The following is a 55,736-nucleotide window of genomic DNA, read 5'->3' as shown; positions in this document are numbered from 1 at the left end:
CCCGCCCGTGCGGCCGCAGGCCGAGGAGGTGGCCTGGCACGCCTTCCTGACGGAGGCCGAGCTGGAGCGGCGCCTGGGCGAGTGGGAGTGGGTCCCCGACGGGCGGGAGGCGTACGAGCGGCTCAGGGCCTGCCGGTCGCAGCGGCCGGATCCCCCGGCGCGACCGGATCCGCCCGAGCGGCCGGGAGGCTGAGCGGCTCGCCCGGCCGGCGGGAAGCAGGCGGGCCGCAAGCCGGGCGGGTGCCCGCCGGGTGCCCGCTGCCGTGGCCGGGCAGCGCGCACCCGGCGCGGGACGCGGACCCCCTGGCCGGAAGGTGGCGGACCGTACCGGCGGCACGCCTGGTCACGGGCCCCGGTAGGGTCGCCGGCGTGAGCGAGTTCGTGCGGAACGTCCGGTTGTGGTTCGTGCCCGAGGAGGTGCGCGAGGAGGGCGCGACGCCCGACTACCGGTTCTCGCTGGCGAACGAGCGGACCTTCCTGGCCTGGCTGCGGACCGCCCTGGCGCTGATCGGCGGCGGTTTCGCCGTGGACCAGTTCCTGCCGGACCTGCGCTGGGGCTGGCGGGTCGGGCTGGCGCTCGCCCTGCTCGCCGCGGGTGTGCTGTGCGCGCTGCGCGCGGTCAACCACTGGGTGCGCTGCGAACGGGCCATGCGCCGCGGCGAGGACCTCCCGGTGTCGCGGTTCCCGGTGCTGCTGAGCATCGTCGTCGCGGTCGTGGCCGTGGCGATGGTCGTCGTCGTGCTCGTGGGGTGGGAGGGGTGACCGGGCCGGTGTCCCGGGTCCGGGATCCCGGGCTGCAGCCCGAGCGGACCCGGCTGGCGTGGCGGCGCACGACCCTCTCGGGCACCGTCGCGGGCGTGCTCGCCGGGAAGACCGCGCTGGCCGGCGGCGTGTCGGCGACCGGGGTCGTCGTGTGCGCGCTGTGCTGCGCCTGCTGGCTGGGGCTCCTGGGCGTCGCCCACCGCCGCATCCGCGCCCTCGCGGCCACGGCCGCGCCGGGGGCGCCCGCGCCCCGGTGCACGGCCGCGGCGGTGCTCTGCACGGTGGCGCTGGCCGTGTGCGGGGCGGTCCTCGTCGTCCGGGGCTGACGGCCCCGCCCGGGCGTCCCGCCCGGGGCCTACCCCCGCGTCCCCCCGGCCACCGTCACCACGATCTTGCCGCGGGTCCGCCCCTCCTGGTTCATCCGGTGGGCGTCCGCCGCGCGCTCCAGCGGGAACGTCTTCGAGACGTGCACGCCCACCACGCCCTGCTCCGCCAGTTCGGACAGGCGCCGCAGGTCCTGGGGGTCGGGGCGGACGAAGTGGTACCGGCCGCCGTAGCCCACCACGTCGTCGTCCACGATCGACGTCAGGCGGCCCTCGGGGGCGAGCAGGTTCGCGGAGACCCGCAGGGTGTCGCCGCCGACCGTGTCGAGCACCGCGTCCACGCCCTCGGGCGCCAGCCCGCGCACCCGCTCGGCCAGGCCCTCGCCGTAGCTCACCGGCTCCCCGCCCAGCCGGCGGACGAAGTCGTGGTTGTGCTCGCTCGCCGTGCCGATGACCCGGGCTCCGAGGTGGACGGCGAGCTGCACGGCGAGGGAGCCGACGCCGCCGGCCGCGGCGTGCACCAGGACGGTCTCGCCGCGCCTGACCCCGAGCACCTTGTTCAGGGCCTGGTACGCGGTGAGGCCCGCGAGGGGCAGCCCGGCCGCCTCCTCGAAGGTCAGGTTGCGCGGCTTGGGGGCCAGGGCGCGCACCGGGGCGGCCACGTACTCGGCGAAGGTGCCCCGGGAGAGGAAGTCCTCGCGCACGTAGCCGATCACCTCGTCGCCGGCGGCGAACTCCGGGACGGCGACCCCGGGGCGGACGACCACGCCCGAGACGTCCCAGCCCGGGATCACCGGGAAGACGGCCTGGAGGACCGGGTCGAGGTAGCCCTCACGGCACTTCCAGTCGACCGGGTTGACGGCCGCCGCCCGGACCTCCACGAGCACCGAGTCGGGACCGACCCTGGGCTCGTCGGCCTCCTCCAGCGCGAGCACCTCGGGGCCGCCGTACCGTGCGTACCTGATCGCCTTCATGGGTCCGACCCTCCGGGCTCGCCCCGCGCCGCGCAAGCCGAACGGTCCGAGCCGGACCGTTCGCGTGACGCCGGACGGCGGCCGGGCGCCGGACGCCGGACGCCGGGTCTATCGTGGCCCCGATCACGTTTCGCCCCCGCTCTGGACTCCATACCGACCGGTCGGCATCATGAGGCGGTACGGTCCACCTTCCCGTGAGGAGCGACGATGAGCCCCGACCACCCGCCCGGACTCGATCTCGACCGGCTGCGCGGCCTGCTCGAACGGGAGCGGCCCGGCCTGGTGGGCGGCCCGCTGACCGGCCGGCTGATCGAGGGCGGCAGGTCGAACCTCACCTACGCGGTCTCCGACGGCACCACGCGGTGGGTCGTGCGGCGGCCCCCGCTCGGCCACGTCCTGGCCACCGCGCACGACATGCGGCGCGAGCACCGGGTGATCAGCGCGCTGCGGCCGACCGCCGTGCCGGTGCCCCGCACCGTGCTGCTGTGCGAGGACGAGGAGGTGATCGGGGCGCCCTTCTACGTCATGGAGTTCGTCGAGGGCACCCCCTACCGCACGGCGGACCAGCTCGCCCCCCTCGGTCCGGAGCGCACCCGGGACGCCGTGCTGAACCTGGTGGACACCCTGGTCGAGCTGCACGCGGTGGACCCGGAGGAGGTGGGCCTGGCGGACTTCGGCCGGCCCGAGGGCTTCCTGGAGCGGCAGCTGCGCCGCTGGGGCAAGCAGCTGGACGCCTCCCGCAACCGGGAGCTGGCCGGGATCGACGCGCTGCACGCCGCGCTCGGCCGCGGCCTGCCCCGCTCCCCCGCGCCGGCCGTGGTGCACGGCGACTACCGGCTCGACAACGTCCTGATCGGGGAGGACGACCGGATCGGGGCGATCCTCGACTGGGAGATGTCCACCCTCGGCGACCCGCTGACCGACCTGGGCCTGCTGGTGATGTACAGCACGCCGCTGGGCACGCCGGACTCCCCGGTCTCCACGACCGCCGAGGCCCCCGGGCACCCCGCGCCCGCCGAGCTGGTCGAGCGGTACGCCGCGCGCTCGGGGCGCGACGTCCGCGCGGTCTCCTGGTACACGGCGTTCGCCTGGTTCAAGCTCGCCGTGATCCTCGAGGGCATCCACTACCGCTACACGCTGGGCCAGACGGTCGGGGGCGGGTTCGACCGCATCGGCGACCTGGTGCCCGTCTTCATCGAGCACGGTCTGACCACTCTCCAGGAAGGCTGACGGGACATGGACTTCGCGTTCGACGCGCGCACCGAGGAGCTGCGCGCCAGGCTCCTCGCCTTCATGGACGAGTACGTCTACCCGGCCGAGCCGGTCGCCCGCGAGCAGCGCGCCGGGCTGGCCTCGCCCTGGGAGAACGTCCCCGTCGTGGAGGAGCTGAAGGCCGAGGCCCGCCGGCAGGGGCTGTGGAACCTGTTCCTGCCCGACTCCGGGTACGGCGCCGGCCTCACCAACCTCCAGTACGCCCCGCTCGCCGAGATCATGGGCCGGTCCCCGCAGATCGCGCCGACGGTGACCAACTGCGCCGCGCCCGACACCGGGAACATGGAGGTGCTGGCCCAGTTCGGCGACGAGCGGCAGCGGAAGCAGTGGCTGGAGCCGCTGCTGGCGGGCGAGATCCGCTCGGCGTTCGCGATGACCGAGCCGGAGGTGGCCTCCTCGGACGCCACCAACATCACCACGCACATCGAACGGGACGGCGACGAGTACGTCGTCACGGGCCGCAAGTGGTACATCTCCGGGGCGATGCACCCGGACTGCCAGATCTTCATCGTGATGGGCAAGACCGACCCGGACGGGGCGGACATCCGCCGTCAGCAGTCCATGGTCCTGGTCCCGCGCGACACCCCGGGCGTGACGATCACGCGCGCGATGCAGGTGTTCGGCTACGAGGACCACTACCACGGCGGCCACGCCGAGGTGGTCTTCGACCACGCGCGCGTGCCGGTGTCGAACCTGATCGGTGAGGAGGGCGGCGGCTTCGCCATCGCCCAGGCCCGGCTCGGTCCCGGCCGGATCCACCACTGCATGCGGCTGATCGGCATGGCCGAGCGGGCGATCGAGCTGATGTGCCGGCGGGCCGTGTCCCGGGACGCCTTCGGCAAGGCGCTGGCGCAGCAGGGCGTGGTGCAGAACTGGATCGCCGACGCGCGCGTCGCGGTCGAGCAGCTGCGGCTGCTGGTGCTGAAGACGGCCTGGATGATGGACACGGTCGGCAACAAGGGGGCCCACACCGAGATCCAGGCCATCAAGATCGCCACGCCGCGCACGGTCGTCGGCATCCTCGACCGGGCGATCCAGCTGTACGGCGCGGGCGGGGTCAGCCAGGACTTCCCGCTGGCCGAGCTGTACGCCGGGGCGCGCACGCTGATGATCGCCGACGGCCCGGACGAGGTGCACCAGCGGTCGCTGGCGCGGCGGGAACTGAAGAAGTACCGGTAGGCGCCCGCCGGCCGGGGGCGCGGCACCCCGGGCCCGCGGGAGGTCCCGCGGGCCGGGAGCGGTGCCGGCTCCCCGCGCCGGAACCGGCTCGTGGGGCCCGGGGGGCCCGCCGGCGGATCCGGTGCCGCCGGAGCCGCGGGCGCGCCGTGGCGCGGGCCGGGCCGTGCGGCCCCGCCGGCCCCGGCCCCGCCCGGGTCACCCCGAGGGCCACCCCATGACCCGCCTCACGGACGCAGTGCCCGCAGCAGCAGGTCCGCGAGGTGGTCGGCGACCTGCTGCGGGCTGAGCGGGCCGTCCGGGCGGTACCACGTCGACAGGTGGTGCACGGAGCCGAAGTGGTAGTCCACCACCAGGTCGGCCGGGGTCGCCCGGGAGAAGACGCCGGCCTCCTGGCCCTCCTCGATCAGCGCGCGGAAGCGTTCGTGGTAGCGGCGGCGCTCGGCACGCACCTGCTTGTTCTTCTCCGGGCTCAGGTGGTGCATGGAGCGGAAGAAGATCGACGCGTCGTCGAGGTTCTCGATCGTCGTGACGACGACGTCGGCCGCCGCGCCGCGCAGGCGCTTGTCGACCGGCTCGTCGGCGTCCGCGAAGGCGTCCAGGCGCTCCTGCTGGACGCGCAGCACGCGCGCGTACACCTCGTGCAGCAGGTCGTCCTTGGAGCCGAAGTAGTGGTAGAGCGCCCCCTTGGTGACGCCGGCCGCCTCGACGATCTCCTGCACCGAGGTGCGGTCGTAGCCCTGCTCGGCGAAGAGCCGGGTGGCGGCGGCCAGGAGCCGCTGCGGCACAGGGGTCCCGTCACCGTCCGTCGTCCTGGGCACTGCCGCCACCTGCCTTCCGTGTCGCTGTCGGTTGTCGTGCGTCAGGGAACGGGGTTCCCGACGGAGGATCTTCCCACTGACCGCCTCCGGCACGTCGGGCAGGAGCTCCCCCTGACACGGGTACGGGTGGGCGGCCAGTCTCCCCCGGCCGCGCGCGGCGCGCGCACCCGGGTCCGCCCCGCCCGGCGGGGACCGGTCACCGGGCCGCCTCCCAGTGCCGCTGGACGCGGTTCATGCCGGTGAGCCAGCGGTCGGGGTCGGTGGCGCGGGCCCGGTAGTACTCGGCGACCTCGGGGTGCGGCAGGATCAGGAAGCGGTCCTCCTCGATGCCCCGGAAGAGGGCGTCGGCCACGTCCTCCGGCTCGATCGCGGTCGGCTTGAGCACCAGCTCGCCCGCGCTGCCGCTGGCGTCGAGCATGTCGGTGCGCACGCCCTGCGGGCAGATCGCGTGGACCTTCACGCCGCGGTGGCGGTACGTCAGCGAGAGCCACTCGGCGAAGGCGTACGCGCCGTGCTTGGTGACGCTGTAGGGGGCGGTGCCGATCATGGTGAGCAGTCCGGCCGCGGAGACGGTGGAGACGAAACGGCCGCCGCCGCGCTCCAGCCAGTCCGGGAGCAGCGCGTGCGCCGCGCGGACGTGGGCCATGACGTTGACGTCCCAGGAGAGCGCCCAGCCCTGTTCGTCGAGCGGTCCGCCGGGCTCCCCGCCGTCGCGGCCGACGCCCGCGTTGGCGCAGTAGACGTCGACCGTCCCGCCGAGCGCGTCGCGGGCCTCGGCGACGGTCGAGGAGGCGTCGCCCGGGACGGCGACGCCGCCGATCTCCTCGGCGACGGCCTCCGCCCGGTCGGCGTCCAGGTCGTTGACGACGACCCGTGCCCCCTGCGCGGCGAAGCGGCGGGCGAGCGCCGCCCCGATGCCGCCCCCGGCTCCCGTGACGACCACCTTCGCACCCTGCACGGCTTCCACCCTGGTCTCCTCCGACGCGGCTTCCCCGCGCCTCCGTACGGGCGCCGCGCGGGGCGGCTCCGGTCGTGCGGCGGCTGCGGCGGTCCTTACGTCGCGCCAGACTAACCGGTCGGTATGCACGGCGGAAGAGGAGACCCGGGCCGGGCCGGTCCGGCTCGTTCCCCGGGGCGGTCGCGCGCGCTAGCGTGCGTGGCCACGACACCCGACGCGCTCACGGAGGTCTCCGCATGAAACTGTCCAGACGGAGCCTGCTCGCCACCACCACGGCCGCGGTGGCCGCCTCCGCGGCGCCGGCGCACGCGGCTCCCGGGCGGGCCCCGGCGGGAGGCCGCGGGCTGCGCACCGGGTTCGAGCGGCTCGCCGCGGACGGCTACGCGCCGCTCGACGGGCAGCGGGTCGGCGTCGTCACCAACCCGACGGGCATCACCCGGGACGCACGGCACATCGTGGACGTCATGCACGCCGACGACCGCGTGGACCTGATCGCCGTCTTCGGTCCCGAGCACGGCTTCCGGGGCACCGCGCAGGCGGGCGGCTCCGAGGGGCGGTACGACGACCCGGCGACCGGACTGCCGGTCTACGACACCTACCTGAAGAGCGGTCAGCCGCTCGCCGACGTCTTCGCCGCCTCCGGCGTGGACACGGTCGTCTTCGACGTCCAGGACGTGGGGGCGCGCTTCTACACGTACATCTGGACCCTGTACGACTGCATAGAGGCGGCGCGGCTCGCGGGCAAGCGGTTCGTGGTCCTGGACCGGCCGAACCCGGTGACGGGACGGGCGGCGCTGGGTCCGGTGCTGCACGAGGAGTTCGCCACCTTCGTCGGACGGAAGCCGATCGCGCAGGCGCACGGGATGACGGTGGCGGAGCTGGCCCGGCTGTTCAACGGGGAGTTCCTCCGGGCGCCGGTGCCGCTGGAGACCGTGCCCATGTCGGGCTGGAGGCGGTCGGACTTCCACGACGCCTCCGGGCTGCCCTGGGTGCCGCCGAGCCCGAACATGCCGACGCCGGAGACGGCGCTGGTGTACTCGGGGACCTGCCTGTTCGAGGGCACCAACCTCTCCGAGGGGCGCGGGACGACCCGGCCGTTCGAGCTGCTGGGGGCCGAGGGGATCGACGGGCGCTGGGCGGCCGAGGCGAACGGGCTGGGGCTGGCGGGCGTGCGGCTGCGCGAGGCGTACTTCGCGCCCACGTTCTCCAAGTTCCAGGGGAGGACCGTCGGGGGCGTGCAGCTCCACGTGCACGACCGGGAGGCGTTCGATCCGGTGCGCACGGGGATCGGGCTGCTGATCACGGCCAAGCGCGTGTGGGACGGCTTCGCCTGGCGTCCGGACCACTGGATCGACAAGCTCACCGGCTCCGCGCGGGTGCGCACGATGATCGACGCGGGGGCGGACACGGACGAGGTGGTGGCCGGCTGGCAGGAGGAGCTGGCGGCGTTCCGCAGGACGCGGCGGACGTACCTGCTGTACCGCTGAGCGGGCCCCGAGCGCCGCCGGGCGGACCCCCGACGGTGGGCCGGAGCGATCCGGCCCACCGCTTTTTCGTGCCACCCGGGGCTCCGGAGCGGAAACGACGCGATCCGCGCGCATGACGGCGGGCCCTTCAGGAACCCGTGGAAGCCGCGGGGAGTTCTCCTTCCGGCGGGACGGGGCGCCGGGCGCGCCGCGGCATGACGCCTCCGGCGTGGCGGGGCGGGGTGCCGGCACCGTCGTCCCCGCGCCGAGGACAACCACAACTGAAGTACGAGTCACGGGAGTTGACGGGCGAGCCCCGCGGTCGGCTGATGGCGGCCGCCGGAAGACGGAGGGAGCCGATCCGTGGGTCGGCACGTCTATCCGGCGACGTCCTTTCGACGACGCCGAAAGGACGGATCACAGGTGCAGGTGTGACGGAGGTGCAGGACGATGGCCGGTTTCCGAAGTCTGGCAAGACAGGTCCGGGATCCGCGGTGCGACCCGGCACTGCGGCGTTATTCGCTGCGCAAGTGTCTTGAGCGGTTCGCCCCTTACGGGCACAGGGCGACCTGGGACCACCTGTGCTCGCGGGCCGGGTTCGACCCCGAGGACCGCTCCGTCGACCCGGTGCGGCTCGTGGCCGCGCTGGAGGAACTGGAGGAGGCGCGGGCGGTCTGGCTGGCCTACGAGGTCGAGTTCGCCGAGCGCCGCAGGAAGGAGAAGCACGACGGGCTGCGCAGGCCGGGCAGTGTGGACGACTGGCACCGGCTGACCTGGGGCGGCTTCGGTGTGGCCTGGTGCGACGATCCGCGGGTGCATCCGCAGGAGCCGCTGGCCGAGGTGCTGCGGCGGCTGATCGCCGCGCTGGAGCGCGAACCGGGTTCCGCCTGCCCCGTGTGCCGGGGGGAACGGCTCATGTGGCGGTACGACCTGGACCACGAGCCGTCGGCGGGCCCGGTCTGCACGGACTGCGGCATCCTGGTGCCGCGCCCCGTGCTCACCCCCGAGGCCCTGGCGGACGCCAGGCGGACGAGGCTGCCGGTGTCGGCCTGAGGAGCACCGGGACGGCGGGGCGCGCCGGGCCGGCCGCGCCCCGCCGTCCCCCTCCGGGAATCGGACGGTGGCCGGGGATCAGGGGGTCGACGGGGTGCAGGTGTGTCTGAACGGGAGCCGGAGCGCGTCCGACGGCGCGGGGGTGCCGCTGTCGCCGGACGCGCTGGCCGCATCCGCGGCGGAGGCGGTCGCGGCCGGGGCGACGGACCTCCACGTCCACCCCCGGACGCCGTGCGGACGGGAGACGTTGTCGCCGCGGGTGCTGGCCGGGACACTGGAGGCGATACGGGCACGCCTGCCGGTGCCGGTACCGGTCGGTGTCACGACGGGCGCCTGGGCGGAGCCCGACCCCGCGGTCCGGCTGGAGCGGGTGCGCGGCTGGGCCGCCCTGCCCGAACCGCCGGACCACGCCTCGGTCAACTGGCACGAGCCGGGCGCCGAGGAGGTCGCCGCCGTGCTCATGGACCTGGGCGTCGGCGTCGAGGCCGGCGTCTGGTCCGGCACCGACGGGGCCGCGCGGTTCGCCGCCTCGCCGCTCGCGGCGCGGGTGACGCGGGTGCTGGCGGAGGTGACGGACCCGGACGCGGCGAGCGCCGAGCGGTCCGCGCGCGCCCTGCTGTCCGAGCTGGGCTCCGCGCACGGCCGGCCGGTCCTGCTGCACGGCGAGGAGGGCGGCGCCTGGCCGGTGCTGCGCCTCGCGGGCCGGCTGGGGCTCGCGACCCGCATCGGCCTGGAGGACACCCTGTTCCTGCCGGACGGACGGCCCGCGGGGTCCAACGCGCGGCTGGTGGCACAGGCCTTGGAGGTCCACGGGCGGGCCCGGCGGGCGGCGCGGGACGGCGAGGGCCGGGGCGGTGCCGCGCGGTGACCGGCGGGCGCGGCGTCGCGGAGGCGGCCGGCCCGGCGTGCCCGTCCCGGAGGGGCGCCGCGCGGGACGCGTGAGCGCCGCGGCGCACGGTGCCGGGGCGGACGTCCCCGGCGCCGTGCGTTCAGCGGGTTCCCTCCGGGCGGTGCTCCCGGCGGGCGCGGCGCCGTTCCCCGCCGCCGTGCTCGACCATCAGGCGGGAGCCCGTCAGGCGTTCGCCGAAGACGTCGTCCGGGTTGGACAGGACGCAGGTGTCCAGGGAGAGGCAGCCGCAGCCGATGCAGTCGGTGAGGTGGTCGCGCAGGCGGTTGAGCTGCCGGATGCGCTCGTCCAGCTCCGCGCGCCAGGCCTCGGAGAGGCGGGCCCAGTCCTCCCGGGTGGGGGTGCGCTCCTCGGGGAGTTCGGCGAGCGCCTCGCGGACCGTGGCGAGCGGGATGCCGACGCGCTGGGCGGCGCGGATGAAGGCGACCCGGCGCAGGGTGTCACGACTGTAGCGGCGCTGGTTGCCCGTCGTGCGACGGCTGCTGATCAGCCCCTTGGACTCGTAGAAGTGCAGGGCGGAGACGGCGGCGCCGCTGCGGGCGGAGAGCTGCCCGACCGTGAGTTCGTGGATCTTCTCTGGAATCCGGTGCACCTCCTGAACCCTACCGGCCACGCGCCGCCCGGTCCGTTGACAGGGGCCCCGCCGCCGACCATGCTAAGCAGTTGCTTAGGCATGCGCACACGGATGCGCCTGCGACTACGTGACGCGAGAGGCCGGGACATGGCAGAGCCGAGGATCTTCACCTCCGTCGACGACCTGAGGGCGGCGGTGGGCGAGCAGCTGGGGTACACCGACTGGCTGGAGGTCGACCAGAAGCGGATCGACCTGTTCGCCGAGGCCACCGGGGACCACCAGTGGATCCACGTCGATCCGGAGAAGGCCGCCGCGGGGCCCTTCGGGACGACCATCGCGCACGGGTACCTGACGCTGTCGCTGCTGCCGCTCTTCGGCCCGCAGCTGATCTCCGTCGAGGGCGTGCGGATGGGCGTCAACTACGGCACGAACAAGGTGCGCTTCCCGGCCCCCGTCCCGGTCGGCTCGCGGCTGCGCGCCACCGCGACGATCACCGCCGTCGACGAGGTGCCGGGCGGCGTCCAGGTGGCCACCGCCTTCACCGTGGAGCGGGAGGGCGGCGACAAGCCGGTGTGCGTGGCCGAGTCGGTGGCCCGCTACCACCTCTGACCCGCTCCCGGGCGCCGCGGTCTACTCCCGGGCGGCGCCGGAGTCCGCGGTCCCGGTGACTCCGACCATCCGCAGCACGAGGTCGGCGTAGAGCGCGCCGACCTCCTCGGGGGTGCGGGGTCCGTCGACCTTGAACCAGCGGGCCACGTCGATGCAGAGGGAGAGCACGGCGAGGGTGGTGCCGTGCACGTCGACGACGTCGAACTCGCCGGAGCGCGCCCCCTCCTCGATGATCCCGCGCACCTCGGCGTCGACCTGCCGGCGCAGCTCGCGGATCTCGGCGCGGGCCTCGGGACCGAGCGAGTCGAGTTCGTACTGCACGACCCGGGCGGTGGTGCGGCCGCCCGCGTGCCAGCGGACGAAGGAGCTGACGGCATTCGCGAGCCGCTCGGTCGGACCGCCCCCGGCGCGGGACGCCGCGCGCAGGACCTCCAGGGCCTTCTCGTGGCCGATCCTGCTGATGCGGTGGAGCAGCTCTTCCTTGGTCTTGTAGTGGATGTAGAGCGCGGCCGGGCTCATCCCGGCGCGGGAGGCGATGTCACGGGTCGTCGTGGCGTGGTAGCCGCGCTCCGCGAACGCCTCGACGGCGGCGAGCAGCAGCCGCCGGGCCGCATCGGGCGTGACCTCACCCCACGGCTGCGCCTCACCGCCGGCCGTCTCCTCCGCCGTACTCATCGCTCACCCCATTCGCTGGCAGGGGAAACACCATACCGGCAAAGGTGAGCGGTCGCTTAGCGAGCCCTCACAGCTTCTGCAGGGGATCGTGCTCGGCGAGCAGCTTCTCCAGGCGCGCCTGGTCGACCCGGTTCACGATCTGCCCGGCCTCCTGGCGGTCGCGGATGACCTTGGCCAGGGTGAAGGCGGAGGTGACGAGGTACAGGACCGCGATGCCCAGGAAGGCACGGACCCAGGCGTCGGCCTGGAGGTTGAAGATACCGACCGCGGTGGCCCCCAGGGCGACCGCGAAGGACGCGACGGCCTGGCCGTAGAAGGCCGCCGTGCTCTGCTGCTTGACCGGTGTGTCGCTCATGGGGACCAGGGTCGCCGGACGTGTCCGCGGCCACATCCGCTCAGGTACTCAGACGCGTACTCAGAACGCCGAGACCCCGGTCAGCGCGCGGCCGATGACCAGCTTCTGGATCTGGCTCGTGCCCTCGTAGAGGGTCATCACGCGGGCGTCGCGCAGGAGCTTGCCGGCCGGGTACTCGTCGATGTAGCCGTAGCCGCCGAAGACCTGGAGGGCGTTGTTGGCGGCGCGGACGGCCGCCTCCGAGGCGAAGAGCTTGGCCTTGGAGGACTCGACGGCGAAGGGCCTTCCCCGGTCGATCAGGCCGGCCACCCGCCAGGTCAGCAGCCGGGCCGCGTCGACGTCCACGGCGATGTCGCTGATCAGCTCCTGGACGAGCTGGTGGTGGGCGATGGTCTTCCCGAACTGCTCGCGCTCCCCCGCGTACCGCACCGCCGCGTCCAGGGCGGCCTGGGCGATGCCGACGCAGCCGGCCGCGACCGACATGCGGCCCTTGGCGAGGGCGGACAGGGCGATCGAGAAGCCCTTGCCCTCGGGCCCCAACATCGCGGAGGCGGGCACCCGCACGTCCTCGAGGACCAGCTCGGCGGTGGCCTGGCCGCGCAGGCCCAGCTTGCCGTGGACGGCCCGGCGGGTCAGGCCGGGGGCGTCGGCGGGGACGAGGAAGGCGGAGACGCCCCGGTGGCCGGGGGCGTCGGTGGAGCGGGCGAAGAGCAGGACGACGTCGGCCCAGGTGCCGTTGGTGATGAACATCTTGGTGCCGTTGAGGACGTAGTCGCCGCCGTCGCGCACCGCGCGCGTGGTGAGGCTGCCGGCGTCGGAGCCGGTGCCCGGCTCGGTGAGGCCGAAGCAGCCGACGTACGCGCCGGAGGCGAGCCCCGGCAGCCAGGTCCGCCTCTGCTCCTCGCTCCCCCAGGCGGCGACGGTCTTGGCGACCAGGCCGAGGGAGACGGAGACGATGCCGCGCACCGAGGAGTCGCCGCGGCCCAGTTCCTCGGTGACCAGGCAGTAGGCGAGGTGGTCGCCGCCGGAGCCGCCGTACTCCTCGTCGATCGTGAGCCCGAGGAACCCGAGTTCGCCGAGCTTCTTCACGATGCCGCGGTCGACCTCCTCGGCGCGGTCCCAGGCGGTGGCGTGCGGGACGACCTCGCGCTCCACGAAGTCGCGGGCCAGCCGCCGGACGGCCTCCTGTTCCTCGCTGAGTTCCAGGTCCATGCCGCGTCACCCCTGTGAGAGCCGTGTGAGATCCGTACCCGTAAATTAGCACTGCTAGTTTACGGGGGCAGCCCTACTATGTGCGCCATGGCCCGACCGCGCAAGCCCCTGCTCAGCACCGACCGGATCGTCGAGACGGCCCGTGCGCTCGTGGACCGGGAGGGCCTGGCGGCCGTCTCCACGCGCCGGCTCGCCGCGGAGCTGGGGGTCAGCGGGCCCTCCCTCTACAACCACTTCCGCACCAAGGACGAGATCCTGGAGGCGGTCGCCGACTCGGTGAGCGCGCAGGTCGACCTGTCGGTGTTCGAGGACGGCCGGGACTGGCGGACCGCGCTGCACGACTGGGCGGTGTCCTACCGGGCCGCGCTGCGCGACCACCCCAACATCGTGCCGGTCCTCGCCCACGGCCCCGGCCGGCGACCGGCGGCGCTGCGGCTGGCCGACGCGGTCTACGGCGCGATGGTCGAGGCCGGCTGGCCGCCCGCGCAGGCCACCTCCATCGGCGCGCTGATGCGGTACTTCGTCATGGGCTCCGCGCTCGGCTCCTTCGCGGGCGGCTTCGTGGACGACGCGAGCGCCTACGACCCCGCCGACTACCCCCACCTCGGGCAGGCCCATCTGCTCGCCGAACAGCAGGAGAAGATCGACGAGCGGGCCTTCGAGACGGGGCTGACGGCGCTGCTGGACGGGCTGGCCCTCCAGTACGAGCAGGTGCGGGGCACCGCGTAGGCGCGTCCCGCGGGCGGCCGGCCGCGGGGCACGGACCCTTCGGCGGGCGCCGAAGGGTCCGTGCCCCATGCTGGAGGGCATGACCACGAGGGACCCCCGGGCCGCCGGGCTGGCGCGGCTGGCCGGGCTGATCGCCGACGAGACCCGGGCCGTGTGCCTGCTGGCGCTGCTGGACGGGCGCGCCTGGACGGCGGGCGAGCTGGCGCGGCACGCGGGCGTCGCCGCGTCGACGCTGAGCGAGCACCTGGGCCGGCTCGTCGCGGGCGGGCTGCTGGCCGAGGAGCGGCAGGGGCGGCACCGGTACGTGCGGCTGGCCGACGCGACGGCCGCCCAGCTGGTGGAGGACCTGACCGCGCGGATCGCCCCGGACGCCGTCCGCGCGCCGCGCACCCTGCGGCAGGCGGGCGCGGGATCCGCGATGGCCCGGGGCCGCACCTGCTACGACCACCTGGCCGGCCGGCTCGGCATCACCGTCACGGACGCCCTCACCGCGCGCGGGCTGCTGCGCCAGGACACCGGGTTCGCGCTCACCGACGCCGGTCTGCGGTGGTTCGACGCGGCGGGCATCGCCCTCGACCGCCGCGGCCGGCGCCCGCTGGCCCGCGCCTGCCTGGACTGGACGGAACGCCGGCCGCACCTCGCCGGGGCCGCGGGCGCGGCCCTGTGCCGGCACGCCCTCCGGACGGGGTGGTGCGTCCGCATCGGCTCCGGGCGCGCGGTGAGGGTGACGGAGACGGGCGAGCGCGCGCTGTCCGGGTTGCTGGGCATCGAGGCGGCGGTCCTGCGCTGACCGGCGGACACCGGCCCCGCCTCCGGAATCCGCGTGTCCGGGCCCTCTGTGGCCGGGATCTGCCGTGCCCGGGCTCTGCCGTGCCCGGGATCTGCGTGTCCGGCATCCGCGAGCTTCCCGGGCGCCGCCTTCCTCCCTTCAGGAGCATGATGAACCTCTCCCCGTCGCGTCCCGCCCGCCGTGCGGAGGTGCTCGCCGCCGGTGCGGCCGGCGTCACCGTCGTGCTGTGGGCCTCCGCCTTCGTGTCGATCCGCAGCGCGGGCACCGCGTACTCGCCGGGTGCGCTCGCCCTCGGCCGGCTGCTGGCCGGCGCCCTGACGCTGGGGGTGATCTGCCTGCTGCGGCGGGAGGGACCGCCGCCGCGGCCGGCGTGGCGGGGGATCCTCGTCTCGGGACTGCTCTGGTTCGGCTTCTACATGGTGGCCCTCAACTGGGGCGAGCAGCAGGTCGACGCCGGCACCGCCGCCCTGGTGGTGAACGTCGGGCCGGTCCTCATCGCCCTGCTCGGCGCCCGGCTGCTCGGGGACGCGGTGCCGCCGAGGCTGCTGGCGGGGATGGCCGTGTCGTTCGCCGGTGCGGTGACGGTGGGGCTGTCGATGTCCGGCGGGGGCGGGTCCTCGGTGCTCGGGGTGGGGCTGTGCCTGCTGGCGGCCGCGGCGTACGCGGCCGGGGTGGTCGCGCAGAAACCGGCGCTGAGCGCGGCGAGCCCCCTGCAGGTGACGACGTACGGGTGCCTGGTCGGGGCGGTGGCGTGCCTGCCGTTCGCCGGGCAGCTCGTGCGCCAGGCCGCCGCCGCGCCCGCCTCCGCCACGCTCAACATGGTCTACCTGGGCGTCTTCCCGACCGCCCTGGCCTTCACCACCTGGGCCTACGCGCTGGCCCGCACCACCGCGAGCCGGATGGGGGCGACCACGTACGCGGTGCCCGCCCTGGTGGTGCTGATGTCGTGGCTGGCGCTCGGCGAGGTGCCGGGGCCGCTCACGCTCGCGGGCGGCGCCCTGTGTCTCGCGGGCGTGGCGGTGTCGCGGTCCCGCTCCCGGGCGGCGGCCCGGCACGGCCGGCCCTCCGGGCACGGCCGGGGCCGGGGCCGGGGCCCCGGGGGAGGCCGGGGCCCGCGGTGACCGGGTGCCCGGAGGGCCGGGCACCGTGGTCTAGAAGACCACCAGGGCCCGCCCGCCCTTGCCGGCGAGCATGGCGTCGAAGGCGGCCGGGATGCCGTCCAGGGTGATCCGCTCGGTCACCAGGGCGCCCGGGTCGAGGCGGCCCGCCCTGATGTGCCCGGCGAGGACCGGGAGGTCCCGGGCGGGGTCGCAGTTGCCGTAGACGCAGCCGGACAGGGTCCTGCCCCAGTGGAAGATCTCCAGGGCGTTGAAGGTGACCCGCTGGTCCTTGCCGCCGATGCCGACGACCGTGGTGCGTCCGCCGCGCCGGGTGGAGTCCCAGGCCGTGCGGATGGTGCTCGCCCGGCCGACGCACTCGACGGCCGCGTCCACGCCCTGCTTCCCGGTGAGGGCGCGGATCTCGCGGGCGGTGGTGTCCGAGGCGACGAGGTAGTCGGTGGCGCCCGCGGACCGGGCCAGTTCCTCCTTCTGCGGGGAGACGTCGACCGCGACGATCGTCGACGCGCCCGCGATGCGGGCCGCCTGGAGAGCGGCGAGGCCCACTCCCCCGGCGCCGAAGACGGCGACCGTCTCGCCCGGCCGGACCCGGGCGGAGTGGTGGACCGCGCCGTAGCCGGTGAGCACGGCGCAGCCCAGCAGGGCGGCGTCGGTGAGCGGGACGCCGTCGGGGGCGGGCAGGACGCAGGAGGCGGGAACCACCGTCTCCTCGGCGAACGCGGCGACGTTCAGGCCGGGGTGCAGATCGGTGCCGTCGTCGGCGCGGCGGGCGTGGACCCCGGCGGCGCCGTCCAGGGCGCCCGCGCACAGCCAGACCTCGCCGCGCGCGCAGGCGGGGCAGGAGCCGCAGGAGGGGGCCCAGTTGAGGACGACGCCGTCCCCGGGGGAAAGGCCGGTGACGCCCTCGCCGACGGCGACGACCGTGCCCGCGCCCTCGTGGCCGAGGACGGCCGGGACCGGCAGGCGCATGGTGCCGTCGGACAGGGACAGGTCGGAGTGGCAGACCCCGGCGGCGGCGAGCCGGACGCGGACCCGGCCGGGGCCGGGCTCGGGCAGGTCGACGCCGGTGATCTCCAGCGGGGCGCCGATGGCGGGCAGGACGGCGGCACGAACAGCCATGACGATGCGACTCCCCTAGAACTGGAGGGACTTGGTCTGGAGGTACTCGGTCAGGCCGTGCACGCCGAGTTCGCGTCCCACGCCCGACTGCTTGTACCCCCCGAAGGGCGCGAGGGGGTTGAAGCGGCCGCCGTTGATGTCGACCTGCCCGGTCTCCATCCGGCGGGCGAAGGCCACCGCCTGCGCCTCGTCGCCGGCCCAGACGGCGCCGGCCAGGCCGTAGACGGTGCCGTTGGCGATGCGCAGGGCGTCCTCCTCGTCCTCGTAGCGCAGGACGGACAGGACCGGGCCGAAGATCTCCTCCTGGGCGACGGTCATCTCCGGGGTGACGTCGGCGAGGACGGTCGGGCTGACGAAGTAGCCCCTCTCGCGCGGGGCTTCGGGGCCGCCGGCGACCAGGCGGGCGCCCTCGGCCACGCCCTTCTCGATGTAGCCGCGCACGCGCTCCCGCTGTACCGCGTTGACGAGCGGCCCGATGCGGTCGCCGTACTTCGCGGCGGCGGCCGCGGCGAGCTCCACCGCCTCGTCGTAGCTGTCCCGGTGGACCAGCATGCGGGTCCAGGCGCTGCACGTCTGGCCGGAGTTGGACATCACGTTGGCGACGCCGACGTTGACCGCGCGGGCCAGGTCGGCGCCGGGCAGGATGACGTTGGCGGACTTGCCGCCGAGTTCGAGGGCGACCCGCTTGACCATGCCGGAGGCGATCGCGCCGATGCGGCGGCCGACGGCGGTGGAGCCGGTGAAGGAGACCAGGTCGACGTCCGGGTGCTCGGCGAGGGCCTGGCCCGCCACCGGGCCGAGGCCGGTGACGAGGTTGAACACGCCCGCCGGGATCCCGGCCGCGTGCACCGCCCCGGCGAGGAGCCGGGCGGTCAGCGGGGTGTCCTCGGCGGGCTTGACGACGAGGGTGCAGCCGGCGGCGAGGGCGGGGGCGGCCTTGGCGACGATCTGGTGGAGCGGGTAGTTCCAGGGCGTGATCGCGCCGACCACGCCGACCGGCTCGTGGAGGACCGTGGAGTTGCCCGTCCGCTCCTCGAAGGCGTACGAGCCCGCCAGTTCGGCGTACGAGCCCGCCACCGCGGTCGGCATCCCGACGTGGACGGTCTGCGCGAGCTTCGGGGGCGCGCCGAGTTCGGCGGTCACCGTCCGCGCGATCTCGTCCTTCCGGGCCACGAGCGCGTCCCGGAGGGCGGCCAGGCGGGCGGCGCGCTCGGCGGGCGGGGTGGCGGCCCAGGCCGGGAGGGCGGCGCGGGCGGCGCGCACGGCGGCGTCGACGTCCTCCACCGTGCCCGCGGGGACCGTGGCGATCACCTGCTCGTCGGCCGGGTTCACGACCTCGATCACGTCCGGGCCGGCGGCGGGGCGCCACGAGCCGTCGATGTACATGCCGTCGTGTGCCTTCATCGCGCTTCCTCCGAGGGCGGGGCGTCGTCGTCCGTCCCATAAACTAGCGGCGCTAATTTATGTGCGCCAGAGGACCCGCCGGAAGCGGGGCCGGGTGTCCTTCCGGGCGGGCGGCCGGTCCCCGGCCGGGGAGCGCAGGGCGACGCCCGAGGAGAGCAGCAGCAGGGCGCCCAGCATCACGAAGGGGGCCGCCACCCCCGCCGCGCCCGCGACCAGGCCCGCCGCCGCGGGCGCGGCGACCTGGCCCAGGCGGTTGCCGGTCAGGCGCAGGGCGAGGGCCGTGGAGCGGGCGTCCGCGGGGGCGGCCCGGACCACCGTGGTCATCGACAGCGGCTGGCCGACGCCCAGGCAGAAGCCGAGCACCGCGAGCATCGGGGCCAGCGCTCCCACCGGGACCGGCACCGCGAGGCCCGCGCAGAGCACCGCGGCCAGCAGGCACGTCACCGTCAGCAGCGCGGTGCGGCCGAGCAGCCGCAGCAGCGGGGTGAGGACCAGCCGGCAGGCGATGGTGGCCGCGGCCCGCAGGCTGAGCAGCAGGCCGACGACCGGCGGGGCGATGCCCCGGTGCTCGCCGACCACGGGGAGGTAGGCGGTGAGGATGTCGGTCGCGGACAGCACGGCCATGCTGATGAGGATGCCGGCCGGAACGCCCCGGGCCCGCAGGATGCGCCCGACCGGGACGCGTTCGCCCGGTGCCCCGCGGGCGGCGGCCGGCGCCGGATGCTCGACGCGCCACAGCGAGGCGCAGGCGACCGCCGCGCCCGCGCCCGCCGCCAGCAGGGCGAACGCGCTGGTGGCGGCCAGGTCGGGCCCGCCGATCAGCGCGCCCGCCGCGATCGGGCCGATCAGCTGGCCGAGGGAGGCGCCGATGGTGAAGTGGCCGAAGTTGCGGTCCTGTTCGTGCGGCGCCGACTGGCGGGCGACCAGCGACTGCGCGCCGATGACGAAGCAGAGGTGGCCGAGGCCCATCACCCCGCTCCACAGGCCCATCGCCCACAGGGAGTGCGCCAGCCCGCTCAGCGCGCAACCGCCGGATATGAGGACCACGCCGGCCGGCAGCAGGGGCGCGCAGCGGCCGTGGTCGGTGCGCCGGCCGAGCGGGACGGCGGCGAACAGCGGCAGCAGCGCGTACGCGCCCGCGATCACCCCGACCGCCCGCTCGTCCGCGCCCAGCGCGAGCGCCCGGTAGGAGACGGCGGGCCGGGCCATCGACACCGCCCCCTGCGCGAAGCCGAAGGCGATGACGAGGCGGAGCAGCCAGCCGCGGTTCCCACCGGGCGCCATGATCGTGTCCTCCTCGGAGTGTCCTGGGGGTGGGCCGGGGTCAGACGGTGCCGAACAGGATTCCGGCCGCGAGGATCAGCAGGCAGGTCAGGGCCGCCCACTTCACCACGAACCGCGTGTGGTCGCCGAACTCGACCCTGGCCATGCCGACCAGGACGTACACCGCGGGGACGAGCGGGCTGGACATGTGCAGCGGCTGGCCGACGAGGGAGGCGCGGGCCATCTCCAGCGGGGAGACGCCGTGCGCCGCGCCGGCCTCGGCGAGCACCGGCAGGACGCCGAAGTAGAAGCCGTCGTTGGACATGAAGTACGTCAGCGGCAGGCTCAGCACGCCGGTGACCAGGGCCATGTGCGGGCCCATCGCCTCGGGGACGACGCTCACCAGCCACTCGGCCATGTGGTCGACCATCCCGGTGCCCTGGAGGACGCCGGTGAAGACGGCGGCGGCGAAGACCATGCCGGAGACGTTCAGGACGTTGTCGGCGTGGGCCGCGATGCGGGCCTTCTGGTCGGGCAGGTGCGGGAAGTTGACGGTGAGCGCGAGCGCGGCGCCGAGCAGGAACAGCACCGGGATCGGCAGCCACTCCATGATCATGGCGGTGAGCAGGACCACCGTGAGCAACGCGTTGAACCAGTACAGCTTGGGGCGCAGGGTGGGACGGTCCGGGTCGAGGCCCTGGAAGTCGTCCTGGACGTCGGTGTCCTGGGGGCCGGTGTCCTGGGGGCCGGTGTCCCGGGCGCCGGTGTCCGGGCCTGCACCGGATCCGCCGGCCGCCGTGGTGCCCCTGCCGCCGTCGGCGCCCGCGCCCGCGCCCGCGCCGACGAGGACCGTCTCGGTCCTGCGCGTCTCCTCCCCGGCCGGCGTCCCGTCCAGCGTCAGCGTGCCCAGCCGCCTGCGCTCCCGCAGGCCGAGCACGTACGCCAGGAGGACCACGCCCAGCAGACCGACCAGCAGGGCCGGGATCATCGGGACGAAGACGTCGCTGGCGTCGAGCTTCAGCGCGGTGGCGGCACGGGCCGTCGGGCCGCCCCAGGGAAGGGTGTTCATCACGCCGTTGGCCATGGCGGCGACCCCGGTCATCACGACCAGGCTCATCTTCAGGCGCTTGTACAGCGGGTACATCGCCGAGACGGTGATCATGAAGGTGGTGGACCCGTCGCCGTCCAGCGACACGATCGCGGCGAGCAGCGCGGTGCCGACGACGATCCGCATCGGGTCCGCCCTGCAGAACCCGAGGATCCCCCGGACGATCGGGTCGAAGAGGCCGACGTCGATCATCACGCCGAAGTAGACGATCGCGAACATGAGCATCGCCGCGGTGGGCGCGAGGCTGGACACGCCGTCGATGACGTAGTCACCGAGGTGGGCGCCCTTGCCGACGAACACGCAGAACAGCGCGGGGATCAGCACGAGCGCCGCGATCGGCGACATCTTCTTCATCATGATCAGGACCAGGAAGGTCGCGATCATGGCGAAGCCGAGGATGGTCAGCATGAGTGGACACCTAACGTTCGCCCTTGAACTCCCACCAGGGCCGGCGGTGCGACGACGTTAGGTGCCACCGAGCGGCGTCAGCAAGACGCTGACGTGCGAGCAATAAGAGCAAAACCCCAGGTCACAGCTTTGCTCAGGTCAGCGGGTGGTCAGCGGCGCCACCTCGACCGGGAATCCGTTGAGGACGGCGTTGCCCGACAGCGGGTCGAGGAGGCTGCCGTCGAGGAGCTGGTTGACGTTGGCTCCGGGGTCGGCCGCGGCGTGCCGCATGCGGGTGCCGGGCCGGTCGTGCCCCCAGCCGTGCGGCAGGCTCACCACGCCCCGGCGCACCGCCTCGGTGACCTCGGCCGGCGCGGTCACCTCTCCCCCGGCGCCCTTGACGCGCACCGGCCCCCCGTCCCGCACGCCGAGGCGTTCGGCGTCCTCGGGGTGGAGCTGCAGGGTGCAGCGGTTGGAACCGCCGGTGAGGACGGGCACGTTGTGCATCCAGCTGTTGTTGGACCGCAGGTGGCGGCGGCCGACGAGGACGAGCCCGCCGGGGCGTTCGTCCAGGGCGGCGCGCAGCCGCGGGAGGTCGGCGGCGATCGGTTCCGGCAGCAGCTCCACCTTTCCGCTGCGGGTCCGCAGCGGCTGGGGCAGCCTCGGGCGCAGCGGTCCCAGGTCGATGCCGTGCGGGTGGGCGAGCAGCCTGTGCAGGGTGAGCCCGTCCGGGTCGGCGCCGAAGCCGTCGCCGTACGGGCCGAGGCGCAGCATCATGTCCAGCCGCCGCTCGGGGCCGTCCTCGCCGGTCAGCAGGGCCGCGAGGGCCTTCGGGTCACGGCCGTGCACCGGGGAGTGGGGCTCCCGGACGGCCTTGCCGAGTGTCTGGCCGATCACCAGGTCGTCCACGGCGGCGGGGTCGGTGCCGTGCCCGCCGGAGACCGCGAGGACGAGCCGCGCCAGGATCTCCGTCTCGGCCATGCGGCCGGGCTCCAGCGGGACGGCCGGGCGGGTGTAGCGGACCTGGTTGCGCACGGCCAGGGCGTTGAAGGCGAAGTCGTGGTGCGGGCTCTGCGCGGGCGGGGGCGGCGGCAGGACGACGTGGGCGTGGCGTGAGGTCTCGTTGAGGTACGGGTCGACGCTCACCATGAAGTCGAGGGAGGCGAGGGCCCGGTCGAGCCGGTCGCCGTCCGGGGCGGACAGCACCGGGTTGGCGGCGACGGCGACGACGGCGCGGATCGGCTCGCCCTCGTCGGTGGCGGTGTCGATCTCCTCGGCGAGGGCGGACAGCGGCAGTTCGCCCTTGGCCTCGGGGTGCCGGCGCACCCGGGAGTGCCAGCGTCCGAGGGCGAAGCCGCGGCCGGGTCCGGCGGGACGCGGGGTCCTGCCGGTGGCGGCCTGCGGGAAGAGGGCGCCGCCGGGCCGGTCGAGGTTGCCGGTGAGGATGTTGAGGACGTCGACGAGCCAGCTGGCGAGGGTGCCGTGCGGGACGGTGCAGCTGCCGATGCGGGCGTAGACGGCGGCGGTGGGGGCGGCGGCGAGTTCGCGGGCGAGGGTGCGGATGACGGCCGCGTCCACGTCGCAGGCGCCGGCCGCCGCCTCGGGGGTGAAGCCGTCCAGCGCCGCCGGGAGTTCGTCGAGTCCCTTCAGGTGCGCGGCCAGGTCCCCCGGGTCGGCGAGGCCCTCGTCGAACAGCACGTGCGCCATCGCCGCGAGCAGCAGGGCGTCGGTGCCGGGGCGGAGCGCGACGTGCCGGTCGGCGAGGCGGGCGGTGCGGGTGCGGCGCGGGTCGACGACGGTGAGGGTGCCGCCGCGGGCCCTCAGCGCCCTGAGCCGGCCGGGGAAGTCGGGGGCGGTGCACAGACTGCCGTTGGACTCCAGCGGGTTGGCGCCGATCAGCAGCAGGTGGTCGGTGCGGTCCAGGTCGGGCACCGGGATCGCGCCCGCGTCGCCGAAGAGCAGTCCGCTGGAGACGTGCTTGGGCATCTGGTCGACCGTGGAGGCGGTGAACAGGCTGCGGGTGCCGAGCCCGGCGAGCAGTACGGGCGGGTAGAGGGCGCCGGCCACGGTGTGCACGTTGGGGTTGCCGAGGACGACGCCGACGGAGTCCGGCCCGTACCGCTCGACGACGGGCCGGATCCCGGCGGCCACGGCGTCGAACGCCTCGTCCCAGGTGGCCTCGCGCAGCTCGCCGTCGACGCGGACGAGCGGGGTGCGCAGCCGGTCGGGGTCGGAGTCCAGGGCGCCGAAGGCGGCGCCCTTGGGGCAGATGAAGCCCTTGCTGAAGACGTCGTCGCGGTCGCCGCGGGCACCGGTGACGCGGCCGTCGTCGACGGTGAGGACCAGACCGCAGGTGGCCTCGCACAGGGGGCAGACACGAAGGGCGGTGCGGGACACGGGGCCTCCCGGGTACGGCGGCTGCGGGGCGGGGCCTCCCGCCCGGACACGGTCGGGGGCTCGGGAGGCACGGACGAGCCGAGCATACCGACCGGTAGGCACGGCGGGGAGGCCCTTGCCCGGACGGGGAGCCGCACCGGGGCGTGTTCCGCGAGCGGCGCCGGCCGCCCGCGGGGCGGGCGGGACTTCCGGAACACGCCCCCGGGGGCGGAGCGCTCAGTCCAGGACGCGGGCCAGGTAGGCGCCCAGCATCTCCCGCAGCTCCGCGACGACCTTCTCGTCCCCCTCGGGCGCCGTCCGGAACGCCAGGTGGACGAGGGCGTCGGCGGTCTCGACGGCGACCAGGAAGACGCGGCGCAGGTCCTCGTCGGCGCTCTCGCGGCCCAGGGGGCCGAGGAGCACGTCGACGAGGCGGTCGGCGACGCGGTGGTTGGGCTCGGTCCGGCGGGTGCCGACCGGGATCTGGTTGCCGAAGTCGACCAGGGAGAAGCCGGGCGCGGTGCGCTTCATGTCCAGGTACTCGTCGATCACGACGTCCACGGCGTGCCGCCATCCCCGCTCACCGGCGCCCTCGAGGCGTTCGGCGATCCGCCCGGAGAAGCGCTCCAGGTTGCGCTGGGCCAGCGCGTCGGCCATCTGGCGCTTGTTGCCGAAGAAGCGGTAGACGGAGCCGATGGGCACGCCGGCGCGCTGCGCGACGGCGCGGGTGCTCAGCTCGTCGTAGCCGACCTCGTCGAGGAGTTCGGCGCAGGCGTCGAGGATCCTGGCCAGCCGTTCGGCGCTGCGCCGCTGCACGGGCGCTCGGCGGAGCGATGTCGTGGGAGGCACGGGACTCATGATGCCTCCCTGGTGTCCCGCGGCGAACCCCGCCCTCCGGTACGGCCCCGGTCGTCCGTCCCGGGCGCCGTCCCGCCCGCCGGGTCGCCGGTCCCGGACGGCGCGGCGGCCGGGACCGCGCCCGGGTCCCGCTCCGACACCGTGATGTCGGCCGTGCCCTCCACGGGTTCCCCGTCCACGGCCCACACCGGGCCGTCGTCGGCGCACAGCCGGGCGGTGACCCGGTGCGTGCCGCGCGGGACGAGGCGGGCGGGGAGGCGGTGACCGGGGGTGCGCAGCGCCGCGACGGGGCGGTCGTTCAGGTGGAGGCGGGCCAGACCGCGGCCGGCCGTCGCCCGTCCGCCCGTCCCCCGGGCGAGAAGCGGAAGTTGCGCACGGTCAGCCGCACGTCCCAGCCGCCGCCGGCACCGGGCACGACCTCGACGCCGACCTCGGGCGCGTCCTCGCCGCCCACCTCGCGGCAGGGCCGGCCCTCCTCGTCCCGCTCGCCCAGGAGCCTGCCGGCGGACGGGGACGGCGCCCCCTCCCGCCCCCGGGCGTCACGGGGCCCGCAGCCCGCGGGTCCGGCCGGCAGCACGGCACAGACCGCGAGCGCGGCGACCGGCCTCCGTGTCCACCCCATGCCGGGGAGCGCAGGACGCCGGCCCGGTCCTCCGGATCCCCCCGGAGCCGGGTTCCGCGTCCTCCGCCGAGGGGAGGGCGGCGCACGGGGACGACGGCGGCCGGAAACACCCGGTCCGGGTTCGCGCGGTCCCCTTGCGCCGGGGAAAACGCAATCCTATGGTTCTGCACAGGAATCGCACCGCAAGGGAGCAGCGAACATGAGCGATGGGGGCACCGCCCGCGCGAGCACCTTCGAACGCGGGGGAGCGCGCAAGGCCGCCGAGACGCTGGAGTACCTCTCCGGCTTCGGCAACGAGCACAGCTCCGAGGCGGTCCCGGGGGCCCTGCCCGAGGGCCGCAACTCGCCGCAACGCGCGCCGCTCGGGCTGTACGCGGAGCAGCTGAGCGGTGCGGCGTTCACCGAGCCGCGGGCGCACAACCGCCGCTCCTGGCTCTACCGGATCCGCCCGTCGGCCGCCCACCCGGCGTTCACCCGCACGGCCAACGGCGCGCTGCGCACCGCCCCCTTCACCCAGACGGTGCCCGACCCCAACCGCCTGCGCTGGAACCCGCTGCCGGAGCCGGGCGAGGGCACCGACTTCCTGGCCGGCCTGTGGACCCTGGGCGGCAACGGCGACGTCGCCCAGCGCACCGGCATGGCCGTGCACCTGTACCACGCCACCTCCTCGATGGACCGCGTCTTCAGCGACGCGGACGGCGAGCTGCTGATCGTCCCGGAGCGCGGCGGACTGCTGCTGCGCACCGAGTTCGGTCTGCTGCACGCGGAGCCGGGACACGTCGCGCTGGTCCCCCGCGGGGTGCGCTTCCGCGTGGAGCTCCTGGAGGAGACCGCCCGCGGTTACGTGTGCGAGAACTACGGCGCCCCCTTCCGGCTGCCCGACCTCGGCCCGATCGGCGCCAACGGGCTGGCCAACGCCCGGGACTTCCGCGCCCCCGTCGCCGCGTACGAGGACGTCGAGGGGCCGGTGGAGGTGGTGAACAAGTTCTGCGGCAACCTCTGGACGGCCACCTACGGCCACTCCCCGCTCGACGTCGTGGCCTGGCACGGCAACCACGTGCCGTACGTCTACGACCTGCGCCGCTTCAACGTGATGGGGACCATCTCCTACGACCACCCGGACCCGTCGATCTTCACGGTGCTGACGTCCCCGAGCGACACTCCCGGCCTCGCCGGGGTGGACTTCGTGGTCTTCGCCCCGCGCTGGCTGGTGGGCGAGGACACCTTCCGGCCGCCGTACTTCCACCGGAACGTGATGAGCGAGTACATGGGCCTGATCGAGGGCGCCTACGACGCGAAGGCGGAAGGGTTCGTGCCGGGCGGGGGGTCGCTGCACAACATGATGTCGGCGCACGGTCCCGACCGGGAGACCTTCGAGCGGGCGAGCACCGCGGAACTGCGCCCGCAGAAGATCGACGACGGCCTCGCCTTCATGTTCGAGACCCGCTGGCCGGTGTCCCTGACCCCCCAGGCGGCACGGGCGGAGCACCTCCAGCAGGACTACGACGACGTGTGGCGGGGACTCGAACGCCACTTCCGCGCGCCGTGACGCGGTCCGCCCCGGGGTGCTCCGGCCGGTGCCGGGAGCCCGGCCGGGCCCGGCCCTCCGGGCCCGCGCGCACCCCGCGCCCGACGTTGCACCGAACGTTCCCGACCGGTACGGATAGCCCGTGACCTCCTTCGCTCCGGACTCGATCGTCCTGAACCGCAAGTTGCCGCTCTGGTACCAGGTGTCGCAGTCGCTGCGCGCCTCGATCCTCGGCCGTTCGCCGCAGGACCCGCTGCGCCTGCCCACCGAGGAACAGCTGGCCGGGCACTACGGGGTGAGCGTGCTGACCATGCGGCAGGCGCTGAAGGAGCTGGAGGAGGAGGGGCTGATCACCCGTCACCGCCGGCGCGGCACGTTCATCGAGCCCGACGCCCGGCGGGGCGCCCCGGTCCGCCTGCTGGGCTCGGTGGACGCGATCGTGGCCCAGCAGTCCGGGATGACCACCGAACTGCTGGAGCACGGCCCGGCGCCGATACCCCCCGACCTCGCCGAGCACTTCCCCGGCCTGTCCGAGGCCGCGGCCTACCACCGGCTGCGCAGCGACGAGAGGACGGGCGAGCCGACCAACCACGCCCGCAACTACGTCCGCCCCGAACTGGCCGCGCGGATCGACCTGGACGACCTCGTGCGCTGGCCGATGACCAAGGTGCTGCGCGACGTCGTCAAAGTGGGGATCAGCCGCATCACGGACACGGTGGAGGCACGGCTCGCCGACCCGGAGACGGCCCGCCTGCTCCGGATCCCGCTGCTCAGCCCGATCCTGCACTACACCGGCGTCACGTACGGCACCGACGGCCGCCCCCTGGACGTGGCCGTCATCCGCTACCGGGGCGACCGTTTCTCCTTCACGGTGACCCTGGACGCCACCTGACCCGCCGGCCCCTGACCTCCGGCCGGCCGGAGGCCGTACGATGCCCGGCGTGACGCACGACGACGCTCCGCCGCTGGCGGACCTCATGCCGTGGTCCGTCGCACCGCCGCGGCTCGGCCGGGGGTGGCCGGCGGCCCCCGACGCGGCCTGTCTGAAGGCGCGTTGGGACGCCCTCATGAAGGCCGAGGGGCCGGACCGCGAGGCGCTGTTCCAGCCGACGCGCGCCCGGACCCCGCGCACGGCGGTCGGCCGGCTGCCGGGGCACGGCGGCGGCACCCGGCGGCTGGCCCGCGCCTCGGATCCCTGTCCGGAGCCCGTCCGGGTGCTGCGCGCCCCGTTCGACGAGCAGTGGCTGATCCCTGACCAGCGGCTGATCGACGCGGCCCGCCCGGAGCTGTGGCGGGTGGCGGACGAGCGGCAGGTCTTCGTCGTCGAGGCCCCCGGGACCGCCGGTCCCGGGGGCCTGGCCGGTTCCGCCGGCCCCCCGCTGCTCGCCACGTCCCTGCTGCCACTGCTCCGCCCCGGCCGGATCCGCCCGTTGTACCGCCGTCCCGGGGGCGCGGAGCCGAACCTGGCCCCCGGCCTGCGCGCGCACCTGGCGGCCCGGCTCGGCCACCGGGTGTCCCCGGCCGACGTCCTCGCCTGGACGACGGCCGTGGTGCGCGCCGCGCCCGGCGGGCCGCTGGTCCCGCTCACCGGGGACGCCGGCGCGTGGGCGCGGGGCGTGGAGGTGGGCCGCCGGATGCTGTGGCTGATGCGGCGCGACGGGGAACGTCCCAAACTCCCCGGCGGGCGCCGCCCCTACGTCCGCGCTCCGCTGCCCTCCCGGCCGTCGACGGCGCACTACGACCGCGACGAGCAGGCCCTGTCGCTCGACGGGGGCCGCATCTCCCCGGTACCGCCCGAGGCCTGGGACTTCGAGGTGGCCGGGGTGCGGGTGCTGGAGCGGTGGCTGGCGGTCCGCACGGAGGGGGCGGAGGGGGCCGAGCCGGGCACCCTGGCCGCGATCCGGCCGGCCGCCTGGCCGCAGGCCTGGACCTCGGAGCTCCTGGAACTGGTCACGGTCCTCGCCCTGCTCGCCGAACTGCGCCCGCGGCAGGCCGCCCTGACGGACCCGGCGACGCCCGACCCGATCACCTCGGCCGAGCTGCGCGAGGCGGGCGTCCTGCCGGTGCCGCCCTCCGCGCGCCGGCCCGCCTCGGTCCTGGACGCGTACGAGGAGGGACCCGAGGGCCAGTTGGCGCTGATCTGACGCCCGGCCGCCCCCGCCGCGGCGCGGGTCCGGCCGACGGCGGAGGGCGTGTTCCGAGGAGGGGTGTCGCGAAGGGACGCGCCACAAGGGGGCGGGCGTACGGCCGCGGCGCGCTCGCCGTGCTCGAGGGGACGGCCGGCCGGGAACGCGTCCCGCCGCGGGCGTGCCGGGCCGGTGCGCGGTGCCGCCGGTGGTGTGCGCGCCCCGCGGTGCGGCGGTGCGCGCACGGGGGCGGTGGGGTTCACGGCCGGGACGGGGAAGGCCGGCGGACCCCGGTTCGCCGCCGGGTGGGATCGGGGGTGCCGGCCGGGGACGTGCTCGTGCCCGGAACGTGCCGGGGTGCCGCCGCGTGCCGCGGGGACGACGGACGCGGGCGGGCGCTGCGCCGGGACGGCGTGACCGTCCGGGCGCGGGCGCTACCGGCTGCCGAACAGGGAGCGGCGCAGCCGGCGCAGCGGGGCGAAGAGCGAGACGCGGCTCGCCCGTGCCCGCGCGCCCTCGGCGCCGCGGCCGTGCGCGGTGTCACGCGCGATGAGCTCGCGCATCAGCGACGTCGCCTCGGCCGTCTCCCGCTGCGGGACGGCGGGTCCCGCCAGCACCGAGAGGTGGCGGTCGAGGCGCGAGCTGGTCGCGCTGCTCCCGCAGGTGATCGCAGGGACCCTGGCCCTGCTGCGCACTGTTATCTGTTCCATGTCACTCCCCACCCGTACGAGTCCACCCGGCCCGGGCAGGGTAACCCTATCGCCCCGTCCGGGCACACCTGTATCGAGGTCACGGGATTCACCTTCCCTGTAAGGGGGTTGACGAACACTCGACGATTACTCTCTGAATACGGCAGTTTTCAGGGCGAGTTGGACGGTGGGCCGGTCGGTGGAGCACGACCACCCGCCACCGGGTTCGACGGTCACCGTCAGTGACGCGGCGGGCCCCTCGGGGCCGGAGGCCGCCGGGGGCGTGCCGCCCTCGGGGCGCCCGGGGAGCGCGGCCCGGCTCCCGGGCGCCCCGGCCGCGGCCGGCGCACACGTCCGTTCGGAGGGTCGCCGCACCCGTCGGGGGTGACGGCCCCGCTCCCCGCCGGCGCGGAGGCGACCACCGCGACCGTGCGGCCGGGGTGAGGGTCAGGGGCCGACGGGGACGACGTCGCACGCGGTGCCGTGCCCGGTGACGTGCGAGGAGGGGCCCCCGTCGGACGGGGACCCCTCCTCTCCTTCCGGTTCGGTGACCGCGCCCCGACGGGTCAGGCCGCGCCGTTCAGCACCGGCAGGTAGCCGCCGGACTGTCCGGCGGCCGTCGGGTGGTACGAGTTGCCGATGTTGAGCCAGTCCACGCTGTGCAGCCAGGAGCTGCCGGAGCAGATCTCGTGGCCGGTGAAGGTCGTGCGGACGTCGCCGAAGGTGAAGCCGTGGGCGCGGGCGCGCTGGGCGATGGCGTTGCCGAGGTGGTCGGCGGCGTCGTTGATCGCCTTCCGCTTGGCCTCGGAGAGACCGATGCAGGCGGTGCCGAGCTTGTAGAAGCGGGGGTAACCGAGCACCACCACGTGGGCGTTGGGGGCCCGGGTGCGGATGGCGGTGTAGACGCTGTCCAGCCGGCCGGGCAGCGTCGAGTCGACGTAGGAGCGGGCGGTGGCGATCCGGGAGAGGCAGGAGCTGTCGGACTGGAGCACACAGGTCGTCATGACGTCGGCGAATCCGGCGTCGTTGCCGCCGATGCTGATGGAGACGAGACCGGTGGCGGAGCTGAGCGGGCCGAGCTGCCCGGAGAGGACATCACCCGTACGGGCGCCCGAGCAGGCGGTGAAGTCGAAGGACGAGGGTGAGTTGGCGGCCGCCCAGAGGTACGGATGGGCCTTCGTGCTCCGCTTGCAGTCGCCGCTGGAGGAGATGTAGCTGCCGGCGCCGACGCCGGAGGAGTAGGAGTCGCCGAGCGCCACGTAGCCGCCGACTGCGGTCTGTTGGGATGCCTGGGCCGTCGCGGCCCCGGTGAGGGCGGCGGTGGCGGCGAGGAGGAACGAGCTGAGGAAGAGGACAAGCCGGGAACGTCTCACGGAACCTCCCTTTAGCAGGATCTCTGCCTCAACCGTCGTAGCAACTACGCGTGTTGACTGGAAGTGTTCATGCCAAGACTTTTCGACTCTCCCCTGGAACCACCCGACTTCTTCACACGAACCGTCGCACGGAACGGCCGTTCAACGCTGGACGAAATCCGGCCGCGGGGACTTTCCGCCCTTGACGCCCCCTACGGGGTGCGCCACATTGAACCCCGACATGGGACGCGTCGGGGGGCAAAGTCGGCCATGCGGGCACGCATATCCGGGCAAGAGCCGTACCTGACGGCCAATCCGGCAAGAACGTGAGACGCCGTTCCAGGTCTTGCCATAAGGGTTCAATCGTCAATACCGTCATACATCTCACCCGCATCGGTGCGTCGGTACGCGGCTCCAGGGGAGGGCTCAGGACCGCGACGGACCGGTGCGGGAGCGCGGTAGGGGGGTGCCGCGCCCGGTGACCGCAACGGTGACCGGGCCGGGCCGCGCGGTCGGCTGCCGTTTTCCGCGGCCGGCCAGATCTGCCAGCTCACCCGGCGTGCACGGCGGCCGCGTCCGCCGTGCCGCGGGGTGAGAACCCCCCTTTCGAACCGGACGAACAGCCGGGCCGCCCGGGGGCGGGCGGTCCACCGGACGAGAGGGACCAGACTCATGAGCTCCGTTCTGCAGCCGGCGACCGCGGACCAGGATCCGCCGACCGCCGTCACGTACCGGCCCGTCTCCTCGCACCTGGCCATCGCGCCGCCGGTGAGCGTGGTGATACCGGCCATGAACGAGGCGGAGAACCTGCCGTACGTCTTCAAGACGCTCCCCGACTGGATCCACGAAGTGGTCCTGGTCGACGGCAACTCCACCGACAACACCGTCGAGGTGGCCCGCGAACTGTGGGCGGACGTCAAGGTCGTCGGCCAGCGCGGCAAGGGCAAGGGCGACGCCCTGCGCGCCGGGTTCGAGGCCTGCACCGGCGACATCATCGTGATGGTCGACGCGGACGGCTCGGCGGACGGGGGCGAGATCGTCAGCTACGTCTCCGCCCTGGTCTCCGGCGCGGACTTCGCCAAGGGGTCCCGCTTCGCCAACGGCGGCGGCACGGACGACATGACCTTCGTCCGCAAGCTCGGCAACCGGGCCCTGTGCGCCGTCGTCAACCGCAAGTTCGGCGCCCGCTACACCGACCTCTGCTACGGGTACAACGCCTTCTGGCGGCACTGCCTGGACAAGATCGACCTCGACTGCACCGGCTTCGAGGTCGAGACCCTGATGAACATCCGGGTCGTCAAGGCCGGCCTCAGGGTGCAGGAGATCCCCAGCCACGAGTACCTGCGCATCCACGGCACCAGCAACCTGCGGGCCGTGCGCGACGGGCTGCGCGTGCTGGGAGTGATCCTCGGGGAGCGGTCCAACCGGCGTGCGCTGCGCCGCCGCGGGCACCCCTCGCCGCTGCCCGGCACGGGCCGGGGGAAGGCGTCTTGAGCGAGCCCGGCGTCCCGGGCGTCTCGGTCGTGATCTGCGCCTACACCGAGGACCGCTGGGAGGACGTCCTCGCGGCGGTCGCCTCGGTGCGGGCGCAGTCACGGCCGGCCCTGGAGACCCTGCTGGTCGTGGACCACAACCCGGCCCTCCTGGACCGGCTGGGCCGAAAGTACGAGGAGGCCGGCGACGTGCGGGTGCTCGCCAACGCGGGCCCCCGCGGCCTGTCCGCCGGCCGCAACACCGGAATCGCCGCCTCGCGCGGCGAGATCGTCGCCTTCCTCGACGACGACGCCGTGGCCGAACGCGACTGGCTGAAGCACTTCGCCGAGGCGTACGCCGATCCGCGGGTGATGGCGGTCGGCGGGCGCACCGAGCCGGTCTGGGCCTCGGGCCGGCGCCCCGCCTGGTTCCCCGAGGAGTTCGACTGGGTGGTGGGCTGCACCTACCGGGGGCTGCCGCGCGGGCGGGTGCGGGTGCGCAACGTCCTCGGCGGCAACGCCTCCTTCCGGCGCAGTGCCTTCGACGCGGCGGGCGGCTTCGCCACCGGCATCGGACGCGACGGGGGCGGACGCCCGCTGGGCGGGGAGGAGACGGAGCTGTGCATCCGCCTCGGCCGCGCCCGCCCGGACGCGGTCCTGCTGATCGACGACCGCGCGGTGATCCACCACCGGGTGCCCGGTGACCGCGAGCGCTTCCGCTACTTCCGGACCCGGACGTATGCCGAGGGCCTGTCCAAGGCGCTGGTCGCCCGCAGCGTCGGCACGCGCAAGGGGCTGGAGTCCGAACGCCGGTACGCCACGCGCGTCCTGCCGGCCGGAGTGGCGCGGGGCCTGCGCGACGCCCTGCTGGCCCGGCCGGGCGGCGCGGGACGCGCGGGGGCGATCGTCGCCGGGGTGCTCGCGGCGGCGGGCGGTTACGTGGTGGGGAGCGTGCGGGCCCGGCGGGGCGGGGCGGCGTTCTCCGCGCGGGACGTCGGGGGCGGCGTCCCGCGCGGCGGGGGCCGGGCAGGCGCCGGTGACTGACGCCGACACGCGCGTGCCGATCCTCATGTACCACTCGGTCGCCGCCGACCCCAACGACGCGACCCGCGCCCTGTCCGTGACCCCGGAGGCGTTCGCCGCGCAGATGGCGGTGATCGCCGGCCTGGGCCTGACCCCCGTCACCACCGCCGGCCTGGCGGCCCGCTGGCGCTCGGGCCGCCCGCTGCCCGCGCGCCCGGTCCTCGTCACGTTCGACGACGGCTACGAGGGCGTGCACCGGCACGCGCTGCCCGTGCTCGCCGAGCACGGCTTCCCGGCCACCGTGTTCGTCTCCACGGGATGGCTGCGGGGACCGTACGACACCGGCGGCGGCCTGGACACCATGCTGGACTGGGACCAGGTGCGCGACCTGGCCGGTGCGGGGGTGGAGATCGGCGGGCACAGTCACAGCCATCCGCAGCTCGACCAGCTCGACGACCGCCGGCTGCGCTCCGAGCTGATCCTGTGCAAGGAGATCGTCTCGGACCAACTGGGCTCCGTCCCCGTCTCGTTCGCGTACCCCTACGGCTACTCCAGCCGCCGGGTGCGCGCGGCGGTGCGGGAGACGGGGTACGCCCAGGCGCTCGCCGTGGGCAACGACCTCGCCCGCCGCGCCCAGGGACCGTACGCCCTGCGGCGGGTCACCGTGCGGCGGTCCACGGACGCCGCGGAGTTCGAGCGGCTGGTCCAGGGGCGGGCCGTCGCGCGCGCCTTCGCGCGGGACCGCGCCCTGACCCGGGGGTACGCGGTGGTCCGCCGGGCGCGGCGGCTGCTGCGGCGGCCACCGCGCTGAACGCGCGGGGACGGACCGCGCACGGGCGACACATCCGCGCGCACCCCCGGAAACCGGGTGCACGCGGCGCCCGGGTGCCCGATCATGGCGGCATGCCCGCACACCCGCACGACGCACTGCCGATCCGGCTCAACGTCGACGACGGCGACTCCCCGTCCGACGTCGTCGACGCGCTGTTCCTCGGCCGCTTCGCGACGGGCGAGCAGCCGTACTCGCACGCCGTCAGCATCGACCGCGTGCGCTCCGCGGCGACCCTGCTGCCCGCGCGCGCCCGGGTGCTGCGCGTCGCCCGGGACGACGACCGCAGCGCCACCCTGGCCGAGGGCGACGGCTGGACGCTGCTGGTCTCCCGCTGGAACCGGGGCGCCGACGTCACCGTCACCGCGACCAGCGCCGGCCTCGCGGCGAGGATCCTGGGTGAGGCGACCGACGGCGCGGCGGACGAGCCCGAACCGCAGCCGGAGAACGTCACCATGGGCTTCTGGTACGTCTCCCCGCGCCGCGGCCCGCACCGCACCACCCGGCGGATCTCGGCGGGCGCCTGGGACGAGGTCCGGCCCAACTACACCGCGCCGGTGGCGGAGGCGATGGACCGCCTGATGAAGACCACCCCCGAGGACGTCTCGGGCCGGCTGCTCCTGCTGCACGGCCCGCCGGGCACCGGCAAGACCTCCGCGCTGCGCACGCTGGCCCGGTCCTGGCGGGACTGGTGCCAGGTCGACTGCGTCCTGGACCCGGAGCGGCTCTTCTCCGACGTCGGCTACCTGATGGACATCGCGATCGGCGAGGAGGACGCGGCGGGCAGGGGCCGCTGGCGGCTGCTGCTGCTGGAGGACTGCGACGAGCTGATCCGCGGCGGGGCCAAGCACACGGCCGGGCAGGCGCTGTCCCGGCTGCTGAACCTCACGGACGGCCTGCTCGGCCAGGGCCGCAACGTCCTGGTCGGCGTCACCACCAACGAGGACCTGGAGCGCCTGCACCCGGCCGTCGTCCGTCCCGGCCGCTGCCTGGCCCGCATCGAGGTCGGGCCGCTGACCCGCGCGGAGGCGGTGAACTGGCTGGGCCGCGAGGACGGCGTCGGCCGCGAGGGAGCGACCCTGGCCGAGCTGTACGCCCTGCGCCGGGGCACGTCCCCGGCCGCCCTGCCGGAGCCGCGCGGGGACGCGGACGCGGGGCTGTACCTGTAGGCACGGCCCCGTGCCCACCGGAGCGGTCCCGCCGGGCCCCCGGTCCCGGCTACTGCCCGTAAGCCGCCCGCAGGGCGTCCCGTACGGCGGCCAGCGCCTCGTCCTCGGTCAGCCCGAGCCGCCGCGCCCGCTCCGCGTACCCCTGGGCCGCCGACGCCGCCTCCCGCCGGGCCGCCGAGCCGGCGGCGGCGACCACCGTGCCGTTGCGGCCCCGGGTCTCGATCACCCCGTCGGCCTCCAGCGCCCGGTAGGCCTTGGCCACCGTGTTCGCGGCGAGGCCGAGGGTCGCGGCCAGCCCCCGCACCGTCGGCAGCCGGTACCCCACCGGCAGCGCTCCCGACCGGGCCTGCTCGGAGATCTGCGCCCGCACCTGCTCGTACGGCGGCGCGCCGTCGTCGATATGGATCCTCAAGGTCACGGCCCGATTGTCCCGCACCCGGCGGAAAACCGGAGGCGCGCCGGGCGCCCTCCCGCGTAGCGTGCGCCTCCATGACCATGATCGTGCGCGCCCTGCGGCCGGACGTCCGAGCCGACGCCGAGGGGTTCTCCCGCGTCCGCCGCCTCGCCCTCCCCTTCATGCTGTCCACCCCCGAATCCGTGCTGCACGACCTGACGCACTCCCACCCGGACGCCCGCTTCGGGCAGCTCGTCGCCGAGGAGGACGGCGAGATCGTCGGCACGGCCCAGGGCGGCCTCGCCCACGACAGCCCGCAACCGGGCCTGGGCTCCGCCAACATCTACGTCCGCCCGGACAGGACCCGGCGCGGCGCCGGGTCGCTCCTGCTGCGCGCCGCCGAGGAGCGCCTGGCCCGCCTCGGGGCCCGCAAGGTCCACAGCTGGGTCCTGGACGAGCCGCACAACCGGGCCTTCGCCGAACGGCACGGCTACCGCGCCGGCCGCTCGGCCCACTTCCTCCGCCTGGACCTGGCGGACGGCGCCCTCCCGCCGCTCCAGGACCCGCCGCCCGGCGTCGAGCTGCGCACCGGTGCCGACTTCGCCGACGACCCGCGCCCGCTGTTCGCCCTCGACGCGGAGACGTCCTCGGACGAACCGGGTGACATCGGCACCGAGCTCACCGACTACGAGGCGTGGCTCGAGCAGACCTGGAAGCACCCCCTGCTCGACCTCGGCCTGACCACGGTCGCCGTGGCCGACGGCCGCCCCGCCGCCTTCACCGCGGCCCACACCGACGGCTCCACCCGGTACGGCACCGCCATGACCGGCACCGCCCGCGCCCACCGCGGCCGGGGGCTGGCCAAGCTCGCCAAGAACGCCTCCCTGCACCGCGCCCGCGCGGCCGGGTGCACGGAGGCGTTCACCGGCAACGACACCGGCAACGGGCCGATGATCGCCGTCAACCGGTGGTTCGGCTACGAGATCTGCGCGACGGAGGTGCGGTATGTCCGCGAGCTCGGCTGACCGCCCGGCCGTCCTGGACGTCGTCCTCGTCAAGGCGGGCCGCGAGAAGATCCGCTACCCCGCCGAGCTGCTCGCCGACGACGGCACCCGCGTCACCGTGCGCGCCCCGTGGGCGGGCGACGGCGTGCGCGACTTCGGCTTCGTGCGCTTCGAACCCGGTGACGTCTTCACCGAGTACTACTGGCGCGACCGGTGGTACTCCGTGAAGGAGGTCCGCGCCGCCGACGGCACCCTCAAGGGCCACTACTGCGACATCACCCGCCCGGCCCGGCTCTCCGGCACCCGGCTGGTCGTCGAGGACCTCGACCTGGACCTGTGGGTCGGCGCGGACGGCACGGACGTGCGGCGGCTGGACGAGGACGAGTTCGCGCGGAGCGGCCTGGCGAAGACGGATCCGCGGGCGGCGGCCGCCGCCGTGGCCGCGCTCGACGCGCTGGAGGCCCTGGCGCGCGGGGACGGCCTCGGCCCGCTGCTCGACTGAGGCGGCCGTCCCGGGAGCCGGCACCGCGTACCGCCCGCCGTCCGCCTCCCGGCCCCGCGGCGCCGGCTCCCGGGACGGCCGCTCCTGCGCCTCCCGGCCGGCGCCCTCCGCGCCCGTCCGGCCACCACCGTCGCCCGGGGTCCGCGGGTGACGCCTGCCACTGGTCATCGATTCGTGACAGCGGCCACAGACAGACCGGGACCGATGAGGAACTCTCCCCCGAAAGGTCCGCCTCCGTGAGAACACGGAACCCGGTGGCCCCGAAGGAGGCAGTCATGCGCCGTGTGACCGTGCGGAAGCCCCCGAGGAAGAAGGACGACGCCCGTCGGATCCGTGAAGAGGCCGACGAGCGCCCCGCCGGGCGTCCGGAGGTGCGCGGGGACATCGCCCGGACCTGGTGGCCCGACGGCTGAGCCGGCCGGACGCCCCGGGCCGGGAGGTCCCGCGGTCCGTGCCGCCCCGCCGCGGGCGGCACGGACCTGATCCCAGCCTGAGCGCTCCCTTAACGCGACCATAAGGATCCCCCTCCACGGCCTCGGACGGGCGATCACGCGGTTTCCCGGGGCTAGCTTCTGAGTCACCCCCACGGGATTCACCCCCCGAGTCCAGTGATCGTCGCCGAGGAGTTGCTGTCCCATGCCCGCACGTCACAAGGCCGCCGTCGCCGTCGCCGGTCTCGTCCCGCTCGCCCTCACCGGGCTGTCCGCCGCACCCGCGTCCGCGCACGGTTCGATGGGCGACCCGGTCAGCCGGGTCTCGCAGTGCCACGCCGAGGGCCCGGAGAGCCCGAAGTCGGCGGCGTGCAGGGCGGCGGTCGAGATCGGCGGCACCCAGGCCCTCTACGACTGGAACGGCATCCGCATCGGTGACGCGGGCGGCCGCCACCGGGAGCTCATCCCCGACGGCAAGCTGTGCAGCGCGAACAACGAGCAGTTCAAGGGGCTGGACCTGGCCCGCGCGGACTGGCCGGCGACGAGCGTGAACAGCGGGCCGCGCACCTTCAGGTACCGGGTGACCGCACCGCACAAGGGCACCTTCGAGGTGTACATCACCAAGCCCGGTTACGACCCGTCCAAGCCGCTGGCCTGGAGCGACCTGGACCTGGCGAACCCGGTGGCGAAGGCCGTCGACCCGGCTCCGGTGGACGGTTTCTACACCTTCACCGGCACCCTCCCCGAGCGCTCCGGCACGCAGCTGCTGTACGCGATCTGGCAGCGCTCGGACAGCCCGGAGGCGTTCTACTCCTGCTCGGACGTCACGTTCGGCGGAACGGGCGGGACCACCGGGGCGGGCGGGGCCGGCGGCTCGGACGCGACCGGCGCCGACACGCCCGCGCAGGCGGCCGCACCGGTGCCGACCGCCACCGCCCCGTCCGAGGCGCAGCTCGAGGAGGCGGCGGAGAAGTCGACCATCGAGAACCACGGGCACGGTGACGACGACCCCGACACCTCGGCGGCACCCGTCGCGGAACGTGAAGGCGCCGACCCGGGGGCCCTCGACGGCGGCACCGCCGAGCGGCCCAACCAGCCCAAGGCGGCCGGCGCCCCGGAGAACCTCGCGGAGACCGGCGGTGACGGCAACACCCCGTACCTGATGGTCGGCGGGGCCGCGGCGCTGGCGCTGGGCTCGGCGGCGCTGTTCGCCACCAACCGGCGGCGCGCGGCGGGCGGCCGGCACGGCCGCTGAACCGGCTCGGGGTCCCGTCCGGCGGCTCAGGCCGGACGGGACCCCGCTGTGTCCGCCGTCGCCTACACGTGTCAGCTGAACGCGGAGGCGCAGGTGGTGGGCTTGGCACGGGCCGGATCGAGGGCGTTGGCCACCTCGTGGAAGGCGATCCGGTCGATCACCCCGACGGCCACGTGCTCGGACAGGTCGAGCGGGCACAGGTCCTGGAGCAGGACGTTGCGCACGCCCGGCCCGTTCAGGTACTGGCTGCGGTACGGGGTCACCACCTGGTCGTACCGCGTGGCGATGACGGTGTAGCGGACGCCGGGCACGGTGTCGCCGCCCTCGTTGAGCCGGGTGAGGAAGCCGGAACCGGGGGGGGGGTGGGGGGGGGGGGGGGGGGGGGGGGTTTGGGGGGGGGGCGCCCCCCGCGGACCCGGAAGCCAGGGGGTGGGGGAGAGGTAGTGGGGAGTTTTTCCTTTCTTTTGGTGAGGGGGGGGGAAAAGACGAGCACGACCGCCTGGGGGGGGGGGGGGGGTTTCCCCCCCCCCCCCCCCCCCCCCCGCGCCCGGGAAGTACGGCAGCAGGCGGGTGAGGCCGCCGAGCGTGGTGCCGTGGTTGCTGGGCGCGATCCCGACGAGGGCGTTCACCTCGTCCGCCCCGCCGAGGAACTTGAGGTAGTGGCGGGGCATCAGGCCGCCCTGCGAGTGGCCGACGACGTCGACCTCGGCGGCGGTGGTCGCGGCGAGCACCTCGTCGACGAAGGCGGCGAGTTGCTCCGCGGACTTCTCGAGGGGACCGAGGCCGTGGAAGAAGGGGACACCGGGCAGCTGCCCGTAGTCGAGGGAGAAGACGCAGTAGCCGCGGTGCTCGAGGTAGGGCGCGAGCCCCAGCCAGTTGTCGATCGAGTTGCCGAAGGTGCCGTGCACCAGGACGACGGGGCGGGGGTGGGCGGCGGAGGGCCTGCAGGAGTAGTCGTTCCAGCCCCGATCGGGCGCGGCGGCGTGGGCGCCGGTGGCGGTGGGGCCGGCGACGGCCGCGGCGGCCAGCAGGAGGGCGGCCAGCGGTCTGATCACTCGCTTCCAGGGCAGCATCGGGTGATCTCCTTGCGGGTCGTGGGGAGGTGGGGGGCCTTGCTCCCGGTGATCCGGATCACGAGGATGCTGTTCACTCGTCAAGTTACGGACGGGTAGGGAAACTGGGAAGTTACGGGTCGGTAAAAGATTCCCCCGTCGACCGGCTGCGGCTCGCCTCGACCTGATAACGCGTCACCGAGCGGTATGGGCCGGCCCCTCGGGTGCGGTGCGCGGCAGCGCCTTCCGCGGCCCGCGCGCCTCCGCCCCCCGGGCGCGTCCGTCACCGGGCGCGGGCGTCGCGGCCGGACGTGCGGAAGTCCCGCCCCTCACGTGCCGGGGCGGGACTTCGCGCGGTGCGTGCGGTTCAGCCGATCCGCGTGCCGGTCGCCGAGAGGGCCTCCGTCACCGACTGGAAGAAGGTCGTGCCGCCCGAGGTGCAGTCGCCGCTGCCACCGGAGGTGAGGCCGACCGCGCTGCTGCCCGAGAAGAGCGCGCCGCCGCTGTCGCCGGGTTCGGCGCAGACGTCGGTCTGGATCAGGCCGTTGACGATGTCGCCGTTGCCGTAGTTCACGGTGGCGTCCAGACCGGTGACCGTGCCGGAGTGCACCTGGGTCGTGGAGCCGCTGCGGGTGACCCGCATGCCGACGGTGGCCTCGGCGGCGCCGGAGATCGCCTGCGTGGAGCCGTCGTAGAGGTTGACCTCGCTCGGGTGGGCCACGTCGGCGGTGTACTTGACCAGGCCGTAGTCGTCGCCCGGGAAGCTGGACGCCGCGTTCTCGCCGATCACGGCGCCCGAGGAGTCCGACCAGGTGGAGACGCCCTCGGTGCAGTGCCCGGCGGTGAGGAAGTGCGGCTCGCCGCCCTTGGTCACGTTGAAGCCGAGCGAGCAGCGCCCGCCGCCTCCGGCGATGGCGTCACCACCCGCGATGAAGGGTTTGAACTCACCTGCGGTGCGCCGGAGTCCGGCGGTGGAGCCGAGTTCGCCGACGACCTTCTCCAGGGTGGCCCACTCGGCCGCGGAGACGGTGCGGTCCGCGGTGACGACGACCTTGTTGGCGGTCGGGTCGGTCACCCAGGAGGTGCCCGGGATGGCGGCGTCCCGCTCGAGGGCGGTGCGTGCGCCCTCCAGCTCGGCGAGGGAGTGCGCCACGACTCTCGCCTCGGCGCCGGCCGACTCGACGGTCTCGGCGGCGGCCTCGTCGAGCACGTTCACCACGAGGCTCCCGCTCTTCGCGTCGTAGTACGTGCCCGCCGCGTCGGCGCCGAGGTCCTCGGCGAGCGTCGAGGCGAGTTTTCCGGCCGCCGCGACCGAGAGGGTCCGCGGCCCGGAGGCGTCCGGGATCTCACTGGCGTTCGCAGTCTGGAAGGTGACTCCGGCGGCGACCAGTGCGGCGACACCCGCACCCGCCACGGCTGCCCGTCGCCCGGGTATGCGTCGGTGCTTCAACTCACGTCCTCCTGTGGGGGGACGGTCCGGGAGGTTGTGGGGACCTCACGAACCGGAAGGTGTAAGGCCAGGGGGGCGATGCACGAGAAGAGCCGCACCCGGGCCGGCTGAACGGCGCCCACTCTTCCGAACCCGGCGGGGAGCACACAAGGTCGACTTCAGGACGCGCGCACGACAACGGACGTGCGCCCTCTATGTCCTGACAGGTCATGGACGCGTGGGGCGGTTCGCACTGCAAACGCTACGAACGGGTAACCGGCGGTACGGTCCACACGTTCCGATCGTGGCTCGAATCCGCCCTCCGGGGCCGGATCCGCACGGGACGCGGCGGGCCGGGGAACGCTCCCGCGCCGGTGCCGGCGCGGGCTCCGCCACCGGTCGCCGGGCACGGGCGAGCCCCCGCACGACGGTTGCGTGCGGGGGCTCGTCCTGCTGCCGGCTGCAGGCGCGGGACACGGGGGCCGGTGGCGCGGGCCGGCCCCGGCGGCCGGGTCCTAGTAGAGGCTGACGCCGTAGGCGCTCAGGGCCTCCGTGACCGGCTGGAAGAAGGTCGTGCCACCGGTCCGGCAGTTGCCGCTGCCGCCGGAGGTCAGACCGTACGCGACACCGTTGCTGCCGTAGAGCGAGCCGCCGGAGTCGCCGGGCTCGGCGCAGACCGTGGTCTGGATGAGACCGGAGACGATGTCGCCACCGCCGTAGTTCACGGTCGCGTTGAGCGCGGTGACCCGGCCGCTGTGCGTACCCGTGGTGGAGCCGTCGCGGATGACGGTGGTGCCCACGCTCGGGGTGGCCGCGCGGGTGATGTCCACGCCGTTCGCGGTGCCGGGCCGGGCGACGGAACCGGTGTAGCGCACGATGCCGTAGTCGTTGCCCGGGAAGCTGGTGCCGGCGGTCGTGCCGAGCACCGTGGTGCGGCTGGAGTTGCCGTACCAGGTGCTGGAGCCCTGGGTGCAGTGGCCGGCGGTCAGGAAGTACTCGGTCCCGTTGCTGGCACGGACGTTGAAGCCGAGGGAGCAGCGGCCGGTGCTCGAGTAGATGGCGTCGCCACCCTGGATGAGCTTGCTGAACGTGCCCGGGGTGCGCTTGACGGTGATCGCGTCGGCGTTGTCCCCGGCCTGCTGCTTGATCTTGTTGATCTCGGCCTGGGACACCGTGCTGTCGACGGTGACGAGCACCCGGTTGGTCTTGCTGTCGACGGCCCAGGCGGTGCCCGGGATGTCGGCCTTCAGCACCGAGCCGCTGACGCTCTTGAGCTCGGCGGAGCTGAAGGTGGCGGGGGTCTCGGCCGCGCTCGCGCTGGGGATCGCGATCGCGGCGGCGGCCACGAGTCCGGTGGAGACGGCGATCAGCCGGGTCCGTCTCGAGATGCCGCTCCGGGGGGTGGTGCGCTTGATCCTCACTTCTCGTTCCTCCACAAAGGAAGTAGGGGGCCCTCGTGGGGTTGTGGGCCCGTGAGGCGCAGTCAGGGGGCCCGGCGTCCGGATTCCGAACACGTCGTGCCCCTGACAAGCGCTGTGGGTGAGTATTCGGCCGACCGACCGTTCGGCGCAAGGGTGCCTTTCGGCCGTCGACCTTTGAACCACCTGTGGAGATTTGGCCCGTGACGTGGGGCCGGATAGCCACCGGTATCTGCACCGAAGTCTGCTTCGGAGGTCCCGCGCATGTCCGGAATTCGACCCTCCGGATACCTCGCGCACACCCCGCGCGCCTCTCGCGGACACCTCGCGGCGGCCCGCCCGGGCGCGGCGGCCGCTCAGCAGTCGCAGCCGCAGCCGCAGTCGCCGTCCTCGTTGCAGCAGCCGCAGTTGCAGCACTTGCCGCAGCAGTCGCAGCACTCGCAGCAGTCGCCGCAGTGACTGCACAGACCCTCCTTGCGCTCCCGCGACCAGGGGTCCTCGTAACTGCCGCAGCACAACTGGCAGGTGCAGGCCAGTCCCAGCCACACGGCGCAGCCCGCGAGCAGCCCGCGCCGGTCGCGGCGCGGCGGCCCGGGAGGCAGGGGGGCGCCGGGAGCACCGGGAGTGCCGGGAGCGCCGGGAGGTGCGTAGGGGCCGGGACCGTGGGCACAGGAGACGGTACCGAAGGCACGACGGACGGAGTTGGGCAGTTCATGGACGAGCAGCCGGTGCGCGAGGCCCCCGTCGGCGAACTCCACCTCGCGCAGCGCGAGCCGGATGCCGTGCACCGCGTCGTCGGCGAGCCGGCGGGCCTCCGTGAGCGGGGTGCCGGTGGCGGAGAGGGGGTTCCAGGCGCCCGACGCGGCGTCGGCCTCCCTGTCCTCGACGGCGTCCAGGAGATGCGCGAGGCGTCCGAAGAGGCGGCCCGCCTCGGCGAGCGGCGCGGCGTTGTGCGGCCGGCCGGCGAGCACCGCGGTGTGCGCGAAGGCCGCCGCGGTCGCGGTTTCGGTCGGTTCGGTGACGGCGAGGAGGGGGGTGCCGGGTCCGGCGAGGGCCTCGATGCCGCTCTGCCGGTCCACGGCGTCGACGAGGACGGCGGTGTCGAACCCGACGTCCGCGCCGCTGCGCGCCCCGGCCCGGTCCCAGCCGGCGGCGACCCGGCGCGCGGCGAGCGCCACCGGCCCGCGCGCCAGCAGTCCGTCCCCGTCGGCGACGTGGTCGCGCAGCTTGGCGGAGGCGAGCACCAGCGAGACGGCCGCCGCGAGCCGGGCGCCCTCGCCGTGCGCGACGGAGGCGGTGCGCATCCCGCGCAGCGGGCACGGCCCGGCGGTGCGCCGCCCGGCGCCGGCGCGACCGGCCTGAGCCTCCGTCAGGACGGAGACGAGCAGCCCGTCGTAGTTGGTGACCAGACGCGCGAACTGCCCGTGGTCCCCGCGCAACGCGAGGCACAGCCCGCACAGGTGCGCCGTCCACTGGGCCGTGAGCTTCTCACCGAGCCGGTGCCTGCACGGCCTGACCATTCCGAACACAACGTCCCCCCGTACGGTTGTGCGACCTTGAGCAGGCGCATCGTATCGGCCGCGTTCACCCGTACGCGCCACCCGTCACCCGTACGCGGCGAAGAATCATATTTCACTCACAGTCAGCATCCGTTTACACCAAGACCCTTGGGAAACACGGACTCTCGACGGATCAGCCGTGCACCAGTACCGTCACAAACCCCCCGCTCGGCGTCTATCCACTTGGCGCGTCCTCCGCATCATGGACAACCATAGGGATGCGGAAAGCAAGAAAGACTGCTGTGAGAGGAGGCGTCCATGGGATCGGTACGCAAGGCGAGTGCCTGGCTCGGCCTCGTCGACGACAACGAAGACGAGCGCTACTACGACGACGACTACTCCGACGGGACCGAGCCCGGGGACGCCTGGGTCACCGATCCGCGGGTCAAGGTGGCCTCGGACGTCGCCGAGGAGAGGGGACGCCGCATCGCCACGGTCACCCCGGACGGCTTCCGGGACGCCCGCGCCGTCGGCGAGCTCTTCCGGGACGGGGTTCCGGTCATCATGAACCTCACCGCCATGGACGCCGCCGACGCCAAGCGCGTCGTCGACTTCGCGGCGGGCCTGATCTTCGGCCTGCGCGGTTCCATCGAGCGGGTGTCCAGCCGGGTGTTCCTGCTGAGCCCGTCCGACACCGAGGTCATCAGCGGGGAGCCGGCCGCGCACCGGTCGGACGGCTTCTTCAACCAGAGCTGAGGCGGGGCCGCTCACCGGCCTCCCCGTGGGGGTCCCGGTCGTCCCGGCCTACCGGAACGCGTCGATCCCGGTGAGCGCCTTGCCCAGCACGAGCTGGTGCATCTCGACGGTGCCCTCGTACGTGAGCACCGATTCCAGGTTGGTCGCGTGCCGCATCACCGGGTACTCGAGCGAGATCCCGTTGGCACCGAGGACGGTGCGGGCCGTACGGCAGATGTCGATGGCCTCCCGCACGTTGTTGAGCTTGCCGAAGCTGACCTGCTCGGGACGCAGGCGGCCGGCGTCCATGCGCCGCCCCAGGTGGTGGGCGAGCAGGATCCCCTTGTGCAGTTCGACCGCCATGTCGGCGAGTTTGGCCTGCGTCAGCTGGAACCCGCCGATGGGCCGCCCGAACTGCTCCCGCGACTTCGCGTAGTCGACCGCCGCCTCGAAGCAGCTCCGCGCGGCGCCCATGGCGCCCCAGACGATCCCGTACCGGGCGTGCGAGAGACAGCTGAGCGGCCCCTTGAGCCCGGTCGCCTCGGGCAGGACGGCGTCGGCGGGCAGCCGCACGTCGTCGAGGACCAGCTCGCTGGTGACGGAGGCGCGCAGCGACCACTTGTGCCTGATCTCGGGCGCCGAGAACCCCGCGCTGTCGGTCGGCACCACGAACCCGCGGATGCCGTCGTCGGTCCGCGCCCACACGACGGCGACCCCGGCCACGGAGCCGTTGGTGATCCACGTCTTGCGCCCGGTGAGCACCCAGTCCCCGCCGTCGCGCTTGGCGTACGCGCGCATCGAGGCGGGGTCGGAGCCGTGGTCGGGCTCGGTGAGGCCGAAGCAGCCGATGACCTCGCCGGCGGCCATCCGCGGCAGCCACCGCCGCTTCTGCTCCTCGCTGCCGAACCGGTGGATGGCGTACATCGCGAGGGACCCCTGCACGGAGACCAGCGACCGGATCCCGGAGTCGGCCGCCTCCAGCTCCAGACAGGCGAGCCCGTACTGGACGGCGCTCGCGCCCGCGCAGCCGTAGCCGTCCAGGGACATGCCGAGCGCGCCGATCCCGCCGAGCTCCCGGGCGAGTTCCCGGATGCCCGGCAGCTCGCCCTTCTCGTACCAGTCGGCGACGTACGGCAGCACGCGGTCGGCGGCCCAGGCGCGCACGGTGTCCCGGACGGCCAGGTCCTCCGGCTGGAGGAGGTCGTCGAGGCCGAGGGGGTCGGCCGGGTCGAAGGGGGGCAACTTCGCGGACGCGGACATGGGGCACCCTCCGGGACGCGCCGCCTGGCGCTGCTGATCACGGCTCGGGCCGACGTTACGACGCGCTCCCCCGCGCGTCCACCCCGGCCCGGCGGGCACGGCTCACACCTTCAGCCCGCAGGCGCGGGACTCCGCGGCCTCCCGGGGTGCGGGCACCCCCACGGCGGCCGTCTCGCTCTGCATCGCCCGCGGCAGCCGGAGCGCCATCGCGGCGCCGACCAGCAGCAGGCCCGCGCTCACCAGCAGGGTCACGTGCAGCCCGTGCACGAAGGCGTGGCGCGCCGCCTGGCGCAGGGCGGCCCCGGCGGGTCCGCCGAGCCGGTCGGCCACCTCGTACGCCTCGCCCAGCGAGTGCGAGGCCGCCGAGGACGCCGCCGCGGGCACCCCGGGCACGCCGGCGGTGCCGGGCCCGTAGGCCGCGTTCATCACGCTGCCCAGGAGCGCGATCCCGATGCCGGCGCCCAGCTGGTACGAGGTCTCGCCGATCGCCGCCGCCCCGCCGGCCTGCTGCGGCGGCGCCTCGCTGAGCATCGACTCGTAGGCCCCGAACAGGGTGGTCTCCAGGCCGAGGCCGAGCAGGACGAAGCCCGCGAACAGCAGCGGGGCGTTGTCCTCGCCGCCCATCGCGGTCAGGGACACCACCGCGGCGGCCGTCAGGCAGAAGCCGGAGCAGACCATGCGGCGCGGGCCGAACCGGCGCAGCAGGCGCGCGCCCGCCAGGCCCGCCGCCATCGCCGCGACGGTCAGCGGCAGCAGGCGCAGCCCGGTCTCGAGCGGGGAGAGCCCCAGCACGAGCTGGAGGTACTGCGCGGCGATGAGCTCCAGCCCCACCAGGGCGAGCATCGCCAGCACGATGCACCCCACCGACGTGCTGAACGCCGGCCGCGCGAACATCCGCAGGTCGACCAGGGGGTGCGCCCGGCGGCGCTGCCGGCGGACGAAGACGCACAGCAGCGCCGCGCCCGCGAGCAGCGGCAGCACGGTCCCCGCGCCGGTGACGGTTCCGCCGCCGAGCCGCTTCACCCCGAGGACCGCCGCGAACAGTCCGGCGGCGGCCAGCAGCGCGCCGGCCACGTCCCAGGGGCCGTCGCCGTCGCCCTTCGACTCCGGCAGCAGCATCCGCCCCACCGGCAGGCTGACCAGCATCAGCGGAATGTTGATGAGGAAGACCGAGCCCCACCAGAAGTGCTCCAGCAGGAATCCGCCGAGCAGCGGTCCGACCGCCGCGCCCACCGCGGCGACCGCGCTCCAGATGCCGATGGCCAGCGCCCGTTCGCGCCGGTCCGGGAAGACCTGGCGCAGGATGGACAGCGTCGCGGGCATGATCATCGCGCCGCCGGCACCGAGCAGCGCCCGCGCCGCGATCAGCACCTGGGGGCTGTCCGCGAGGGCCGCCATGCCGGAGGCGACGCCGAACAGGGCGTAGCCGAGCAGGAGCACGCGTCTGCGGCCGACCCGGTCGCCCAGGGTGCCGAACAGGATCAGCAGCGAGGCGCAGACCAGCGGGTAGGAGTCGACGATCCAGAGCAGCTCCACCGCGCCGGGCCTGAGGTCCTCGGTGACGGCGGGGACCGCCACGTGCAGCACGGTGGCGTCGACGGCGACCAGCAGCAGACTGACGCAGAGGACGACGAGCACCAGCCAGCGGTGGGCCCCGGTCCCGGCCGCCCGACCGCGCGGCTCGGCGGAGGCCGTGGTCGTCCCGGACATGTGCGTACCTCCCAGATGTTCCCTCGTCGTCGGTGGGCTCGCGGGGGTGGGGACTCCCCCGGGACCGGCCGGAGCGGAGCGGTGGTCTCCGGCGCGCGGGACGGACGGCGAGTGACACGTCAGCGTACGCGAGTGCGTGCCGGGATCGAGTGGCGGGCCTCTCACCCGTGCGGCCGACCGGTGTGGCGTGCACCACTTCCTTCCGGGTTCCCCCGAGGTTCCTCCGGGGTTCCTGCGGGGTTCCTCCGGGGTGCGCACCGTCCGCCGGGCGGCCCGGTGCGGGGCCCGGTCGATAATCGGGCCCGTGACCGATCTCGACACGCGCGCCGGGGCGGCCCGCCGCGGAGCGCTGCGCCGGGCCGCCCCGGCGCTCCTCGGGTACGCGGCTGTGCGCGCCCTGGGCCTGGTCGTCCTGGCCGTGTGGAGCCAGGCGCGCGGCAAGGACGCGTACACCCTGCTGACCGCCCGCTGGGACGCGCTCTGGTACGCGAGGGTGGCCGAGTCCGGTTACGGCTACGAGGTACGGCTGCCGAACGGCGACGTGCACTCCGATCTGGCGTTCTTCCCCCTGCTCCCCTGGCTGGAACGGCTCGTGGCGGCGGTGTCCCCGCTGTCGTACGCCGACGGGGGCTTCGTCGTCGCCCTGTCCGCCTCGCTCGCCGCGGCCTGGGGGGTCTTCGCGGTGACCGACCACGTGTACGGGCCCCGGGCCGGGGTGTGCGCGGTGCTGCTGTGGGCGGTGCTTCCGGTCGGGATCGTGCAGTCGATGGCGTACAGCGAGTCCCTGTTCACCGCGCTCGCCGCGTGGTCGCTGTACGCCGTGCTGACGGGCCGCTGGGTGACGGCGGGTGTCCTGGCGGGCCTGGCCGGGCTGACCCGGCCGGTGGGACTGGCGGTGGTCGCGGCGGTCTGGGCGGCGGGGGCCGCCTCGTTCGTGCGGGACCGCAGCGCGCCCGTGCCGCACGGCGCGCGCACCGGATCGAGCGCCCCCGGCGGCCCGGAACGCCGGCGCGCCACGGCACCGGACGGCGCGCACCCCCCGGCGAGCGCCCCGGTCACCGGCGCGGGCGCCGTCCCCGGGCTCCTCCCCCGCCGGGCCCTCGGCCTGCTCCTCGCCCCCCTCGGCGCCGCCGGTTACGTTCTGTGGGTGGGGCACCGGACCGGAAACGGGCCGCTGGGGTATCTCGACGTACAGGCCGGATGGCGGAACGGGTTCGACGGGGGGTACGCCTTCGCCCGCTTCGTCGCCGGGAAGTTCACGTCGCTCCCGTCCGTCCCGGCGGGGCTCGGACTGACGCTCGGGGTCGGTCTGGTGGTGTGGCTGTACGTGGTCTGCGTACGGCAGCGGCAGCCGCTGCCGCTGCTGGTGTACGCCGGGACCGTCGTCGCGCTCGCCCTGTGCGCGTCGAGCTACTTCGGCTCCAAGCCGCGTCTGCTGCTGCCCGCCTTCCCCCTGCTGCTGCCCCTCGCCCTGGCCCTGGCCCGGCTGCGCACCCGCAGGTCGGCGCTGGTCGTCGGGGTGGCCGCGGCGGCTTCGGCGGTGTACGGCGCCCTCTGGCTGAACGGATCCGGCCCGCCCTGACCCGCCCCGCTCCGCCCGGACGGCCGATGAGCACCGGGAAAATTCCGCGCCAGCCCCCGGTGAACGAATTCGAAAGCACAATAAAATCCTCCTCCGAATGATCAAAGGAATTGAAGGCCGCAGCAGCCGGGGAATTGCAGATTCGCTGGAGATAAACGCGCGCCTGAGAGGAATGCCACATCACATCGTCATCACGGAGCCGCTGATTCGGCAGGGATCCCCACTCACTCGCTGTAACGTCGATTGGGTGCGTACCAAACGGAAGCCCACCCGTCTGGACCGGGTGTTCTCGAGGCTGGACCGGGAGCCGGAACGACCGGCTCACGTCGGCGTGCCGCGCATGAGCCGGCACCGGACGGTGCTCTTCGGCGCCACCCTGGCCTTCTACCTGGCGATCGTGTGGGCCGTGGTGATCACCTCCTGGCTGGTCCGGCTGGACTGGCGGGTGATGTTCTTCCGCCCCTACCAGCAGTGGCCCGAGCTCCACGCCTTCGTCGACTACTACGTGGTGCTCGGCCAGCGCGGCCCGACCGCCGTGATGGTCGCGGCCTGGCTGGGCTGGCGTTCCTGGCGGCAGCACACGCTGCGCCCGCTGCTCGCCCTCGGCGTCTCCCTGCTGCTGCTGAACGTCACCGTCGGTGCCGCGAAGTACGGCATGGGGCGGCTCGGGCCGCACTACGCGACCGAGATCGGCTCGAACGAGATGTGGCTCGGCGGCGATATATTTCCCAGCGGCCACACCGCGAACGCCGTGGTGACCTGGGGGATCCTGGCCTACCTGGCCTCCACCGAGAGAGCCCGCCGCTGGCTGTCCGCCCTGTCCGCGGTGACCTCGCTCGGCGTGGGGCTGTCCACCGTCTACATCGGTACGCACTGGCTGAGCGATGTCCTGCTGGGCTGGGCCGCGGGCCTGCTGATCCTGCTCGCGCTGCCCTGGTTCGAGCCGCTGATCGCCCGCGTCGAGACCCGGATCCTCGACCTGCGCCACCGCCGGCAGGAGCGCCGCAGACGTACGGCGCCGGCGGCGGTGCGGCCGGCGCCGGTCGTGCTGGGACCGCTCACCGACCGCGAGGAGACCGCGGCCCCCGAGCCGGTCCCCACCGGCCGCGCGGCCTCCCGTTCGCACGCCTACCTGGCGCCCGGCCCGCACACGACCCGCGCGGAGCGCTCCCCGGTCACCCCGGGGGGCAGCCGCCGCCCCCAGCACGCGGAGCGGCACCCGCGCGGCACCACGCCGGCGGCCCGCTCCTGACGGACGGCGCCCCGCGGTACGCACACCCCGGGCCCCGGTTCCACCGCGGAACCGGGGCCCGGGCGGTGTCTCAGCCCTTCCAGGCGCGCGCCACCCGGCCGCCCCTCACCTCGAAGTTCAGCCGGCCCGCGCGGTACTCCATGGTGATGATCGCCCCCGGGGGCAGCGCCCGCACCGTCGACCAGCCGCGCTCGCGCGCGAGGTGCTCGGCCCGGTCGGCGGCGAGGCCGACGTAGGCGTCCGGACTGTCGTGGGGCTCCGCGGAGGGCGTCGGGATGGGTGCCATACGGCCACGCTATGCCCTGCCCGGTGCGCGGGGAAGTCCACCCCGGGAACGCCGGTCCCCGTCCTCTCGCGGTCACGCTTTCGTCACAGATGCGCGACAGACGTTTATGCCGACGTACGTCACCCGAACGGGCGGTTCCGTACTTCTTTCGCAGGCATTCGAACGCAATTCCCGCGTGTCACGCCCTGACCGCGATCGACCCCGGCGGAAAGTTCCGGGGAACGCGTCCCGGGACCCCCTTCGCTTTCACCGCCGTGTGCGATCACGGAAGCCGATGCGCACAGAAAACACTCGGATCCGCCACACAATCCGCCACGCCCTCTGTCGGAGCGCGCGCAGGGGCGAGCATCATGGCGTGGGCCCGGGGCAGGCGGGGCACGGGCCCGGGCGGGCCCGGTGCGCGACGAGCGAAGGGGCGAGCGATGGGGACGCAGACCGTGCGGGCGGCGACGCGACCGGCGCGTCGGCGGCGGGGCGGGCGGGTGGTGATCGACTGGCTGACCACCACCGACCACAAGAAGATCGGCCACCTGTACCTGATCACGTCGTTCGTGTTCTTCCTGATCGCCGGCGCGATGGCCCTGGTGATGCGCGCCGAACTGGCCCGGCCCGGACTGCAGATCGTCGACAACCAGCAGTTCAACCAGATGTTCACGCTACACGGCACGATCATGCTGCTGCTGTTCGCGACCCCCAGCTTCGCGGGGTTCGCCAACGAGCTGGTGCCGCTGCAGATCGGCGCGCCCGACGTCGCCTTCCCCCGGCTGAACATGTTCTCGTACTGGCTGTTCCTGCTCGGCGGCCTGATCGTGCTGGGCTCGCTGCTGGTGACCGGGGGCCCGGCGGCCTTCGGCTGGTTCGCCTACGCGCCGCTGAACAGCGCGCAGTACTCGCCCGGCCTGGGGCCGGACCTGTGGATCATGGGGCTGGCCCTGTCCGGGTTCGGCACGATCCTCGGCGCGGTCAACTTCATCACCACCATCGTCGGGATGCGCGCCCCCGGCATGACGATGTTCCGGATGCCGCTGTTCACCTGGAACACGCTGTTCACGTCGATCCTGATCCTGCTGGCCTTCCCGGTGCTCGCGGCGGCGCTGCTGGTGCTGGAGGCGGACCGGCGGTTCGGCTCGCAGGTCTTCGCCCCGGCGAACGGCGGGGCGATCCTGTGGCAGCACCTGTTCTGGTTCTTCGGGCATCCCGAGGTCTACATCATCGCGCTGCCGTTCTTCGGCATCGTCACGGAGATCATCCCGGTCTTCAGCCGCAAGCCGCTGTTCGGTTACCTGACGCTGGTCGGCGCGACCATGGCCATCACCGGACTGTCGGTCGTGGTGTGGGCGCACCACATGTTCGCCACCGGCGCGGTGCTGCTGCCGTTCTTCTCCTTCATGAGCTTCCTGATCGCCGTGCCGACGGGGGTGAAGTTCTTCAACTGGACCGGCACCATGCTCAAGGGCTCGCTCTCCTTCGAGACGCCGATGCTGTGGGCCACCGGGTTCCTGGTGTCGTTCCTGTTCGGCGGGCTGACCGGGGTGCTGCTGGCGTCGCCGCCGCTGGACTTCCACGTCACGGACACGTACTTCGTCGTCGCGCACTTCCACTACGTGGTCTTCGGCACCGTCGTCTTCGCGACCTTCGCCGGGTTCTACTTCTGGTGGCCGAAGTTCACCGGGAGGATGCTCGACGAACGGCTCGGCAAGATCCAGTTCTGGACGCTGTTCACCGGCTTCCACACCACGTTCCTGGTGCAGCACTGGCTGGGCGCCGAGGGCATGCCCCGCCGGTACGCGGACTACCTGGCGGCCGACGGGTTCACCGCGCTCAACACCGTCTCGACCGTCGGCGCGTTCCTGCTCGGCATCTCGACGCTGCCGTTCCTCTACAACGTCTGGAAGACGGCCAGGTACGGCGAGAAGGTCGGGGCCGACGACCCCTGGGGCTGGGGCCGCTCGCTGGAGTGGGCGACCTCCTGCCCGCCGCCCCGGCACAACTTCGTCACGCTGCCCCGGGTCCGTTCGGAGTCGCCGGCGTTCGACCTGAACCACCCCGAGTACGCGGCCGTGACGCCCCAGCCCGAGCCGGAGGGCGAGCAAGCCGGGCGCGAGCCGTCCTGACGGCGTCGGCGGAGCGGCGGCACGCCGGGCGCCCGTGGCGCCCCGGACGCCCCGGGCCCCGTCCGGTCGGCCGGACCGGACGGGACGCGTCCCTGGCGGGGGGCGGCTCAGAGGTCGAGCCGCAGCCCGGGCACGATCAGGTCGGGATCGGCCCCGACGGCGCTCCTGTTGGCGGCGTAGAGGTGCTGCCAGGTGGTGCCGTGCCGGGCGGCGATACCGCTCAGCGTGTCCCCCGCGCGGACGGTGTAGTCGCCGCGGGAGGCGCTCCGGTCCACGCGCCCTGCCGGAGGCGCCGGCGCCTCCGAGCGCTTCGAGGGCTTCGCCGCGTCCGACGCGTTCGCGGGCCCCGACGCCTTCGAGGACTTCGAGGACTTCGGCGGGGTCTCTCCCGCGATCACCGGGCCCGCGGCGGGCGCGCTCCCGGACGCCCCCGCGCGTGCCGAGCAGGTCGGCCAGGCGCCCCACCCCTGGGCCCGCTGGACCTTCGCGGCGACGGCGATCTGCTGGGCCCTGGTGGCCCGGTCGGCCGTCGGCGCGTAGGCCGTGCCGCCGTAGGCGCGCCAGGTGGAGGCGGAGAACTGGAGTCCGCCGTAGTAGCCGTTGCCGGTGTTGATGTGCCAGTCGCCGCCGCTCTCGCACTGCGCGATGCGGTCCCACACCCCGCCGTCCGCCGCCGTGGCGGTGCCGGTGGCGGCCAGCAGTCCGAGGGGCGCGAGCAGGGCGGCGCCGGCCAGGACCGCCGTCGTACGGGTCTTCCGAGCGGTGGGGCGGGTGTTATCGGCACATGCGGACATGGAGGTCCCTTCCGGACGACCCGGGGTCCCCGGGGCGGAACGCCGCTCGGCGCGCCGTGGGACGCGGGAGCCGCGCTCGCCCCGTCCGCCTTCGGGTCGTGCGGTGGTCGTGCTGCGGTGCGGTCGGCGGACGTACCCGGGCGGTGCTCGGTGCACACGGCGGAGGAATGTAGGGAGCCCGCGGCGTCCGGTTCAACCAACTCATCGTCGTGCCAGGCCAGTTCGTCATTACCCCGGGTATCGGCGATTTCCGGACACCCACTTCATTCGCTGATTTCCGGATTTTTCTGCCCGTCCACCCGGTGATCTGTGAGCCACTTCACCCCATCAACGGCATTGACTGCGAAGGTAGTTGACGGTGAGTGCCCGGTTCCGGGCCGGACGTGACCGTGTGCGTCGGATGGTTCGATTCCGTTCGTCCCGGGGCGTGACTCCCGCCACAGATCCGCCGTTGTCTTCTTCATGAGCCGGGGAGCCGCCCGGACCACGGGCCGGGAGCCACCCGGCCTCGCCACGCACCGCATCCCGAGGGAGCCACCCGTGCCGCGCATGCTCGACGTCAGCGACGAGGTACGCGCCGAGATCGGCGACGAAGAAGCCGACCGCCTGCTCGCCGGAGATTCCGCCCCGGGCGGTTACGACTGCACCTCCTGCCGCACCCCGGGCGACCCGGGGCAGGAACGCACCAGCACCGTCCTGTTCGTCGGGGACGAGACCGCCGTCCTCGCCTTCGCCCACGCCACCTGCCTGCCCTCGCAGGTCGTCCAGGTCACCGAGGAGCAGCTCCAGGGCGCCGTGCGGGCCATCGGCGGCGACACCGCCGCTCCGGGACCGGAGAGGACCGCGCCCGAGCAGGCCGTGCTCGGGGTGACCAGCGGGCTGGTCCTGATCGCCGGGGAACTGCACCCGGCGCTGGTCGTGGAACCGACCGCACCGGTCGCGCGGCCCGGATCGCTCGGCACGGGCGACGACTTCCTGCCGCTGCTCATCGAGCAGGGCTTCATGCCGCTGACCGAGCTGTCGGCCGTGCCGCCGGTGCTGCACGGCTGGTCGGTGCTGCTCGCCGCGGGGCAGCTGCACGCCGTGCTCCAGCCGAACCCGAACGGCGGCCGGCCGGTGGCCTGGTGGCAGGCGCACCAGCCGCTCCAGGTCACCGAGGGCTGGCGGGCGGCCGCCGGCAAGCACCAGCAGGTGCTGATGTTCGCGGCCCCGGTCGGCTCGATCGGCCGCCAGCCGCGCGAGGACCTGCTGCGCGACGCGCTGGACAAGGCGGCGGCCGGCGGGAAGCTGGTCGCCGCGACACTGCCGCTCGCCGGCATCTGACCGACGCGCGACCGGCAAAAGCCGCACGGGGGCCGCATCCCTTGCGTCACGGGGTCGTTTGGACATACGTGCACGCATACGACGTTCCTCGCCGCCAGTCCCTCGCCTCGGTTCCCGCCTCCGGGCGCCCGGCTCAGGGTTCCCGGGGCGGCCTCTCGGCCACGCCGATCTACGACGCCCTCTACACCGAGTACGTCAAGTCCTTCCGCGCGCTGCCGGGTGACCGCAGCGGCGAGGAGGACCTGGGCTTCACCGCCTTCGGGAACATTCCCCGCGGTACCGGGTCGTCCGGCGCCTCCCCCGGGAGCGGTGCGTACGGCGCGGCGGCGGGCAGCACCCGCCAGGGCACCGGACAGCAGCCGCAGTGGCAGCGCGTCGGGGCGGTCGGCCGGCACTCCGCCGCCGGGATGCGGCACGTGCCGGCCGGGCTGCCGCCGGCCCCGCGTAGAGGTGCCTGACCGCGCACGGTGACGGGGGGGGGGGGGGGGGGGGGGGGGGGGGGGGGGGGGGGGGGGGGGGGGGGGGGGGGGGGGGGGGGGGGGGGGGGGGGGTTGGGGGGTGGGGGGGGGGGGGGGGGGGGGGGGGGGGGGCCGGGAT

Annotated in this window: 53 protein-coding genes and 1 pseudogene (1 of these 54 running past the window's edge); 29 read left to right on the top strand and 25 right to left on the bottom strand. The window is 74.5% G+C overall.

The genetic code is table 11. The annotated features are described in order from the left end of the window. The 3 genes from ACZ56B_RS21040 to ACZ56B_RS21030 form a co-directional block, all read left to right on the top strand. Positions 1-193, top strand: the 3' portion of a protein-coding gene (locus tag ACZ56B_RS21040) for an NUDIX domain-containing protein (RefSeq protein WP_468792449.1). Its footprint begins 368 nt before the window's first position; 193 of the gene's 561 nt are visible here — the last part of the coding sequence; the start codon falls outside the window, past its left edge; its stop codon occupies positions 191-193. A gap of 176 nt (positions 194-369) precedes the next feature. Further along, positions 370-762: a YidH family protein gene (locus ACZ56B_RS21035; protein ID WP_468792446.1), complete on the top strand. Its 393-nt coding sequence runs from the start codon at positions 370-372 to the stop codon at positions 760-762. Beyond that, on the top strand, positions 759-1,088 hold the full coding sequence (locus ACZ56B_RS21030) for a DUF202 domain-containing protein (RefSeq protein ID WP_468792443.1): 330 nt from the start codon (positions 759-761) through the stop codon (positions 1,086-1,088). The genes ACZ56B_RS21035 and ACZ56B_RS21030 overlap by 4 nt, the downstream gene beginning before the upstream one ends. A 29-nt stretch (positions 1,089-1,117) precedes the next feature. Here ACZ56B_RS21030 and ACZ56B_RS21025 read toward each other — a convergent pair whose 3' ends face one another. Continuing rightward, positions 1,118-2,059 (bottom strand): NADP-dependent oxidoreductase, encoded by a 942-nt coding sequence (locus ACZ56B_RS21025; protein WP_468792439.1) that lies wholly within the window; start codon positions 2,057-2,059, stop codon positions 1,118-1,120. Between the two features lie 207 nt (positions 2,060-2,266). Here ACZ56B_RS21025 and ACZ56B_RS21020 point away from each other — a divergent pair, with 207 nt between their 5' ends. Further along, positions 2,267-3,289 carry a phosphotransferase family protein gene (locus ACZ56B_RS21020; RefSeq protein ID WP_468792436.1) on the top strand — a complete coding sequence of 341 codons (1,023 nt, stop codon included), beginning with the start codon at positions 2,267-2,269 and terminating at the stop codon, positions 3,287-3,289. 6 nt (positions 3,290-3,295) lie between these two features. Beyond that, complete coding sequence (locus ACZ56B_RS21015; RefSeq protein WP_468792432.1) at positions 3,296-4,510, top strand: acyl-CoA dehydrogenase family protein; 1,215 nt, start codon at positions 3,296-3,298, stop codon at positions 4,508-4,510. Positions 4,511-4,734: 224 nt separating this feature from the next. Here ACZ56B_RS21015 and ACZ56B_RS21010 read toward each other — a convergent pair whose 3' ends face one another. Both ACZ56B_RS21010 and ACZ56B_RS21005 read right to left on the bottom strand, forming a co-directional pair. Then, a complete protein-coding gene (locus ACZ56B_RS21010; protein WP_468792429.1) occupies positions 4,735-5,328 on the bottom strand; it encodes a TetR/AcrR family transcriptional regulator in 594 nt (197 codons plus the stop codon). A 196-nt stretch (positions 5,329-5,524) separates the two neighbouring features. Beyond that, on the bottom strand, positions 5,525-6,295 hold the full coding sequence (locus ACZ56B_RS21005; RefSeq protein WP_468792426.1) for an SDR family oxidoreductase: 771 nt from the start codon (positions 6,293-6,295) through the stop codon (positions 5,525-5,527). Positions 6,296-6,522: 227 nt separating this feature from the next. Between ACZ56B_RS21005 and ACZ56B_RS21000 the strand changes: the two genes are divergently transcribed. The 3 genes from ACZ56B_RS21000 to ACZ56B_RS20990 all read left to right on the top strand — a co-directional run bounded on the left by ACZ56B_RS21000 (position 6,523) and on the right by ACZ56B_RS20990 (position 9,673). Beyond that, positions 6,523-7,773 (top strand): exo-beta-N-acetylmuramidase NamZ family protein, encoded by a 1,251-nt coding sequence (locus tag ACZ56B_RS21000; RefSeq protein WP_468792423.1) that lies wholly within the window; start codon positions 6,523-6,525, stop codon positions 7,771-7,773. Positions 7,774-8,202: 429 nt separating this feature from the next. Continuing rightward, entirely contained in the window at positions 8,203-8,805 is a 603-nt protein-coding gene (locus tag ACZ56B_RS20995) for a hypothetical protein (RefSeq protein ID WP_468792420.1), read from the top strand. A 67-nt stretch (positions 8,806-8,872) separates the two neighbouring features. After that, positions 8,873-9,673, top strand: coding sequence for a 3-keto-5-aminohexanoate cleavage protein (locus ACZ56B_RS20990; RefSeq protein WP_468792417.1), 801 nt, complete (start codon positions 8,873-8,875; stop codon positions 9,671-9,673). A gap of 121 nt (positions 9,674-9,794) precedes the next feature. On the opposite strand, the gene soxR is transcribed toward ACZ56B_RS20990, so the two are convergent. Continuing rightward, positions 9,795-10,304, bottom strand: coding sequence for a redox-sensitive transcriptional activator SoxR (gene soxR / locus ACZ56B_RS20985; RefSeq protein ID WP_468792414.1), 510 nt, complete (start codon positions 10,302-10,304; stop codon positions 9,795-9,797). A 129-nt stretch (positions 10,305-10,433) separates the two neighbouring features. Between soxR and ACZ56B_RS20980 the strand changes: the two genes are divergently transcribed. After that, complete coding sequence (locus ACZ56B_RS20980; RefSeq protein ID WP_468792411.1) at positions 10,434-10,895, top strand: MaoC family dehydratase; 462 nt, start codon at positions 10,434-10,436, stop codon at positions 10,893-10,895. Between the two features lie 21 nt (positions 10,896-10,916). Here ACZ56B_RS20980 and ACZ56B_RS20975 read toward each other — a convergent pair whose 3' ends face one another. The 3 genes from ACZ56B_RS20975 to ACZ56B_RS20965 all read right to left on the bottom strand — a co-directional run bounded on the left by ACZ56B_RS20975 (position 10,917) and on the right by ACZ56B_RS20965 (position 13,137). Further along, positions 10,917-11,570: a TetR/AcrR family transcriptional regulator gene (locus ACZ56B_RS20975; protein WP_468792408.1), complete on the bottom strand. Its 654-nt coding sequence runs from the start codon at positions 11,568-11,570 to the stop codon at positions 10,917-10,919. Positions 11,571-11,637: 67 nt separating this feature from the next. Then, positions 11,638-11,925 (bottom strand): YiaA/YiaB family inner membrane protein, encoded by a 288-nt coding sequence (locus ACZ56B_RS20970; protein WP_004990161.1) that lies wholly within the window; start codon positions 11,923-11,925, stop codon positions 11,638-11,640. A gap of 60 nt (positions 11,926-11,985) precedes the next feature. Next, positions 11,986-13,137 carry an acyl-CoA dehydrogenase family protein gene (locus ACZ56B_RS20965; protein ID WP_468792405.1) on the bottom strand — a complete coding sequence of 384 codons (1,152 nt, stop codon included), beginning with the start codon at positions 13,135-13,137 and terminating at the stop codon, positions 11,986-11,988. An 87-nt stretch (positions 13,138-13,224) separates the two neighbouring features. On the opposite strand from ACZ56B_RS20965, the gene ACZ56B_RS20960 reads away from it, so the two are divergent. The 3 genes from ACZ56B_RS20960 (at position 13,225) to ACZ56B_RS20950 (ending at position 15,777) form a co-directional block, all read left to right on the top strand. Continuing rightward, positions 13,225-13,866: a TetR/AcrR family transcriptional regulator gene (locus tag ACZ56B_RS20960; RefSeq protein ID WP_468792402.1), complete on the top strand. Its 642-nt coding sequence runs from the start codon at positions 13,225-13,227 to the stop codon at positions 13,864-13,866. Positions 13,867-13,933: 67 nt separating this feature from the next. Further along, entirely contained in the window at positions 13,934-14,656 is a 723-nt protein-coding gene (locus ACZ56B_RS20955) for an ArsR/SmtB family transcription factor (RefSeq protein WP_468792399.1), read from the top strand. Between the two features lie 146 nt (positions 14,657-14,802). Continuing rightward, the gene (locus tag ACZ56B_RS20950; RefSeq protein ID WP_468792396.1) at positions 14,803-15,777 is read left to right on the top strand and encodes a DMT family transporter; all 975 of its coding nucleotides are present in this window, start codon (positions 14,803-14,805) and stop codon (positions 15,775-15,777) included. Between the two features lie 30 nt (positions 15,778-15,807). On the opposite strand, the gene ACZ56B_RS20945 is transcribed toward ACZ56B_RS20950, so the two are convergent. The 7 genes and pseudogenes from ACZ56B_RS20945 to ACZ56B_RS20915 form a co-directional block, all read right to left on the bottom strand. Next, entirely contained in the window at positions 15,808-16,893 is a 1,086-nt protein-coding gene (locus tag ACZ56B_RS20945; protein WP_468792393.1) for a Zn-dependent alcohol dehydrogenase, read from the bottom strand. Positions 16,894-16,908: 15 nt separating this feature from the next. Then, positions 16,909-18,297 (bottom strand): aldehyde dehydrogenase family protein, encoded by a 1,389-nt coding sequence (locus ACZ56B_RS20940; RefSeq protein WP_468792389.1) that lies wholly within the window; start codon positions 18,295-18,297, stop codon positions 16,909-16,911. Positions 18,298-18,354: 57 nt separating this feature from the next. After that, on the bottom strand, positions 18,355-19,581 hold the full coding sequence (locus ACZ56B_RS20935) for an MFS transporter (RefSeq protein ID WP_468792385.1): 1,227 nt from the start codon (positions 19,579-19,581) through the stop codon (positions 18,355-18,357). 40 nt (positions 19,582-19,621) lie between these two features. After that, complete coding sequence (locus ACZ56B_RS20930) at positions 19,622-21,076, bottom strand: CitMHS family transporter (RefSeq protein WP_468792381.1); 1,455 nt, start codon at positions 21,074-21,076, stop codon at positions 19,622-19,624. A gap of 138 nt (positions 21,077-21,214) precedes the next feature. Beyond that, on the bottom strand, positions 21,215-23,452 hold the full coding sequence (locus ACZ56B_RS20925) for a molybdopterin-dependent oxidoreductase (protein WP_468792378.1): 2,238 nt from the start codon (positions 23,450-23,452) through the stop codon (positions 21,215-21,217). A 216-nt stretch (positions 23,453-23,668) separates the two neighbouring features. Further along, positions 23,669-24,289 carry a TetR/AcrR family transcriptional regulator gene (locus tag ACZ56B_RS20920; protein WP_468792375.1) on the bottom strand — a complete coding sequence of 207 codons (621 nt, stop codon included), beginning with the start codon at positions 24,287-24,289 and terminating at the stop codon, positions 23,669-23,671. Then, a pseudogene (locus ACZ56B_RS20915) lies at positions 24,286-24,911 on the bottom strand (hypothetical protein). Before ACZ56B_RS20915 ends, ACZ56B_RS20920 begins: the two are co-directional and overlap by 4 nt. A gap of 199 nt (positions 24,912-25,110) precedes the next feature. Here ACZ56B_RS20915 and hmgA point away from each other — a divergent pair. The 3 genes from hmgA to ACZ56B_RS20900 all read left to right on the top strand — a co-directional run bounded on the left by hmgA (position 25,111) and on the right by ACZ56B_RS20900 (position 28,583). Further along, a complete protein-coding gene (gene hmgA / locus ACZ56B_RS20910) occupies positions 25,111-26,460 on the top strand; it encodes a homogentisate 1,2-dioxygenase (RefSeq protein ID WP_468792372.1) in 1,350 nt (449 codons plus the stop codon). A 121-nt stretch (positions 26,461-26,581) separates the two neighbouring features. After that, a complete protein-coding gene (locus tag ACZ56B_RS20905; RefSeq protein ID WP_468792369.1) occupies positions 26,582-27,331 on the top strand; it encodes a GntR family transcriptional regulator in 750 nt (249 codons plus the stop codon). Positions 27,332-27,371: 40 nt separating this feature from the next. Then, positions 27,372-28,583, top strand: coding sequence for a type ISP restriction/modification enzyme (locus tag ACZ56B_RS20900; protein ID WP_468792366.1), 1,212 nt, complete (start codon positions 27,372-27,374; stop codon positions 28,581-28,583). 416 nt (positions 28,584-28,999) lie between these two features. Here ACZ56B_RS20900 and ACZ56B_RS20895 read toward each other — a convergent pair whose 3' ends face one another. Both ACZ56B_RS20895 and ACZ56B_RS20890 read right to left on the bottom strand, forming a co-directional pair. Next, positions 29,000-29,275: a hypothetical protein gene (locus ACZ56B_RS20895; RefSeq protein ID WP_468792363.1), complete on the bottom strand. Its 276-nt coding sequence runs from the start codon at positions 29,273-29,275 to the stop codon at positions 29,000-29,002. A 545-nt stretch (positions 29,276-29,820) separates the two neighbouring features. Continuing rightward, positions 29,821-30,627, bottom strand: coding sequence for an SGNH/GDSL hydrolase family protein (locus ACZ56B_RS20890; protein WP_468792360.1), 807 nt, complete (start codon positions 30,625-30,627; stop codon positions 29,821-29,823). 651 nt (positions 30,628-31,278) lie between these two features. Between ACZ56B_RS20890 and ACZ56B_RS20885 the strand changes: the two genes are divergently transcribed. The 4 genes from ACZ56B_RS20885 to ACZ56B_RS20870 all read left to right on the top strand — a co-directional run bounded on the left by ACZ56B_RS20885 (position 31,279) and on the right by ACZ56B_RS20870 (position 35,099). After that, positions 31,279-32,100 (top strand): glycosyltransferase family 2 protein, encoded by an 822-nt coding sequence (locus tag ACZ56B_RS20885; protein WP_468792357.1) that lies wholly within the window; start codon positions 31,279-31,281, stop codon positions 32,098-32,100. Beyond that, on the top strand, positions 32,097-33,122 hold the full coding sequence (locus ACZ56B_RS20880; RefSeq protein ID WP_468792354.1) for a glycosyltransferase family 2 protein: 1,026 nt from the start codon (positions 32,097-32,099) through the stop codon (positions 33,120-33,122). The genes ACZ56B_RS20885 and ACZ56B_RS20880 overlap by 4 nt, the downstream gene beginning before the upstream one ends. A 25-nt stretch (positions 33,123-33,147) precedes the next feature. After that, entirely contained in the window at positions 33,148-33,912 is a 765-nt protein-coding gene (locus ACZ56B_RS20875) for a polysaccharide deacetylase family protein (RefSeq protein ID WP_468792551.1), read from the top strand. Between the two features lie 92 nt (positions 33,913-34,004). Next, entirely contained in the window at positions 34,005-35,099 is a 1,095-nt protein-coding gene (locus ACZ56B_RS20870) for a DUF5925 domain-containing protein (RefSeq protein ID WP_468792351.1), read from the top strand. A 49-nt stretch (positions 35,100-35,148) separates the two neighbouring features. Here ACZ56B_RS20870 and ACZ56B_RS20865 read toward each other — a convergent pair whose 3' ends face one another. Next, a complete protein-coding gene (locus ACZ56B_RS20865) occupies positions 35,149-35,517 on the bottom strand; it encodes a GntR family transcriptional regulator (RefSeq protein WP_468792348.1) in 369 nt (122 codons plus the stop codon). A gap of 71 nt (positions 35,518-35,588) precedes the next feature. Between ACZ56B_RS20865 and ACZ56B_RS20860 the strand changes: the two genes are divergently transcribed. The 4 genes from ACZ56B_RS20860 to ACZ56B_RS20845 all read left to right on the top strand — a co-directional run bounded on the left by ACZ56B_RS20860 (position 35,589) and on the right by ACZ56B_RS20845 (position 38,685). Continuing rightward, positions 35,589-36,518, top strand: a complete 930-nt coding sequence (locus tag ACZ56B_RS20860) for a GNAT family N-acetyltransferase (protein WP_468792345.1) — start codon at positions 35,589-35,591, stop codon at positions 36,516-36,518. After that, positions 36,499-36,999, top strand: coding sequence for a ribonuclease FAU-1 family protein (locus ACZ56B_RS20855; RefSeq protein ID WP_468792342.1), 501 nt, complete (start codon positions 36,499-36,501; stop codon positions 36,997-36,999). Before ACZ56B_RS20860 ends, ACZ56B_RS20855 begins: the two co-directional genes overlap by 20 nt. Positions 37,000-37,274: 275 nt before the next feature. After that, positions 37,275-37,412, top strand: a complete 138-nt coding sequence (locus ACZ56B_RS20850; RefSeq protein ID WP_468792338.1) for a hypothetical protein — start codon at positions 37,275-37,277, stop codon at positions 37,410-37,412. A 223-nt stretch (positions 37,413-37,635) separates the two neighbouring features. Then, on the top strand, positions 37,636-38,685 hold the full coding sequence (locus ACZ56B_RS20845; protein WP_468792335.1) for a lytic polysaccharide monooxygenase auxiliary activity family 9 protein: 1,050 nt from the start codon (positions 37,636-37,638) through the stop codon (positions 38,683-38,685). A gap of 71 nt (positions 38,686-38,756) precedes the next feature. On the opposite strand, the gene ACZ56B_RS20840 is transcribed toward ACZ56B_RS20845, so the two are convergent. The 4 genes from ACZ56B_RS20840 to ACZ56B_RS20825 form a co-directional block, all read right to left on the bottom strand. Further along, positions 38,757-39,758: an esterase/lipase family protein gene (locus tag ACZ56B_RS20840; protein ID WP_468792332.1), complete on the bottom strand. Its 1,002-nt coding sequence runs from the start codon at positions 39,756-39,758 to the stop codon at positions 38,757-38,759. A gap of 346 nt (positions 39,759-40,104) precedes the next feature. Then, positions 40,105-41,187 (bottom strand): S1 family peptidase, encoded by a 1,083-nt coding sequence (locus tag ACZ56B_RS20835; protein WP_468792329.1) that lies wholly within the window; start codon positions 41,185-41,187, stop codon positions 40,105-40,107. A 494-nt stretch (positions 41,188-41,681) separates the two neighbouring features. Continuing rightward, positions 41,682-42,587 carry a S1 family peptidase gene (locus ACZ56B_RS20830; protein ID WP_468792326.1) on the bottom strand — a complete coding sequence of 302 codons (906 nt, stop codon included), beginning with the start codon at positions 42,585-42,587 and terminating at the stop codon, positions 41,682-41,684. Between the two features lie 353 nt (positions 42,588-42,940). Further along, complete coding sequence (locus ACZ56B_RS20825) at positions 42,941-44,113, bottom strand: DUF5685 family protein (RefSeq protein ID WP_468792323.1); 1,173 nt, start codon at positions 44,111-44,113, stop codon at positions 42,941-42,943. A 288-nt stretch (positions 44,114-44,401) separates the two neighbouring features. Between ACZ56B_RS20825 and ACZ56B_RS20820 the strand changes: the two genes are divergently transcribed. Beyond that, a complete protein-coding gene (locus ACZ56B_RS20820; protein WP_468792320.1) occupies positions 44,402-44,839 on the top strand; it encodes a cell division protein SepF in 438 nt (145 codons plus the stop codon). 48 nt (positions 44,840-44,887) lie between these two features. Here the strand turns inward: ACZ56B_RS20820 and ACZ56B_RS20815 are convergent, their stop codons facing one another. Together ACZ56B_RS20815 and ACZ56B_RS20810 are read right to left on the bottom strand one after the other, a co-directional pair. After that, positions 44,888-46,078, bottom strand: coding sequence for an acyl-CoA dehydrogenase family protein (locus tag ACZ56B_RS20815; protein WP_468792317.1), 1,191 nt, complete (start codon positions 46,076-46,078; stop codon positions 44,888-44,890). A 102-nt stretch (positions 46,079-46,180) separates the two neighbouring features. Beyond that, positions 46,181-47,788, bottom strand: a complete 1,608-nt coding sequence (locus ACZ56B_RS20810) for an MFS transporter (RefSeq protein ID WP_468792314.1) — start codon at positions 47,786-47,788, stop codon at positions 46,181-46,183. Between the two features lie 304 nt (positions 47,789-48,092). Here ACZ56B_RS20810 and ACZ56B_RS20805 point away from each other — a divergent pair, with 304 nt between their 5' ends. Both ACZ56B_RS20805 and ACZ56B_RS20800 read left to right on the top strand, forming a co-directional pair. After that, the gene (locus tag ACZ56B_RS20805; protein WP_468792311.1) at positions 48,093-49,370 is read left to right on the top strand and encodes a hypothetical protein; all 1,278 of its coding nucleotides are present in this window, start codon (positions 48,093-48,095) and stop codon (positions 49,368-49,370) included. Between the two features lie 247 nt (positions 49,371-49,617). Beyond that, complete coding sequence (locus tag ACZ56B_RS20800; RefSeq protein WP_468792308.1) at positions 49,618-50,622, top strand: phosphatase PAP2 family protein; 1,005 nt, start codon at positions 49,618-49,620, stop codon at positions 50,620-50,622. Positions 50,623-50,692: 70 nt separating this feature from the next. Here the strand turns inward: ACZ56B_RS20800 and ACZ56B_RS20795 are convergent, their stop codons facing one another. Beyond that, a complete protein-coding gene (locus tag ACZ56B_RS20795; RefSeq protein ID WP_468792305.1) occupies positions 50,693-50,908 on the bottom strand; it encodes an I78 family peptidase inhibitor in 216 nt (71 codons plus the stop codon). A 422-nt stretch (positions 50,909-51,330) separates the two neighbouring features. On the opposite strand from ACZ56B_RS20795, the gene ctaD reads away from it, so the two are divergent. After that, positions 51,331-53,022: an aa3-type cytochrome oxidase subunit I gene (ctaD, locus tag ACZ56B_RS20790; RefSeq protein WP_468792302.1), complete on the top strand. Its 1,692-nt coding sequence runs from the start codon at positions 51,331-51,333 to the stop codon at positions 53,020-53,022. A 107-nt stretch (positions 53,023-53,129) separates the two neighbouring features. Here ctaD and ACZ56B_RS20785 read toward each other — a convergent pair whose 3' ends face one another. Then, positions 53,130-53,816, bottom strand: coding sequence for a transglycosylase family protein (locus ACZ56B_RS20785; protein WP_468792299.1), 687 nt, complete (start codon positions 53,814-53,816; stop codon positions 53,130-53,132). A gap of 540 nt (positions 53,817-54,356) precedes the next feature. Between ACZ56B_RS20785 and ACZ56B_RS20780 the strand changes: the two genes are divergently transcribed. Continuing rightward, entirely contained in the window at positions 54,357-55,139 is a 783-nt protein-coding gene (locus ACZ56B_RS20780) for a hypothetical protein (RefSeq protein WP_468792296.1), read from the top strand. A gap of 68 nt (positions 55,140-55,207) precedes the next feature. Beyond that, positions 55,208-55,597, top strand: coding sequence for a hypothetical protein (locus ACZ56B_RS20775; protein ID WP_468792293.1), 390 nt, complete (start codon positions 55,208-55,210; stop codon positions 55,595-55,597). The last annotated feature ends 139 nt before the right edge of the window (positions 55,598-55,736 follow it).

The organism is Streptomyces sp. NPDC034670 (assembly GCF_055574875.1).
This window is presented reverse-complemented; position numbering and strand designations above follow the sequence as displayed.

Excerpts from the sequence above, each read along its gene's own strand:
- ACZ56B_RS20935 (WP_468792385.1), bottom strand. The coding sequence starts at position 19,581 with ATGGCGCCCGGTGGGAACCGCGGCTGGCTGCTCCGCCTCGTCATCGCC.
- ACZ56B_RS20785 (WP_468792299.1), bottom strand. The coding sequence starts at position 53,816 with ATGTCCGCATGTGCCGATAACACCCGCCCCACCGCTCGGAAGACCCGT.
- ACZ56B_RS20870 (WP_468792351.1), top strand. The coding sequence starts at position 34,005 with ATGCCCGCACACCCGCACGACGCACTGCCGATCCGGCTCAACGTCGAC.
- hmgA (WP_468792372.1), top strand. The coding sequence starts at position 25,111 with ATGAGCGATGGGGGCACCGCCCGCGCGAGCACCTTCGAACGCGGGGGA.
- ACZ56B_RS20970 (WP_004990161.1), bottom strand. The coding sequence starts at position 11,925 with ATGAGCGACACACCGGTCAAGCAGCAGAGCACGGCGGCCTTCTACGGC.
- ACZ56B_RS20920 (WP_468792375.1), bottom strand. The coding sequence starts at position 24,289 with ATGAGTCCCGTGCCTCCCACGACATCGCTCCGCCGAGCGCCCGTGCAG.
- ACZ56B_RS20945 (WP_468792393.1), bottom strand. The coding sequence starts at position 16,893 with ATGGCTGTTCGTGCCGCCGTCCTGCCCGCCATCGGCGCCCCGCTGGAG.
- ACZ56B_RS20885 (WP_468792357.1), top strand. The coding sequence starts at position 31,279 with ATGAGCTCCGTTCTGCAGCCGGCGACCGCGGACCAGGATCCGCCGACC.
- ACZ56B_RS20950 (WP_468792396.1), top strand. The coding sequence starts at position 14,803 with ATGATGAACCTCTCCCCGTCGCGTCCCGCCCGCCGTGCGGAGGTGCTC.
- ACZ56B_RS20850 (WP_468792338.1), top strand. The coding sequence starts at position 37,275 with ATGCGCCGTGTGACCGTGCGGAAGCCCCCGAGGAAGAAGGACGACGCC.
- ACZ56B_RS20840 (WP_468792332.1), bottom strand. The coding sequence starts at position 39,758 with ATGCTGCCCTGGAAGCGAGTGATCAGACCGCTGGCCGCCCTCCTGCTG.
- ctaD (WP_468792302.1), top strand. The coding sequence starts at position 51,331 with ATGGGGACGCAGACCGTGCGGGCGGCGACGCGACCGGCGCGTCGGCGG.
- ACZ56B_RS20845 (WP_468792335.1), top strand. The coding sequence starts at position 37,636 with ATGCCCGCACGTCACAAGGCCGCCGTCGCCGTCGCCGGTCTCGTCCCG.
- ACZ56B_RS20930 (WP_468792381.1), bottom strand. The coding sequence starts at position 21,076 with ATGCTGACCATCCTCGGCTTCGCCATGATCGCGACCTTCCTGGTCCTG.
- ACZ56B_RS20820 (WP_468792320.1), top strand. The coding sequence starts at position 44,402 with ATGGGATCGGTACGCAAGGCGAGTGCCTGGCTCGGCCTCGTCGACGAC.
- ACZ56B_RS20955 (WP_468792399.1), top strand. The coding sequence starts at position 13,934 with ATGCTGGAGGGCATGACCACGAGGGACCCCCGGGCCGCCGGGCTGGCG.
- ACZ56B_RS20855 (WP_468792342.1), top strand. The coding sequence starts at position 36,499 with ATGTCCGCGAGCTCGGCTGACCGCCCGGCCGTCCTGGACGTCGTCCTC.
- ACZ56B_RS20940 (WP_468792389.1), bottom strand. The coding sequence starts at position 18,297 with ATGAAGGCACACGACGGCATGTACATCGACGGCTCGTGGCGCCCCGCC.
- ACZ56B_RS20980 (WP_468792411.1), top strand. The coding sequence starts at position 10,434 with ATGGCAGAGCCGAGGATCTTCACCTCCGTCGACGACCTGAGGGCGGCG.
- ACZ56B_RS20815 (WP_468792317.1), bottom strand. The coding sequence starts at position 46,078 with ATGTCCGCGTCCGCGAAGTTGCCCCCCTTCGACCCGGCCGACCCCCTC.
- ACZ56B_RS21020 (WP_468792436.1), top strand. The coding sequence starts at position 2,267 with ATGAGCCCCGACCACCCGCCCGGACTCGATCTCGACCGGCTGCGCGGC.
- ACZ56B_RS20795 (WP_468792305.1), bottom strand. The coding sequence starts at position 50,908 with ATGGCACCCATCCCGACGCCCTCCGCGGAGCCCCACGACAGTCCGGAC.
- ACZ56B_RS20900 (WP_468792366.1), top strand. The coding sequence starts at position 27,372 with ATGCCCGGCGTGACGCACGACGACGCTCCGCCGCTGGCGGACCTCATG.
- ACZ56B_RS20975 (WP_468792408.1), bottom strand. The coding sequence starts at position 11,570 with ATGAGTACGGCGGAGGAGACGGCCGGCGGTGAGGCGCAGCCGTGGGGT.
- ACZ56B_RS20875 (WP_468792551.1), top strand. The coding sequence starts at position 33,148 with ATGTACCACTCGGTCGCCGCCGACCCCAACGACGCGACCCGCGCCCTG.
- ACZ56B_RS21015 (WP_468792432.1), top strand. The coding sequence starts at position 3,296 with ATGGACTTCGCGTTCGACGCGCGCACCGAGGAGCTGCGCGCCAGGCTC.
- ACZ56B_RS20810 (WP_468792314.1), bottom strand. The coding sequence starts at position 47,788 with ATGTCCGGGACGACCACGGCCTCCGCCGAGCCGCGCGGTCGGGCGGCC.
- ACZ56B_RS21025 (WP_468792439.1), bottom strand. The coding sequence starts at position 2,059 with ATGAAGGCGATCAGGTACGCACGGTACGGCGGCCCCGAGGTGCTCGCG.
- ACZ56B_RS20965 (WP_468792405.1), bottom strand. The coding sequence starts at position 13,137 with ATGGACCTGGAACTCAGCGAGGAACAGGAGGCCGTCCGGCGGCTGGCC.
- ACZ56B_RS20895 (WP_468792363.1), bottom strand. The coding sequence starts at position 29,275 with ATGGAACAGATAACAGTGCGCAGCAGGGCCAGGGTCCCTGCGATCACC.
- ACZ56B_RS21000 (WP_468792423.1), top strand. The coding sequence starts at position 6,523 with ATGAAACTGTCCAGACGGAGCCTGCTCGCCACCACCACGGCCGCGGTG.
- ACZ56B_RS20960 (WP_468792402.1), top strand. The coding sequence starts at position 13,225 with ATGGCCCGACCGCGCAAGCCCCTGCTCAGCACCGACCGGATCGTCGAG.
- ACZ56B_RS20995 (WP_468792420.1), top strand. The coding sequence starts at position 8,203 with ATGGCCGGTTTCCGAAGTCTGGCAAGACAGGTCCGGGATCCGCGGTGC.
- ACZ56B_RS20860 (WP_468792345.1), top strand. The coding sequence starts at position 35,589 with ATGACCATGATCGTGCGCGCCCTGCGGCCGGACGTCCGAGCCGACGCC.